Raw genomic sequence first — 57,671 nt, forward strand, 5'->3', positions numbered from 1 at the left:
TGGGCGACGTTATTCTTGGATTTTTTCTATTTTCTAAAATCTAACAGACACAATCGACTCTATTTGTACGATCCCGGCAGCATTTTGTTTGATTCCAATCAAATAGCGTCTTTCCTGACTGTTAAAGTTTATTTGAGACAAAAAACGGGCGAATAGTGCCGCTGATGTCTGTTATATTTTTTTCGCAGAACATCCTGACGGTCCTTCCTGTACTTGCGTCAGAAAGAACCAACGGCGTCACTCCTGTTTGTCCTCTCTCCTGTCTGCCCCTTTCTCTAATAAGGGGAAAAGCTCCCTCTATTAACCCCGTCCCCGCCCTCGCTTGCTCTTTAGAGGGAAATCCTACCTCTAATTCCCAGCAAATCGCTGTTTTCGGGTTGAGCCACCCCGATTAGAGGGAGGTTTTCCCTCTAAGTGGAGCCGACACTCCGATTTTTCAGGATTATAGGGAGCTTTTCCCTCTATTTTCCTTATGTGATATACGAGGGTTCTCTTGAAGATAAACGCGACCTTCAGCTTTGCAAAGCAAAGCCGTTATGGCGACAAAGCGTGAACAAAACGTGCTTGTTGACCAAACTAAACAGGTGTGTGCGGGACTTAGGCGTGCTATTACTCAGGTGTGCGCGGAACTCAAACGTGTTATTACTCAGGTGTGTGCAGAACTCAGGCATGTTCATACTCGGTACGCGTACCGTAGCTACAACGACCGAACTAGCGCTCCACCCCAAAACTTTAAAATTCTATATATCAAAACACAAAAAGCGAAGCCCAAAGTTTGCAAGCATCGGGCTTCGCTTCATGTATAGAACTCTTACGCGTAGTGGCAAGCCGCAAAGTGGCCCTTGCTGACTTCCGCCAGCTTCGGCTCGTCCGTCTTGCACTTATCCGTCGCGAGCGGGCAGCGCGTATGGAACTGGCAGCCCTTCGGCGGGTTGATCGGACTCGGCAAATCACCCTTAAGCACGATGCGCTCGCGGGTCGCTTCGACCTGCGGATCCGGAATCGGAATCGCGGAAAGCAACGCTCTCGTATACGGATGGCGCGGGTTGTCGTACAGCTCACCGGATTCGGCAAGCTCCACGATTTTGCCCAGGTACATCACGGCGACGCGGTCGGAAATATGTTTCACCATGGACAGGTCATGCGCGATAAACAGATACGTCAGCCCCATCTTGCGCTGCAATTCCTGCATCAGGTTGACCACCTGCGCCTGGATCGACACGTCGAGCGCGGAGATCGGTTCGTCGGCGATGATGAACTTCGGATCGACGGCCAAGGCCCGCGCAATGCCGATACGCTGGCGCTGACCGCCGGAAAATTCATGCGGGTAACGGGTCGCATGCTCCGGATTCAGGTTGACGAGATCAAGCAGCCCCTCGACCTTGCGCTTCCGCTCGGCCTTGCTGCCTGCAAGCTTGTGAATATCGAGCGCCTCGCCGATGATGTCGGTTACCGTCATCCTTGGATTCAGGGACGCGTACGGGTCCTGGAAGATCATCTGCATATTGCGTCGCAGCGCCTTCAGCTCCGCGCCGCGCAGCTTGTAGATATCCTTGCCCTCAAACGTCACGCCTCCGCTTGTCGGCTCGTACAGCCGCAGAATCGTACGTCCGGCGGTCGACTTGCCGCAGCCGGATTCGCCTACGACGCCCACGGTTTCGCCGCGGCCGATCGAAAACGATATTTCGTTGACGGCCTTCAATATATTGCCTTTGCCGAGGTTAAAAAATTTGCGAAGATCATTAACTTCTAATAATGGGGTGCTTTTGCTCATACCGGCACCTCCCGGTTCGCGTATTCATGAAGCATCCAGCAAGCGGCCGCGTGGGATTCGCTGCCTTTGATAGGATGCAAGTTAGGATCGTTGTCCACGCATACCTTCATCGCTTCGTCGCAGCGCGCGCAGAAGCTGCAGCCCGCAGGCGGCTTGATGAGATCCGGCGGCGTGCCCGGAATCGGGATAAGCGGCTCGTCTTTCTTCTGGTCCAGACGAGGCAGAGAACGCAGCAAACCTCTTGTATAAGGATGCTGCGGGTTCTGGAAGATCTCCCACTTCGTGCCCGTCTCAACGATACGACCTGCATACATGACGATAACGCGGTCGCAGACGTCGGCCACGACGCCGAGGTCATGCGTAATAAGAATGATAGAAGTGCCCATCTTCTGTTGCAGATCCTTCATGACGCTCATGATCTGCGCCTGAATCGTCACGTCCAGCGCCGTTGTCGGCTCGTCCGCGATCAATAGCTTAGGGTTGCATGCCAAAGCGATGGCGATCATGACGCGTTGCCGCATGCCTCCGGAGAATTGATGCGGATACTGCTTGATCCGTTGCTCCGGATTCGGGATGCCGACCAGATGCAGCATCTCGATCGCTCGCGCAGTCGCCTGCGATTTGCTGACGTTCTGATGTTTGATCAGACCTTCCGTTATTTGCGCGCCAACGGTCAGAGTCGGGTTTAGCGACGTCATGGGATCTTGGAAGATCATGCCGATCTTGTTGCCGCGCACAGTCTGCATCTCTTTCTCCGATAAGGTGAGCAGCTCTTGACCATCGAATTTCACCGAGCCGTTTTTGATGCGGCTAGGCGGAGACGGATTCAGCCTCATGATGGATTGGGCGGTTACGGACTTGCCCGAGCCGGATTCGCCTACAATCGCCACGGATTCGCCTTCCTTCACATCGAAGGATATATCTCGAATGGCTTGTACTTCCCCGCCATATACGTCGAACGATACGCTTAAGTTTTTCACTTCCAGCAAGGTCTTCATCTTGGGTTGACCTCCTCTCGGTTGTGCTGTGTTGTTATTTTTTCAGCTTCGGATCGAATGCGTCGCGCAGACCGTCCCCGAAGACGTTAAAGGCAAAGATGGTTACGCTGAGGAAGATGGCCGGGAAGAACAAGCGCCACGGATAGTTGAAAATACCGCCTACGCCGTCGTCGATCATCGTACCCCAAGAAGCAGCCGGCGATTGAACCCCCAGACCCAAGAAGCTCAGGAACGCCTCGGTAAAGATCGCGCTCGGGATCGTCAGGGTCAGCGTAACGAGAATCGGTCCCATCGCATTCGGCACCAGGTGACGGAAAATAATACGCATTGCGCCAGCGCCAAGGGACTTGGAAGCAAGCGCGTATTCTTGATTCTTGAGCTGCATGATTTGGCCGCGCACGATCCAGGCCATGTTGATCCAGCCCGTAATCGACATCGCGACGATAATCGTCGTCAAACTTGGCTCCATAACGACCAAAAGCAGGATAACGACGAGAAGGTAGGGAATGGAGTACAAAATTTCGGCGAAACGGTTCATGACCTCGTCGACTTTGCCGCCGTAGTATCCCATAATGCCGCCGTATATAACGCCGAGCACCAAATCGATCAGAGCCGCGACGACGCCTACAAACAAGGAAATCTGAGCGCCCTTCCAGACGCGCTCGAACATATCGCGGCCTAGCTCATCGGTGCCGAACCAATGCGTTCCGTTCGGAGCCTGGTTCGTATTCGTCAATTCTGTCGTGTAATGGTCAAATGGCCAAATTAAGGGAACAACAAGGCAGCAAACCACCAGGGCGGCGATAATCCAGAAGCCCAGCATCGCGAGCTTATTGCTCGTAAGCCGCTTCCAGATATCCTGCCAGGCGGTCAGGGTTGCACGGCCGACTTCGTCGACGCGAACCTCTTCGCGGCGCAGCTTCTCGAACATGTCGGGAGTAAGCGTGTCCGACCGCTCCTTGCCGCGCGGTTTCGGATTGAAGTTAGACATCGTTTATTTCCCCACCTTTCCGCCGGCTCGCATGCGCGGATCCACCAGTACATATGCAATATCCGACAAGAAACGGCTAATCATCAAAATAACGGCGTAGAATATGGTAATGCCCATAATAAGCGGATAATCGCGATCTATAACACTCGTAACAAAGTGTTTGCCGATGCCTGGAATCGCAAAAATTTTCTCTACGACAACGGAGCCCGTAATGATGCCGGCGGTCAGAACGCCCAAATAAGTGACAACCGGGAGCATGGAATTCCGAAGCGCATGCTTTGCGACAATGACATAACCGGCAAGCCCTTTGGATTTGGCGGTTTTAATAAAATCTGCGTTTAATACTTCAATCATGGTGGATCTGAGGAGACGTGCGATAAAAGCGATCGGACCGGAAGCCAGCGCGATCGTAGGCAATACGTAATCCATCGGTCCATTGAGACCGGCGACTTCAAACCAGCCCAGCTTAGTGGCAAGGAAATATTGCATGACGGGAGCAAGCACGATACTTGGTATTGCGAGGCCGATAACAGCTATAATCATGGCCAGATTATCGATAAATTTGCGATGGTACATCGCTGCCAAAATGCCGAGAATGCAACCTACGACTACGGACGTCACGATCGCCGAAATACCCAATCTTAATGAGGGTCCAAACGATTGTGCAATCATTTTGTCAACCGACTGGAACTTCTTCTTCATGGATATCCCCATGTCGCCTTGCAGAAGGTTGGCGAGATACTTCCCGTACTGTACATACAGCGGCTTGTCGAGGTCGTAATACGCTTCCAAGTTTTTCTGGACGGCTTCGCTGGTCGCCTTCTCGGACTGCAAAGGACTCCCCGGGATAGCGTTCATCAGCATGAACGTTGCCGTTACCAAAATAAACAAAGAGAGAACCATAAATAAAAACTTGCCGGAAATGTAGCGGAGCATACGATCACCCACTCTCTCACAATCTTTATTTGCATTTCAAAAGGGTATATATAGAGACTATATATACCCTTTTGACCGTTACTCTTAGAGGTTGTTCAAGCTCTTATTTGAGAAAGCCACGGTTAAAGTGACCTTATTTCTTGCTGCCGAATACCCAGTCGATGTGACCCGCATAGTCGGATACTACGTTTTCGATGCCTGGTTTAACCATCGTTACAGTCGTGTAGTAGTAAGCCGGCAATACAGCCATGTCGTCTTGAATGGCGATTTTCTCGGCTTCGGCCAACATTTCAATCGTTTTCTCAGGCGTTTCCGCTACAAGGGAACCATCAAGCAGTTCTTGCACTTTAGGGTTGTTGTAACGACCGTCGTTGTTGCCGGATTTCGGGTGAATCAGGTCATACGTGAAGTTGATCGGGTGGTTGATGTCAGCGCCCCAGCCGGAACGAGCGATGTCGAATTGGCCGGCTTTACGAGTTTCGAGGAACGTGCCCCACTCCTGGTTAGCCAGTTTCACTTCTACGCCCAGCGTCTTGCGCCACATGTCAACTACCGCTTCAGCCAACTTCTTATGGCCCTCGCTTGTGTTATACAACAATGTTACTTCCGGAAGAGTCTTCATGCCCTCTTCGGCCAAACCTTCGGCAAGCAGCTTCTTCGCTTCTTCAACGTTCTCCGTGAAGAAAGTGTCCGGATACGTCTCGCGGAACAACTTTCCTCCAGCGCCTGTGATGCTTGGCGGCACCAGACCGAATGCCGGTTGCTGGTTCGCTTGAGCTACATTGTCGATCAGGGATTGACGATCGATTGCCATGGAGAATGCTTTACGTACTTTTACGTTAGAAAAGGGAGCTTTTTCATTATTGAACAGGTAATAATAAGTCGAAGCTACGGAAGTCACTTCCGCTTTCTTCTCTTCGATCAGCTGTTTCGTCAGGTCGGTAGGCACGGAACCCGCTTGAGCGCCGATCCAGTCGATTTTATTTGTTTCGAACAATTGGTATACGGTGTTCTCGTCCTCGACAAGAGAGATGGTTACTTTGTCGAAGTTGATCGCATCTTTGTTGTAGTAATCGGGATTCTTCTCAAGAACCAGCTTGTCCGCATGCGCCCATTGCTTCAGAAGGAACGGTCCATTGGATACGATCGTTGCAGCTTCCGCAGCCCAGTCGGCAGCAGCATCGACAGTTGCTGGATGTACGGGCAGGTATGTGTAGTGAGCAAGCAAGCTCGGGAAGTAAGGTGCAGGAGTATAGAGCTTCACTTCCAACGTGTATTCGTCCAGCGCTTTAACGCCTACGTCGTCAGCGGTAGCTTCGCCGGCGTTGTATTTCTCGCCGTTCTCAAGGTAGAACAACATATATGCATATTCGGATGCCGTCTCAGGGTTCAAGCTGCGTTTCCAAGCATATTCGAAGTCGTTTGCTGTTACAGGGTCGCCGTTGCTCCATTTCACGTCGTCACGGAGTTTAATCGTGTACGTCTTGCCATCTTCTGAAGCAGTCAGTTCTTTAGCGATTGCATTTTCAGGCTCGCCCTTTGTGTTCAGACGAGTAAGACCCTCATACAAACCTGCTGCCACAATGCTGGACTGGGCGTCCGTCATCAGAGCAGGATCCAAGCTTGGCGGTTCGCTTGCAAGAGTGAAGCGGAATTCTTGCGGAGCAGCTGGCGTTTCCGATCCGGCGTTGTTGCCGTCCTTGTTGCCCGGATTAGCCGCTTTGTTGTTGTTGCTTGTACAAGCAGTCAAAAGCATGCTGAATGCGACGATCAAAACTAGCATGAACTGTGCCGGCTTTTTGAAACTCCCTTTCACATACATCAACTCCTAATTTTATATATAATTTTTTACAGCCGTGTTAATGTGACTTGAAAACTTAATTTCATTGAAAATGTCATCATTTCTCACATGAATTATTATTTATTCGACGTTAAACAATATACAACCAAAAATTAATAATTGTCAACCGACAACTTCTTCGAAAAACTTTCCAGCCGCTTTTTTACTATGTCCCTAGATCGGAAACATTATGAGCCGCCTGACAAATCGCCATGTTGCCATCCCTTTAACGCGTTGATGCGAATTTGCACTAATACGTATATGCATTAGAGCATCTAGGCGACAATGCGCCTATGTATTGATATTTTAACGCGTCTATACGCTTGTACAATGTTGCATCCATTTCCACTTTTGCGGAGGATGATTATTTATTGGTTTCGGTTTTTAACTTCATTACGATTCTTGTTTTCGTATTTTTCTTCATTCCAAGGCGTTTTAGAACAACATACACCCTAGCTTTTACCGAAACCAAGATTACATTTTAGTTATATTTTTACATATAGAATTAATGAAATCAGTTTAACTAAACTCAGTTCAGCTATTCGACCATTTGGAACAGTTTTACTTTATATTTAGCCCTCTAAGAGCTTCTAGAGTAAACGGCTGTCTCCTCATCGGACAGGAGCGTTCTATTTTCGATTAGACGATGTCTCTAGAATCTAATAGACACACACAACCTATTTGAACCATCGGAGCATCTTTTTGCTTTTTATCTACCATATAACGGCGATACCGGAGGCCGTCGATTCGAAATGGTTGCATCATTTCCTAAAACGACAAAAAAGCACCGTTGTAGCATTTTGCCACAACGGTGCTTTTTTCATGCAAAGTTTTTAATTAGGGCGTGTCTGAATACTCCGAGGGGAGCAGATTTTGCCGAATTTTCGTTTCATGCAAGGAACTTTTGTGAAGGCGTACCAGGGGTACGTCAAGCAAAAGTGACGAAGCAGGGGGCGGAAAGGCGGTGAAAGATGCCCCTGAGCGGGTTTTCAGACACGACCTAGTAGTTGATGCTTGGGTAGAGCGGGAATTGGGCCGTCAAATCGCGCACCATACCGCGAGCCTTATCCAATGTCGCGCTGTCTTCCGGATTTTTGAGCACCAGCGCGATAACTTCCGCGATGACCTTCATCGCATCTTCGTTCATGCCGCGAGCCGTAGCCGCAGGCGTACCCACACGGATGCCGCTCGTGACGAACGGGCTCGTCGGGTCGAATGGAATCGCGTTTTTGTTCACGGTGATGCCTACTTCGTCGAGTACATGCTCGGCAGCTTTGCCCGTAATGTTTAGGCTGCGCGTATCGATCAGCATCAGGTGGTTGTCCGTGCCGCCAGATACGATGTTGATGCCCTTGGACAGAAGCTCCTCGGAGAGCACCTTCGCATTGTTCACGACGTTCTGGGCGTATTCCTTGAAGGATGGCTGCAAAGCCTCTCCCAGCGCAACTGCTTTCGCTGCGATGATATGCATCAGAGGGCCGCCTTGGGAGCCTGGGAATACGGCCTTGTCGATGGCTGCCGCCCAGGACTTGCGACACATGATCATGCCGCCGCGAGGTCCGCGAAGCGTCTTATGCGTTGTTGTCGTAACGAAATGGGCATGCGGCACCGGGCTTGGGTGAAGACCGGCTGCAACCAGACCAGCGATATGCGCCATGTCGACCATGAAGAGCGCGCCGACTTCGTTCGCGATTTGGCCCAGTTTTTCGAAGTCGATGATGCGCGGGTAAGCGCTCGCGCCCGCCACGAGCATGCGAGGGCGGTGTTTGAACGCCAGCTTGCGAACTTCTTCGTAATCGATGGTGAAGGAATCCTCTTGTACGCCGTAAGCCACGAAGTTATACAGCAAGCCGGATGCGTTAACCGGGCTGCCGTGCGTCAAGTGACCGCCATGAGCCAGGTTCATACCGAGTACGGTGTCGCCAGGTTTAAGAGCAGCCAGGTACACAGCCATGTTCGCTTGTGCGCCGGAATGCGGCTGTACGTTTACGTGCTCTGCGCCGAACAGCTCCTTGGCGCGATCGCGGGCCAGATCCTCGACGATATCGACATGCTCGCAGCCGCCATAGTAACGTTTGCCCGGGTAGCCTTCTGCATACTTGTTCGTCAATACGGAGCCCATAGCTTCAAGGACAGCTTCGCTTACGATGTTTTCGGACGCGATCAGCTCGATGTTGTCTCGTTGGCGTTGCAGCTCAAGGCCAAGTGCCTTCAATACCTCTGGATCTTGTTTACGTAGATGTTCCATAATGATGATTCCTCCTGAAATAGAATATAGTGTGGTTCATTACTCGCAATGATCCGCCGATTGTTCGGCTGTTAAGACGTTCTGCGGCTCATATACGGCGCGAGCGCCGCCTATAAGCTTCGGTCTGGTTATGGCCATCGTCACATGTCCTTCTCCGATGGAACGGATAGAAGGACGTACGGGTACGGCCACCCTCTTTAAATGCATCCCAATGAACGTATCCCCGATGTCTATACCCGCATGAGCCTGAATCGACTCCACGAGACAGGGATTCGAAAGCTTGCCGTAAGCATAAGCCGCCATCGACCCTCCAGCTTTGGGAATAGGTACGGCATGCACAAGCTCAAGACCGTATCGCCGAGCCGCTTCTTCTTCCAGAACAAGCGCCCGGTTTAGATGCTCGCAGCATTGATAGGCGGGAATGAACGCAATATCTTTGCGCGCTGCCTCCACGCCCGCATATATGGCGGCAGCGGCCTCAAGCGCGCCTGCCGTGCCGATTCGCTCGCCGATTACTTCGCTGGTACTGGCGCCAATTACGAGCAGTTCGTGGGCGCGCAGGCGGCCGGCTTCGGCCAGCTCCCGGACGATGCGCTCGACATCGGCGGACCAGAGAGATGGATCGGGGATTCGCTTCTCCGTCGTCATCGTTCAACGCCTCCTACTAAGGAATCGCCCGCGCTATTAAGTGGTTGTTCAAAAAGTCCGATTCCCATTACGAAGTATACCGAGAAGCTTACTCGACATCGAATATTAAACGCAACCGAACCTTCCGGTGCTCACGTAGCTCTGCTACGCTCCACTCCTCAGTTTCTAGTTGCCTTCAATCTTCTCGGTACTGATAACCGAACTTTTTGAACTCACTATTAAGGGCGCGAGTTGAACTTTTTCTCGATCTCCATCACTTTGTTGACGCGGCCTACATGACGCTCGCCGTTGGAGAACGGAGTCGACAGCCACACCTTGACGATCTCTTCGGCTACGCCCGGTCCGATAATACGTTCGCCCATGGCAAGCACGTTTGTGTCGTTATGCTCGCGCGTCGCTTGCGCGGAGAACAAATCATGCACAAGCGCGCAGCGAATACCCGGAACCTTGTTCGCGGCAATCGACATGCCAATGCCCGTGCCGCAGATTAAAATGCCGCGCTCGGCTTTGCCCGAGACAACCGATTCGCAGACTGGCATAGCATAATCCGGATAATCCACGGACTGGCTGCAGTCGCAGCCGACATCCTCAATCTCGTGTCCAAGCGACTCCAATAACGGAACGATTACATCCTTCAAGCGGTAGCCCGCATGGTCGGCTCCAATCGCAATCTTCAATGCCAACACCTCTTCTCCAGAATTTCCTTGCCCGGTTCCTTGCACTAGGCAAATCCCCTCATGCTGTTAGTATACCTCTACGGCGGGAAAAGCTCTATCGGAGTTGTCCTGCTTTATGTTAAGAATTCGACAACAGCCGACCGCGGACGACAACCGTACAGGCAAGGCAAAGCGGCTAAGCGACAGCTTATGCATCCTCGCATCTTGAAAAAACGAAAAAAAGAGCAGACATGCTTTGCAGCATGACGCTCTTTGCCCAGGCGACCGGCCGTATATTCCGATGCTCCACCGTGGTTACCCACTTCCGTCGCCAGTTACATCGGAAACCGTGTTTGTATATTCATCATATCTCATGGCGTGATATAAAGCAATCCGGAATTCGGAGGAAGAACGCCCGTTTTCACTTGATCAGACTCCGACCCGACAGCTTGTCGAGCAGCTTGCGGACCGCATCCTCGATCTCTCCGGAGCAGCTCTCGTAGGTGGATAACGCGCCTCCAAAGGGATCGGCGATATCGAAGCTGGGAATGCTTCGCTCCAGCTCCAGCATCCGCCTGCGCTCCTCGCTCGTTAACTGCTGTCCAATCGCGCCCTTCATCTGCATGTCGGAATACAGGCTTTCGAGCTCCTCGATATTTTTCAGCACGGCGGCATCCGCCCCCGCGAACTCCTTGAGCGTATACGTCTTGTCCACCGCATCCGGATGGACATGAAGCAAGCTTCGCTTATGACCCGTGGTCATCGTCAAAATGAGATCCGCCCAAGCAACGGCCTCAGCCGTCAAAGCACGGGAGGAACCGTTATGCGCGATATCCCGTCTGCGGAGCGCCTCGAGTGCATGAGAGGAGATCGGAAGACCGTCGACGGTGGACACGCCGGCGGATCGGACGGCTACTGTTATGCCTCTCCTGGCCGCTTGCTCTCTCAGCAGCGCCTCGGCCATCGGAGAGCGGCATGTGTTGCCGGTACAGACGAACAATATTCGTTTCATCCCTGTGTTCCCCTTTCTCATTCGATTGGTATGGGCTCAGGGCCCTTCTGCGTTAAAAGACAAATAATGCGCCGAATACGAGCAAGATCGCGCCTCCTAATGCCTCGCCGTATTCGCCCAGATTGCCGCCGACTTTCCTGCCCAGCAACAAGCCCAGCATAGACATTAGCCCGCCAATCAATCCGAACAGAGTAATGGTCAGCCACAGATCCGCCGAGAACATGCCCAGCGTAATACCCACCGAGAAGGCGTCGATGCTGACGCTGAACGCAAGCACCAGCAGCCCCCAGGCCGTGCGGTGATCGAAAGACCGCACCTCTTCGCCCTTGAACGAGCTGTACATCATATGGCAGCCGAGCAGAATGAGCAGCACGCCAGCGGCAGTCGATGCAACTTGCCCCAACATATCGCTGACAAGGTGTCCCGTCATTAAGCCTCCGATCGGCATCAAAACGTGGAACAGTCCGATCACGAAGCCCAGCTTCAGAATATCCCGCACCCTGATTCCCTTAAGCCCGATTCCCAGGCCAAGCGAAAAAGCGTCAAAGCCTAGCGCCGCCGCTATGCACAACAGCGTCAGCACTTGCCCGGCAAATAGATTCGCATCTCCCAATCCAATCTCCCCTTGTCCACCGCGCATTCTCTAACCAACATATGCGGACAAGAGGTCGTTCATACTAATTCCTGGGATTTGCGAGTAGGATGCGGCCGCCTGCCGCCTTGACCATCCGATTGAGAAGCGCAGCGCCGATCCCGTCCGGGCCCGGCGTTTCCGCCCAGATCCGCTGAATGCCCGCGGCATCGAACTCGCGCAGCGCGGCGTACAGGCGCTTGGCCGCCTCCTGGGGCAACGCCTCGCTGCCCATGCCGATGACGAGATCGGCCTGGTACTGCGCCGCCCGTTCGTCGAATGCAAGCACGCCGGTCGCGACACCGGCGGAACTGCAGTCCTCCACGGCATGCTGGATGGCGGCCGCCACGATGTCGCGGTCGTCGCCGCGCACCAGCGTCAGCTCGCCGCGCGGCGCATAATGCGTGTACTTCATGCCTGGTGAACGCGGGGCAGACTCCCCATGCAGTTCGTCGTCGGTTACGACGACGGCCTCCGGCAGCGCAGCCTGAAGCTGCTCCGACGTTATGCCTCCCGGTCGCAGGATGCGGACAAGGCCGTTGTCTTCCAGCTGCACGACCGTAGACTCCAACCCAACGCCGGTCGCTCCGCCGTCCACGATGCCGTGTATGCGGCCTCCGAGATCCTCCAGCACATGCGCGGCCGTCGTCGGGCTGGGACGGCCCGACCGATTGGCGCTCGGCGCCGCGACGGGGCAGTCGGCCTGCCGCAGCAACTCCAGCGCGACGGGATGATCCGGCATCCGGACGGCGACGGTGGATAGCCCCGCAGTCACCAGCGGCGAGAGCGCGCCTTTTTGGACTGGCAGCACGAGCGTAAGCGGCCCCGGCCAAAAGGCCGTCATAAGCGCCTCCTCCAGCGGAGAGACGGACACCGTCAGCTCGTCGAGCTGCTCCCGGCGCGCGATATGCACGATCAGCGGGTTGTCGGAGGGACGCCCCTTGGCCTCGAAGATGCCTGCGACAGCTTCGTCGCTTCGCGCATCCGCGCCGAGGCCGTATACCGTCTCGGTGGGAAAGGCCACCAGCCCGCCAGAACGCAGCTTGTCCGCCGCCATGGAGAGCTCATCCGTTGCCGTGGAGAGTTCCCCCTTGACTGTGGTGAGCTCCTTCCTTGCCAGGTCCGTTGCCTGCGCCTTACCTCGGGGCGTATCGCCACAAGTCACGTTGCCGGGTGCGTTGCCGCCAGTCATATTGCTCGAAGGGCCGGATTGCCAAACTATAGTCTCGATCATCTGTATGATTCAATCCTTGCTATATTTAAAATAACCGTTGCACCGTTATTATAGCACAAGAAAAGGATTAGACTGACACGCAGTATAAGTGCGAGTTCAAAATTCCGTTCCTTCCTCCTAAAGGACGGGTAAGACGTAATTCTTCAATAAGGATATGTATGTTTACTGTGACGGACACACGACCTTATTCGCCTTATCGGAGCAGCATTTAGTCTCCTCCCAGCCCGGTTGCGGAACTACTTTTGGAGCTGTAGCCCGAAAAAATCGGGTTACAGGGCGTCGCGGGGCTACTTTTAGAACTGTAGCCCGAAAAAGTCGGGTTACAGGGTGCTGCGGAGCTACTTTTGGAGCTGTAACCCGAGAAAATCGGGTTACAGGTTGCTGCGGAGCCACTTTCGGAGCTGTAGCCCGAAAAATTCGGGTTACAGGGTGCCGTGGAGCTACTTTCGGAGCTGTAGCCCGAAAAATTCGGGTTACAGGGTGCCGTGGAGCTACTTCGGATGCTGTAACCCGAAAAAAATCGGGTTACAGGGTGCCGTGGAGCCACTTTCGAAGCTGTACCTTCGGAGCCTCAACCGGACATTAATTTTTGGCAAGATTCCTGTACGGCGAAAAAGCGCAAGCTCCAGGGAAACGGATCCCACGGACTTGCGCTTTTATCAACGAACCGCCTGTCTATTACCTTATCCCATGTTACGAGCAGCAACGCCATCGAATGTGATCCGAACCGGCTCGATCGTCCCGTCCGCCGCGAACGTCATCCGGTCGATGCAGACGACGCGGTGATTCGGATCGGTCTCCGATAACGGCCGGCGATGGTAAACGATGCACCACTCGTCCGTACCGGGAATTTGCAGCACGCCATGATGCCCCGCGCTGGTGGCGACGGCGGCGTCTTGCTGCAGGATTTTGCCTACGCGCTCGAAAGGTCCCACGGGAGAATCCGAGATGGCGTACGCAACCGAATAATCCGGCCCGCCCCAGCCTCCCTCCGCCCACATGAAATAGTAGCGCCCGTCCCGCTTGATCATGCACGGCCCTTCCACAAACTTCTCCGGCGTCACTTCCTTGAACGTCTCCCCGTCCGGGAAATTGACGATGCTGATCATGTCCTCGCCCAGCCTCACGACATTGCATCGTCCCCAGCCGCCGTAATACAGAAAGGCGGACCCGTCGTCGTCCAGAAAAACGTGGGGATCGATCGGCTGCGCGCCGTTCACGAACCGGTCGATCAGCGGTCGATCCAGCGCATCGCGATACGGCCCCTCGGGCCGGTCCGCTACAGCGACGCCGATTCCTCCGAGCTCCTCGTTGCTCTGAATATCGTTGGCAGCAAAATAATAATAGTACCGCCCGTTCTTCTCAATAGGGGATGGAGCCCACAACGCCCGCTTCGCCCACGAAATGCTGCTCATCTCGAGAATCCGCTCCGCCTTGCTCCAGTGCACGAGATCGTCCGAGTAGAAGGCGTCGAACCAGGTCTGTTCGTCGTAAGGAGCCGAGCAGGTGGGATAAATCCAATACCTTCCCTCGAAGATACGCGCTTCCGGGTCGGCGTACCAACCCGGCAGAATCGGATTGCCCGATGTCACAGCAGCTTTACTTTCCCTTACGTTCATTGGCTTCCTCCTCTGATTATGGCGAACCATGCTGCAACTCTAATAGTGCGTGTTCAAAAGTCAGGTTTTCAACACATGATCGTTAGGCTTCGAAGCTAACCTTCACTTTCGTGGGTAGCGGGAAATATTAGATGTCGAGTAAGTGGCATACTTTGCGATCAAAATCGGACTTTTGAACAACCTTTAAAAGTTTCGCCGAAGGGGACATGCAGCTTCGAACGCCCTGGTTCAGCAATCGCCGACCATTCCCCCTTATACGGAGTACAGTCTGCGATCCTCCGCCGTACGCAGCCACACGTGCATATATCCCGCTTCTCTATTGTCCCAGGCATAATACGGCACGAGCGCGATAGGCGTTCCGTCTGACGCCGAGCCGCTAAGCACAGTTACGCCGCCAAGCAGCTCGGGGCGATGTTGGGCGACGAAGGACGAGCCCGGCTCAATCACGCAGCCGTCATAGGGAAGCTCCCCGTTGTCCGCCTGCTCCAGGCAATAGACGACGGGACCGCGCTGGATGGCGACCCGCCCCCGATTCGACTCCACTTCGCCGCGCGCACGCACTTTCTCTGCCGGCATATCCAGCTCCAGTACAAGACTGTCTCCCGGAGTCCAACTCCGCTCGATAACCAGATAGCCGTTCTGTGTCACGGCATTCGCTCCTGAGAGCGCAACGCCGTTTAGCAGAATCCGGTAGCTCCCGCACCAGCCCGGCACCCGCAGCCGAATGGGGAAGCTGTCGCAGGCCTCAGACGATTGTACCGCATTGCCTTCCGCATAACTACCCACATTGCTTCCATCATCGCTTCCCACATTGCTTTCAACATTGCTTTCAACATTGCTTTCAACATTGCTTCCAACATTGTTCCCGACATCGCCTCCCGAGCCGCCAGTAACTAAGCCCGAACCCAAACCCTCTGCCAACCGCAGATCAACTACGTCGATCGCGATACTGCCCTCCCACGGATAGTTCGTCGTCTGCTTCAGCCGGACGGACCGCCCGTCAGCCAACGTCAGCTCCGACTCGCCGCCCATATACTGATTGACGACAACGCCGCCGTCGGCGATGGCATACGCATATTGGCCGATAGAAGGCAGAAAGCGCACCAGATTCGTCGGGCAGCACGAGGTGTCGAACCACGCCACGCGATGATGTCCGCCTTGCGAGGCCAGCGGATTGACATAGAAGAACCGATCGCCGTGAAGCGAGATGCCGGACAATGCGCCGTTGTACATCTCCCTCTCCACGATGTCGGCGTAGACGCCGTCGCCGAACAGCAGATTCATCCGGTGGTTCCAGAACGCCATCGCGATGGCCGCGCAGGTCTCGCAATAAGCCGTCTCATTCGGCAGATCGTAATCGTGCGTGAAGCCCTCGTTATGATGCGACGGACCGATGCCGCCGGTAATATACATGTTCCGCTCTACCGTGTGCGCCCATACGCGGTGCAGGGCCGCCGTATATTCCGGATCCCCGGAAGCGTGAACGACATCCGCCATGGCCGCGTATTGATACATCGCGCGAACGGCATGTCCCGTCACCTTCTCGATATCCTTGACCGGCACGTCGTCCTGACAATAAGCGGGGCCCCACTCCGGGATATCCCAGATTCGGCCGACGCCATGGCCGTGACCGCGCTCTTCCAGCAGCCACAGAGCCAGCTTCCAATACCGCTCTTCTCCCGTAAGCCGGTACAGCTTGACCAGCGCCAGCTCGATCTCCTGATGCCCCTCTACCCAATGACGCTTGCCGGGCCCGAAAAGCGAGTCGTAATGATCCGCCAGTCTGCGTGCGACATCCAGTATAGCCGGTTTGCCCGTCGCTTCGTAATAGGCGACCGCCGCTTCGATCAGATGGCCGCCGTTGTACATTTCGTGTTTCTCCATATCGGTCCACTTGCTCTCGGGCGCCGTCAGCGTGTAGTAGGTGCACAGGTAGCCGTCGGGCTCCTGCGCCGACGCGATCGCATCGACGATCCGATCAATCTCCGCCTCCAGCGCGGAATCGCGATTCAGCATAAGCGAATAAGCGGCGCCCTCCAGCACCTTGTACACATCGGAATCGTTGAAATAGATTCCCTCGAACGTTCCTTCCTTCGAGCCGCCCGCCTTCTCGAAATTGGCGATACGGCCGGTCGTCTCGCATTTCTCCAGACAAGCCGGCAGCGTCACGCTCCGCACGGATTCCAGGCGCCGGCGCCAGAAGCCGTCATGGATCTCCACCTTCGTGAACGGAACATTGCCCCAGCGCTTCAGCGGGGATGCAGCAGCAATCGGCATGGAAACTCTCCCTCTCTCTTGTTGGTATCGATGATCTCCGTTCTAACCATGCTATCCTTTTAATCCAGTCAGCGTAATGCCCTCCAGGAAGTACCGCTGCCCGACCAGAAATACGATCACGCACGGCAGCACGACCGCGGCGGACGCGGCCATCAGCAAGTCCCACTGGGCGGTGTAGGTGCCCTGGAACATCTGCAGACCTAGCGCCAGCGTAAACAGATGGTCGCTCTTTAAGTAGATGAGCGGACCCATAAAGTCATTCCACGTGCCGAGGAAGGTGAACAGAGCCACGACGATGACCGCGGAGCGGCTGAGGGGCAGAATGATTTTGAAGTAGATGCCGAAGTAGCCGGCTCCGTCCACTACCGCCGCCTCGTCGAAGTCCCGCGGAATTGTCAGATAGAACTGCCTCAGCAGGAAGATGTTGAAGATGCCTCCTCCAAAGTAGGCGGGAGCGATCAGCGGATAATACGTATCGTAGAAGCCTAACATCTGCCAGCCCAGGAAGCTCGGAATCAAAGTCACGGCGGCGGGCAGCATCATGCTCGACATCAGGATGGCGAACACGATATCCCGTCCCTTCCACCGGATCCGCGAGAACCCGAACGCCGCGACCGTGCTTGTCACGATCGTGCCGACCAGCACGCCGATCACGATGATGAAGGTGTTCATGAAATACGTGTCGAAGGGCAGAATCGTTAGCGCCTTTTTGAAGTTGCCCCATTGCACGGGGTTCGGAATCCATTCCGGCGGCATGGTGAAGATCTGCGACAAATTCATGAGCGAGCTTCGGATCAGCCAGATAAAAGGCGTAATGAACATGACGGATACGAGAATAAGCGCGGCATAACCCGCTGCGAGCGTAAGTCTTGATGTCTTCATGAGCGCCCTCCTCCTTCATAGTACACCCATGACTTGGAGCTTTTGAACACGATAAAAGTAAAGAACAGAATGATGACGAACAGCACCCATGCGAGCGCCGACGCGTATCCCATCTCCGTATCCCGGAAGCCGGTGCGCCATAGATAGAACACGTAAAACAAGCTTTTGTTGTTAGGACCTCCATCCGTCAGGATGTAAGCTTCGTTAAACACCTGGAACGAGCCGATAATCGTCATGATCGTGTTGAAAAACAGCGTCGGAGTCACCATCGGTATCGTAATGTGGCGCAGCTTGCTGTACCAGCCGCCGCCATCCACGTCGATCGCCTCGTAATATTGCTTCGGAATGCCGGACAAGCCCGCGAGAAAAATAATGACGGTGCCGCCGATGCCCCATAACGTCGTCAGCACGACGGACGGAATAACGCTGCTCTCGGCATACAGCCAGTTGCTGGTAGGCAGATGAAGCCACTCCAGCACGGTGTTGATCAATCCCAGATCGGGATTGAGCAGCCACATCCAGATCATCGCCGACGCCACGGCCGGCACGATGCTGGGCAAATAAATAATGGTGCGGAACAGCGCCCTCCCCTTGACGTTCATGTTGAGCAGCAGCGCGACCGCGAACGAGATCAGAATAACCGCCGGCACGCGCAGCGCCACGAAATAGAAGGTAGCGCCCAGCGATTGGTAGAACAAATCGTCTTCTCCGCTGAACAAGCGGACATAATTATCAAAACCGATGAAAGCAGTTCCTTCTTTGAACACGTTATAGTCGCTAAGACTAAGCACCAAGCTCGCGATCATGGGACCCAGCGTAAACAGCAGGAAGCCCAAAATCGCGGGAGACGTGAATAGCAAGCCGTAAAATAGCCCTTTTCTCATGTATACCTCCCGTTGCAGGCCGACCTGTCGATGCTCCGGGACGCGGCGGCCGAGGCTGTCTATCCAAGCGCCTCATGCCCGCCGCCTGTCCCGTTATCATTTATTGCTGAATGTCGCGGCGACCTTGCACAAGCTCCTGCGCTTTGGCGGCGACGCCGTCCAGCGCCTCTTGCGCCGTCTGTTGGCCAAGCCAGACTTTATCCAATGCGGGCGAGACGACATCCATGATTTTGCTGAAGTTTTTGACGTAGCCCGTAGGCGTCTGATGGCTGCTGTCCAGGAGCACTTCTACGATGGCATCCTTGTAACCCGACGGACGGGAAGCGAGATTTTCCGTCCATCTGGCGAGAAGATCGTTCTCCGTGTACCAGCTCTTATAGGACGGCATCCAGGTGCCTGCCGTAATCATGTCGATGGACGATTCCGGATCGATCAAATATTTGATCAGCTCCCACGATTCTTGCGGGTACTTCGTCGACTTGAACATCGAGAACATGCCGGCAACGATCGTCGTCATAGGCTCCTTCATGACCGGCAGCACGCCCACGTTGTAGTTAAAGTTGGATTGCGCAAGCGATGTGGATGCCCACTGGCCGTCGATGACCATCGCGACTTTTTTAGTCTGCAGCGCCACATTGGTGCCCGGAATGTTTTTCGACTGAACCGGCGACGGCGCCACATGGTGCACATTCATCAGATCGGCGATATTTTGGAACACCTCGACCGCCTCCGGCTGATTGAGAGCGAAGGTCTTCCCGTCCGCGGAGACGAAGTCGCCTCCATTGGAATAGATGAAATTGCTGTAGCCGCCCCACCAGGTCGGGAAGTTGATGCCGAATTGTTTGATGTTCTTCGGATCGAACGCGGGATCGTTCGCGTTCCTTCCCTGCGAGTCGATCGTCATCAACTTCGCCGCTTCTACGAATTCATCCCATGTCCATGCCTCGCTCGCTTTGGCAGGAGGCGGCTCGACGCCGGCATCCTTGAACATGTCTTCGTTGTAGAACAGGCCGAACGATTCCGGCCCCGGCGCGATCCCGATCACGTGACCCGGCTCCAGCGAATAGAGCAGGTTCGGTACGAGACTGTCGATATTGATCTGCGGGTCGTTGTCCAGAAACTCTTGCAGATTCAAGAACTTGCCTTCTTCCGCCAACGGATAAGCGATGGTGCCGGACTCCATCATGGCGATGTCGGGCACATCGTTGCCCGCGACCATCGTCGTCAGCTTCGTATCGTAATCCGCGGCGATATGCTGCAGATCGACTGTAATATGCGAGAATTTATCCTCGAATCGCTTGATGGCGACCTTGTAAGCAGCCAGCTCGTCAGGCGCGCCCCATACCGTCATGCGCAGCGTGATCGGCGCAGGCGAACCATCTTGTCCGCTATTGCCCCCCGTATCCGTTTCTTTCGAAGGACGAGAGCAGCCGGCGAGTATTGTCGTTCCCAGAAGCGTTAGCGCCAGCAGCGAGGCTATCGTTTTTTTACTACGCAACATGTGAATATACCCCTTTCCGAATAAGCGATGATCATGCCATCTCTTTCATAGCTGCAGTCTATGATGACTTCAGTATAGAGCACCCGGTAACGCTTACATATTCCCAATATCTTTGTATTGGTGGACTTTAATTGGTTTCGTGCGGCAGCGTAATGACGATCCGCGTCCCTTCTCCGGGCCCTGAGATAATATCGACTCCGTACCGCTCGCCATAGGCAAGCCGGATTCGCGCAATCGTATTATTAATGCCGATGGACGCCGATTCCTTCTCCAGAATGGCTTGCACCGCCTCCGGTCTCATCCCCTTGCCGTTGTCCTCCACCTCGAATAGACAATCGCCGCCTTCCTTGCGAGCGCGTATGTGAATAAGGCCGCCCGTCTCCAGGTGGACGAAGCCGTGCAGGATGGCATTCTCGACGAACGGCTGGAACAGCAGGCGCGGCAGCTTGCAGTCGTACAGCTCGGGATCGATATCGTAATGAACCGTGAACTTGTCCTCGAACCGGACCGACATGATGTAGAAGTAGCTCTTCATCCATTCCAGCTCCTCGGCGAGCCGGACGGAGCTCCATTCCTTGCGCGTCGTGTACTGCAGCATATGGGAGAGACAGACCAGCATCTTGCTGAGCTCCTTCTGTCCGTTTTCGATGGCGGTCCAGTTCATCACGTTTAAGGTGTTGTACAGGAAGTGCGGATTCATCTGCATGTTCAAAGCCCGAATCTCCGCTTCCTGCTCCTTGAGCCGGCTCTCGTAATTCTCCGTTACCAGCAGCCGTATGCGGTCGTTCATCCGGTTGAACCGTTGAATAAGGAGGCCAAATTCATCGCTGGAGCGAACGTCCAGCTGCGTATGAAAGTCGCCCTCTCCGACCGATCTCATGGCGCCCAGCAGCCGTTTGATGGGATTCGTAATTTTGCCGGAGATAAAATAAGCGAGCGCCAGCGCGACAGCGCCCATCACAAGGGAGAGCAGCACGGTGGAGGTACGGATGACGGGCACCAGCTCCTGAGCCAGCACCGATTCCGGGGTAATGACGATCGACAGCCAGCCCGTCACCTTGGAGCGGTCGAAGCAGATAATAACGGCTTCGCCGTCCAGCGTCATCCGCCGCGTTCCGCTCCCCTCCTCGTGCAGCTCCCGAGTCCACTCCCCCTCGTATCTCGTGCTGATGGCCTCCGTATCGCTTCCCGCAACGATTACATTGCTCTGATCGATAATCATATAGCGGGAGTTGGCGGGAATGCTCTGCTCGAACAGCTTGGTCAGCGAGTCTGCCTTAAAGCTCACCGCAAGCACAGGCCGTTCTACGTCCGGTCCCAGCCGCTCCAGCGAGGAATTGCTGAGATAAGAGAAATCGACCACCCTCGTGGCCGAATACAAGTATTGAAAGTCCAGCCGGCTGTCATCCAGATAAGCTTGGCCGAACATGTCCGCGAAGTCGTAAGTCGGGTACCAGACCATCTTGCCGCCGGCCTCTTGCGCCTCGTGGTAGATATCCGAGTCTTGCGGCTTGCCCTGAGGCAGCGTCTGCCCGTATGTGAAATAAGACGTCCACAGCTGATACGCGTAGACGTCTTCGATCTGGGCGAAGTAGGAGCGGAGCGCGCTGCCGACTATCCTGTCGGCGGCAATCAGCTTCGCCTCGTCGCTTGTGTCCAGCGTGTTAAAGAGCTCGAACAACTGCCTGTCCACGAACAAGGCCTGGCTGTTCCGATCCACGATGCCGAGCTTCGTATCGATGATTTCGTTGTTCTTGACGACGATGCTCTGGACGTTCTGCTGGGCCTGGCCGACGACGACCTCCAAGCTTTTGTTGTAGAAGATGATGCCCGCCGTCACAAGCGGCACTACGATCAGAAGCACGTAGCTGACCAGAAGACGGGTGCGAAACGTCGTTCTCATGGTGTCTCGTCTCTCCTTTGCCGCTGGGACATCTGTCGATGGCGTTCGGGCGACAGCCCGAATTGCTTTTTGAACACGCGGCAGAAATATTTGGTGTCCGAATAGCCGCATTCCTTGGCGACTTCGTAGATCTTGAGCCGGCTGTCGGCCAGCAGCTTGGCCGCGCTGTTCATCCGAGCCTCCAGCAGATGCTCCGTGAACGTCCGGCCGGTATTATTTTTGATCCAGGTGCTGAAGTACGACGGATTGAAGTAGAACCGCTCGGCCGCCGACTCCAGCGTGACCGGCTCCTTCCTATGCTCCGCGATCCACTTGAGGCATTCCTCCGCCAGCTCCTTGTCGCGCCCGTCCTTGCCCGCATGCAGCGCGGCGTGCACCTCGCGCAGCTTCTCCTCCATCAGCGCCGTCAGCTCCAGGTAGGTGCGGCATGCCGGCACGCCCGTCACCGCGGCTTGGGCCAGCTCTCCCCCGACCTCGCGGTCCACATGCTCGCGGTTGCGGCTCTTGATCTTCATCAGCAGCAGCGCGGCATGCTCCTTAAGCGACGACGGCGGCAGCCGCCATCCGTCGGCCAGCTGCTCGAAAGCCTTCGCATTCATCTCGATAGCCGCTTCCGGATCACTGCGCTGAAGCGCCTCGTACAACGCTTCGCTGTCGATCGCGGCGCCCGAATCCCGGGATGCCAACGGCTCCCCTCCCACAAGCACGCCGCCTTCTCTTTCGTAGAAGTGGTAAGCGCTTGCAGAGCGAGCATGACGAAATGCCCGCTGCCCCTCTTCCCACATCGAATTCCGAGCTCTGCCAACAGTATGGCACAACCGTCCGCGGCGATGCCAAGCTTCGTTTAGCGACTTTAAGTCTCGGAGCAGCTCCGCTTCGTCTGCCGGACCCACACCTTGTTCTCCTTCGGCAAACGCCGGGGATAGCCACGGCAACAATGTCAGCAGCTCGCAGGCGCCACCCTGAGACACGTCCAGCGGCAAGGTGCATGCCGCGCCATAGCGCCCGCACACCCTCTCCATCTCGGCGATGAGCGCACCGGTCCCGGATTCGCCGCTTTCGCCAGTCGCCGGATGGAACTGGGTGAGAATAATAGCGCCAGGCCCTCGCAGCCAACCCAGCCCCGCCAGCTCTTCCCGTTCCGCTTCGCTTAGAATGCCGTTCATCCAGGACAGCAGCAGCCGCTTCCTGTAAGCGGAAGCGGCTTCCTGAAGCTTAAGCTTAAGCGTCTCGGACTCCGAATCGCGAATCGTCTCCGCTCTCAAGGCTGCTTCCACCCGCTGCAAGAGGCTCTTTACCTTGTCCTCGTCCACCGGCTTTACCAAATAATCATAAGCGCCATGCCGCATCGCGGTTTGCGCGTATTCGAACCGATCATAAGCAGATACCATAACAACCTTGGGCTTCATATTTTCCCGCTCCAGCATCCCGAGAAATTCCAGTCCGTCCATATTGGGCATGCGGATGTCGGTCAGCACCACGTCAGGCCGCTCTTCCTTAATAAGCGCCAGCGCCGCCGCTCCGTCCTTCGCGTCCAGGACGAGGTCTGCGGGGCGCAGCGTTAGAATCATATTTTTCATCCCTCTGCGATGTCTCGGTTCATCGTCCACGATCAATATCTTCATCCACATTCCCTCCCCACACTTCCATTATAGTAAAATTCAAAGCGCGGCATGGGGAATAATATTTGGATTGGTGGACTTTGATTGGCTGTTCTTCCCTAGAACAAGGACTTGATCCAATCGATGAACTTCTGTATCATTTCCCACAAGAAAAACTTTGCTTTCGGCGCTTCCGGAGTATCGGACCCGGCATCACCGGCATCTGTGGCCGACGCCGCATTTACGTTCGTCGCGGCTTCCGCGTTCGCCTCAGCTGCAACGGCCGTTTCAACCTCAGCTGCCGCGGAAGCTTCGCCTGTTGCCGCATCCACGAAGCAGAGAGGCGGGAACAGCACGCACCACCAGTTTTGACCTTTCCCTTCGCCGATCGTAACGAGCAGCGCTTCGTATTGTCCGGCAGGATATACTTTGTTGCCGTACATCTTCGTAGGGAACTCGACCAGTCCGAGCTCGGCCGAAGAATCGTATTCGAAGCCTCTGCTCTTAAGCACGCTTGCTACGATCGTTTCCAGCTCGGGAAGCTTCGACTGGATCGTGCGGCGCGCTTCTTCGATATTTTGCGGGCCTGTTGCCCAGCCGTTCATCGCTTTGACGATCTCATCGCGCACGATGCGCTTGACCATCTGATCGGCGGCACTGTCGGAATTGGCTAATATACGAAGACGGATGGCTTCCGTCGGAATGTCGCCGGTAGCGAGAGTAGCGTCCATTTTTTGAGATTCCCAGCTCATAATGAGCACAATAATTGCCATAAGAATGAATCCGTACGATTTGCGGTATGGAAAACGATAAGGTTTAGCGGAATAATGGAAAGATGAAGAATAATAGTGGGACATCACACAAGCTCCTCTCGCGCACCCGCCGGTGCGTCTGCTTGCGTTCCGGAACGTCTCTATCCGTCATTATGTCCCGACTTGCCCCTCTATAAACCTATTATTCCGAAAAAATGATAGACTTGATGCTAGGAGTTGAGAATAGGATGTTGGATACGACGACAGCCCTTTCGTACCGTCCATTGCTGATAACGCTGGCGTACCGGATGCTGGGATCGCTCGGCGAGGCGGAGGACATCGTGCAGGATGCGCTTGCCGATTACTCGCTCTCGACAAGCCGCAGCGAAATCGAACACGAGAAGGCTTATTTGGTCAAGATGGTGACCAATCGGTGCCTGAACCTCAAACAATCGGCGCGCAAGCGCCGCGAGTTGTATGTCGGGCAATGGCTCCCTGAGCCCGCTGTACGATTTGCCGGCGGTTCAGGCGCTCCTGCCCTGCTGGGACAAAGGGATTCCGTCAGCGGCGGCAATCCCGCCGACTATATCGAGCGGCAGGAGAGCATTACCTATGTCATGCTCGTCATGCTGGAGCGGCTGTCCGCAGTCGAGCGCGCCGTCTTCCTGCTGCGCGAGACGCTGGACTTCGATTACGACGAGATCGCAAGCATCGTGCAGAAGTCCGCGGCCAACTGCCGCAAAATTTTCAGCCGGGCAAAAGAAAAGCTCCAGGGGGCAAAGGCCGACAGCGACGAACAATCCGCGCAGGGAGACCTGAACGTTCGTGAGGAGCAGGCCTGGGCGTTCGCCAAAGCGTTTATCCAGGCGGCCGAAACGGGCAATTCGTCCGCGCTTGTAAACATGCTTGCGCATGACGCCATGCTGGTGTCCGACGGCGGGGGCAAAGTCCGGGCGGCCATCAATCCTATCGAGGGCGCCGAACGCGTCGCCTCCTTCTTTCTGGGCATTGCCCGCAAGCAAGCGCTCGAGGGGAAACTGTTGCCTGTGGATGTCAGCGGACAGCCGGGCGTCGTTCTTATTCGGGAGGGGATTCCGGTCAAAGTCATGGTTTTCGGATGGGACGGGGAGAGCAGGATTTCGAAGATTTTTATGATTTTGAACCCGGATAAGCTGTCTTTTGTCACAAACGGGAATGCTGCCTTGTCTTAGATAGCAGAAGCCGATGCAAGCAGGTCGGCCACACCATCTAAGGAGTGATTGGCATGGAACAAAGAATGGTATTAAACGAGGTTAACCCGGCGGCTTATGCAGCGATGACCGGCCTTGAAAAGTTTTTGGCCGGCTCCAGTCTGGATAAAACGTTGAAGGAACTCGTCAAAATTCGCGCTTCGCAAATCAACGGCTGCGCCTTCTGTCTCCATATGCACGCAACCGACGCCCGCCGCAACGGCGAAACGGAAATTCGGATCTATACGCTAAACGCATGGCGCGAGACGCCTTACTTCACGCCTGCCGAACGCGCGGCGCTGGCGCTGACGGAAGCCGTCACCCTCGTAGCCGGCAACCATGTACCGGACGACGTCTACGCGGAGGCTGCGGAACACTTCGACCAAAAGCAGCTAAGCGAGTTGCTTATGGCGATCGTTACGATCAACGCCTGGAACCGCATCGCCATTACGACAGGCATGATGGCTCCGGCGTAACCGGAAAGCGCAGTGAGCGGCACTTTGATTGCTGTTCGATCAAGATATTTGCTCGATATCCCCGATATTCGGGGCGACGAAAAGCGAGGCATTATTCGCCATATAAACCTGAAGTGTCCCATCGAACAACCCCTTACGGGTTATTGGATGGGACACTTCGCTTTGGTTATGGGACGAGGCAGGCGATACAGGAAGAACTCTATGACGACTTCTTGCGAATCGGGTACAACATTGTAAAGTTAAATGTTTCGATTTCAGAATAAGGGATTGTGAGAGCGTTCAACGGTTCAAACGGAACGGTCTCCATCCCGAGTACACCTTCACGCCGATCCATTTCATAATCAGGTGACTGCTCGAGCCATGCAAATATCGCATCATATACTCGCCACATATGGGCCTCATCGCCGTAGACATGGGCGCTCACACAAAGCCCTCCGCTTACCTCCAAAGTCTCGATGCCATCCGGTACATCCCCAAACTCGCGAACCGCGAGTCCGACCCAAAGCGTATCGACGTTCTTGCTCCATTGGTCCTGTGGAATGAACACATATGCTGACGGCCCATCCGCTAGTCGAACATCGTCAAGCGGGATCTGCGCCGTAAGCTTGCTCCACGCCACCCGCGTCCCGCTCTTGTCGGGTGTCATTCCCGTTCTTACTGCCAATGCCTTGAAAGGCGCCACTTCTACCAAATCAATCGCTATTGTTTCCTGCAAAGTACCCTCTCCTTTTCCATATGATTCATGATTAACCACGCTGTCGAGATCCTGTTATCCTTATTCAATTTTTTCCACAAAAATCCTTTATCATAAAACCATCAAAAAGTCTCCCTACAGAATCATTCTCTAACCCCAAAACGCTCGCAGAAGGTTGTTCGCTTTGTCTTACCCGCCAAGAGCGAGCAATCCCAAACCCACGCCCGGAAAAGCGCCTTTCTAAGCCCGCAACGGGATTTCCCGAAAAAAACTTGCCGTTGCTTGTAGCACGATTCACCGCGCTGTCTGTAACGGCAAGTTATTTTAGGGGGTAATGAGCGCCTCATGCCCTGCTCGTTTCAATATTTCTGTTACCGTTTCTTCGGGGGTTAAATCCGATGAATCTAACCACATGCCGATTCGGGGAGTTTCCTGTCGCAATACTTTGTCTAGATCGGAAACTGTCCATATTCCATAACCTTTTTTAATGCGAATGGCCTCCCTCTCCGCCACAACCTCAGTATTGGGACAGAGTACCACCACATAGAAGGGGCGATTTTGAATAAACGAAACAAAATCGTTCATCATGCGGCCAACAACAACGTCCTGTACAACGACAGTAAATCCTTCCTTATAATAGGTGTCAGCAGCGTTGGCAGCGAGCTGATACCGAAGCCGCAGTTGCTCAAGTTCGTCGTCATTGCCCTTAGGGGACACTTCCTTTCGGTTATTCACGATCATTTTCCGATAAATATCTCCCCTAAGGTGAACAGATTTATCAAATCGTTGGGCAAGTAATTGTGCGACTGTCGATTTGCCACTAGCCATAATCCCAGTAATCAATATAATTGCCGGTTTATTTATAAGCATTTCATTCCCCTACCTTGTACTTTTTGAATATAATCTCATTCGTTGTACCAAGTTGAAAGGGCAAACACTCCTATAAAAATACTTGCCCTCATCTATGGTATGGTTCAGCTTGCCTACTCCTCCAAATATAGAGGATAATCCGCCATATAGCCCCGTTACGTTCCGCCGACAATCTCGCGCCGCTTAACATGTTTGGATCAATATCCCCACTACTCAGGAGGTTGAATCCAGAATTAACCAAAAAACGATCCACTTTTGATGGATATCCCCTCTGTTCAGGACGAGAAAATTTGCAATCAGAGCATTAGTGGCTTCTGCCGCTTCACACGTTTTGTGGATGCTTTTTTCACTATCCCCACTTCTCAGAATGAATTAGTACCTTGCCTTATTTCCCGATTTTGATCACACGTTAGTTACCAAGACTATTCCTGAGGAGATGGGATAACGTTCAGAGGGGAGTTCGAGCCTGGTACGTACAATGTTTGAGGAGATTTCCTGAGTTGGTGGGATAACGTTCAGAGGGAACGTGGGATGATCGCTCCGAACTATGTACGAGCTTTGTTGGGGGATTTCCTGAGTTGGCGGGATAACGTTCAGAGGGGAAAGTGGAAGGATCGCTTTTAGCTATGTACGAGCTTTGTTAGGGGGAATCTCCTGAGTAGATGGGATAGTGTTCGCAGGGCCGTTCAGAGGATGCATTTTTTTCAAACAAGTGTTCAGTGGAGGACTTCAAGTCCAAGAAGATGAACCAGCCTGCCATCGATCTTTGGCGGCGCAGTTATTTTTCTTTCCGAGAAATGGGGATAAGCACAGAGAAAAAAAGCCCCTGCCAACAACTCCAAATGGGCTGGTTTGGCGGGACGCTTCTGCTATTGTTATGGGAACTCTCATGCGTTCGTTCGCACCTGCTTCCACTTTCTAAGCGGAAGGAAAAACGTTCGCAGGCGGATGATATCATTTATATTTTCGTGCAAGCACTCCCAGGTCGAGGTCACTTGTTCACTGAGAGGATGGGATAGTGTTCAAAGAGATGCGTATGGCCGAGCCAATCGAGTGACCTCACATCATGACTACCATAGCCGCTCTGAGGTCGCGTCTCTGCGACACAGGTGATTGCCTTATCCGCCCGTGTTTACAGCCACGATATGGCGCTCGATGTCGTTGTAATCGGTGATGATGGAAACTTCGTCCCATGCGCCCATCGTTCGCATGAGTTCCGCTACAATGCGCGGCTGATGGATGCCGAGCTCGAACGCGACGATACGAGGCATCGCCGGGAGCAGCGCCAGCTGCTCCAGCATGCGGCGGTACGGATCCAGCCCGTCCGTACCGCCGACCAGCGCGAGATGCGGCTCATAATCCCGCACCTCGCGCTGCAGCCCGTCCATATCCGCCGCCGGAATATACGGCGGATTGGACACGAGCACGTCGATGCGGCTCCCCGACGCGATAAAGGGAGCCAGCAGGTCGCCCTGCACGAACGTAACGCGGTCCGCCGCTCCATGGCGGGCCGCGTTAGCGCGGGCGACCTCCAGCGCGTCCGGCGACAGGTCGGACGCGCTCACGCGCCAGTCGTGCCGCTGCGCAGCCAGCGTCACGGCGATGGCTCCGCTGCCGGTGCCGACGTCGACGACCGTCGGCGCCGCAGCGCGCGCCCCGGAGTTGCCGGTGGGACCCGGCAACTCGTCAGCTTCTGGGCTGCCCACAGGCTCGGGCAGTCCCAGCGCCCTGCCGCTGCCCGCAGGCTCGGGCAGTCCCAGCGCCCTGCCGCCGCCCGCAGACTCGGGCAGCTCCTGCGCTCCCCCGCTGCCCGCAGACTCGGGCAGCCCGCCGGCCAGCTCCGCCGGCCACAGCCGCTCGGCGGCCGCCAGCACGCCCTCGACGAGCAGCTCCGTCTCGGGGCGCGGAATCAGCACGGCCGGCGTCACCGCGAACGGCCGGCTGTAGAACCACTCTTCGCCGATCACGTACTGGAGCGGCTCGCCCGTCGCGCGGCGGCATACCAGCGCCTGCCACTCCTCCCCCTTGTCCGGGGGCAGGAGTTCGTTCCAGGCGAGCAGTAGCGCCGCGCGGTCCATCTCCAGTACATGCAGGAGCAGTCGCTCCGCATGGCTGCGCCCATCCTCGACTCCGTTCGCTTTAAGCCAAGATCCCGCCTTCACGCAAGCTTGCCTGAGCGTCATCGGCAGCTCATACCACCGTTCGTCCGCCTTCGTCTCTTGCCCCATTGCCGCCACTCCCCTTCCATTATCTCGTACCGCCGCATTCCGCACTTGTTCCATACCCGAGAATTTTGTCCCAATAACGTCTCTCAGGAGGCCGTCGATTCATTGTACGCAAAACTGGAAATGAAGCTGCTGCAATCAATCATCGCCAACCTGTTAAGGAAATGGGAGCCCTTATATGGATCTTTTGGCATGATTTTAAAATCTAACGGAACCCTGCGACGTTATTGGCGAGAAATCCAGGCAAACCGCAGACTTTTAACCATTATAAGGGCTGTTAGTTCCATTAGATTTGCGAAATGCCGCTTTTTGCCGAAATAACGCCTTTGATTTCCGTTACAGTTGCTTCCGTTCATTTCTTGACGGACACTTGCCCGCAATTTCAACTTTGCACAATTCCAGCGTTTCTCAGGTCCGTTAGCGCGCAGACTACCAGCACAAAAAAGGATGAACCGCCGCGACAGCTACTTGCTTCTGGCGGCGTTCATCCGGCTTGTCGTTGCCTCGTATTGTCTTGGGCGATTAGATGCCCATCGTCTCGCGCTCCAACAGCTCGGCTTGCTCCGCGATCGTCAGCGACGAAATAATTTCGCTCATGTCGCCGTTCATGACGGAATCCAGCTTGTGAAGCGTCAAGTTGATGCGGTGGTCCGTTACGCGGCTTTGCGGGAAGTTGTACGTGCGAATCCGTTCGCTCCGGTCGCCCGTGCCGACCTTGCTCTTGCGCTCGCCGGCATACTTTGCTTCTTCCTCTTGGCGCTTAATATCATAAATCCGCGCGCGCAAAACTTGCAGCGCCTTCGCCTTGTTGTCGTTCTGGGACTTGCCGTCCTGACATGTCGCCATAATGCCTGTCGGCACGTGAAGCACTCGCACAGCCGACTTCGTCGTGTTGACGGACTGCCCGCCGGCGCCGCTGGAGCAGAAGGTGTCGATTCGAATGTCCTTGTCGAGGATCTCGATCTCGACATCCTCTACTTCCGGCATAACCGCAACCGTCGACGTCGATGTATGGATGCGTCCGCCGGATTCCGTTACCGGGATGCGCTGAACACGATGCGCGCCGCTTTCGTACTTCATCTTGCTGTACGCGCCTTTGCCATTGATCATGAAGATAACCTCTTTGAATCCGCCCAGATCGTTTTCGCTGAAATCCATCAGTTCCGTACGCCAGCCCTGGGTATCCGCATACTTCGTGTACATACGATAAAGATCATACGCGAACAACGCAGCTTCGTCGCCGCCGGCCGCGCCGCGAATCTCGACGATAACGTTTTTGTCATCGTTCGGATCCTTTGGCAGCAGGACGATACGCATTTTCTCCTCCAGCTCTTCTTTGCGCGGAGTCAATTCATCGATCTCCATTTTAACCATCTCGCGCATCTCGTCATCGAGCTTTTCGCCCAGCATCTGCTTGGCATCCTCCAATTGTTCCGAGACCTGCTTATATTCCGTATAAGTTTCATACGCTTCTTGTAAATCCGACTGTTCTTTTGACAGCTCCCTCAGCCGCTTGGGATCGCTGGATACATCCGGATCGCACAGCAGCTCGCTCAGCTTCTCATATCGGTCGGCCAGTGCTTGTAAACGGTCAAACACGTTCGTCACCTCGGTTTAATTTCCTTTAGATTATTCTTTAGTATACCATATCGTGCCCGCCTGATCGATATGTGGTTTACTTTGTCATCCATTCCAGTCTCTTGGACGCATTTTAAAGCATTATAAAGTTATACACAGATTGCACACAAAACATGATTGTTTATCCACATTATAACGGCAATTTATCCACAGCGTGTGCACAGTATGTGCACATCTTGTCCACATCCAGGAAATTTGCCGCTTTTGCAGCTACTTTTGAACAGAATTTTGCGATTTTTTGGATAATTGATTTCATACCGATTTAAAAAAGATCGATAACGTATATACGTCATCGATCCAATGGTTTTATTCGTTATCCGATTGATACACCGTTTGCCCGGCCACGACCGTCTCCCGGATCGCAATACGGCCGGCTTTGTCGTCATGATCGAACAGGGTCAGATGGGCGGGAGCCCCCTTCTCGATTCTCCCCAGCCTCCTGTCGTTCATCACAAGCGAAGGCCGGAGCGAAGCGGCCTCCACCGCTTCGGCCAACGTCATATCCGTGTAACGGACGGCATTGGCAATACCGAGATCAAGCGCTGCGGCCGATCCCGCCAAGATGTCCGGATTCGCCGCCGTGTGCAGCCGGCCGGCCTCCGTCAGCTCGACCTGTCCGCCAATAAGACTGTCGTACCGGCCAGGAGGCATACCGCCGAATTGCGTGCAGTCGCTGACGAGAATCGATTTCTCCCGCTTCGCTCTGATCATCGCCTTTAGCACAGGCGGAGCAAGGTGTTGACCGTCGGGAATAAACGTCGCCCATAATCGGTCCTCTGCCAATTGATGCCAGATGTAATTCGGGTGCCGGGGCAGCATAGGCTGCGAACCGTTGCCAAGATGGGTCGACAACGTCGCGCCGGCAAGCACCGCCTGCTTCAGCTGCTCCTCGCTGGCCATCGTATGGCCGATCGCTACTACGATTCCTTGCTTAGCCAGCTTTTCAATAAATGCCATAGCGCCTTCACGTTCCGGAGCAAGAGTAACCATACGAATTCGTCCTTCCGCCGCATCCTGCAGGCGCAGGAACTCCTCCCAATCCGGGTCGCGCGTGTACGCTCTAGGATGCGCGCCCCTGCTGCCATCCTCGCTGGACAGATAGGGCCCCTCCATATGAATGCCCATGATCGAATCGCCGGCGTATTGCCCGCTCCGGACATATTCTGCAATGGCGGACAACGCCTGCCTCATTCGATCGAAGCTTCCCGTAATCACGGTTGGCAAGTAGAGGGCCGTCCCGCGCGCGTGCAGCGCTCTCGTGACGCCCTCGATGTCCTGCAGCGTCGTCCGCTCGGCGTTCAGATCATAACCGCCGAAGCCGTTTACCTGCAGGTCGATCCAACCGGCGGAGATCCATGGCAATTTCGAGCTCTGCGCCTGATCCCCATCAAGGAGAAGGGGCCGAATGTCCGCAATTACGCCTTCGGCAATGTCGATCTGAACCGCCTCTCCCGTAGTCGTCAACTTGCCTTGCCGCTTCATCATTCCATCACCCCCCGCTTTTCTTCATGTAGTTTCATCCCGTGATGGATTAACTCCATGCATACACTTGCGATGCGGAAAGTTTGTCCAGGTACAAGCTCCAATGATCATGCGTCTTCAGTATCGTTGCGGGAATGTTTACGTCCACATCGTTGCTGAATGTGTTGCGGATGGCTGTCGCCTTCGCCGCGCGCGGAACAACGGATATAATATGGCGGCAGGCCATAATTTGCTTCACCGACATCGTAATCGCCTGCTTCGGCACATCGTCCAAGCTGGCGAACCAGCCTTCGCCAACTTGCTGCGCCTTGCAGGTGTCCGTCAAATTCACAACCTTGAACGGCTGCGCTTGATCGAAATCGGCAGGCGGATCGTTGAACGCGACATGCGCATTTTCGCCAATGCCGATGAGAGCCAGATCGACTGGCGCCTTCGTGATTTGTTCGCCTAACTGCGCAAGGACTTTACTTACGTCCCCCTCCCCGTCTACGAGCCAAGCTTGACCGATGTTCACATGCTGCAGGAAGCGCTCTTTCAAATATTTGCGAAAGCTCGCCGGATGCGATTCCGGCAAGGCGATATATTCGTCCAAGTGGAACATCTCTACTTTGTCCCACTCAATATCCATCGTTATAAAGTGCTCTAGAAACTCGAACTGCGATGCGCCGGTCGATAATACAATTCGCGCGCTCCCTCGCTCAGCTATCGCTTTATTTATAATATCGCGGCTTTCCAACGCCGCTTGATAACCGCTTTGATCCGCATTCTCGAATATATTAATTTGCATGGATTCCATCCCTCTCCAATGTGAATTCCTCTAGCTGCACCATTCTCTTTTCCAGGCGGGAGCGCTCTGCTGCAAATGCCATCAGATGGCTTTGCACCGAAGCCTTTGCCGAGGTTATGCCGTAATAGCCGCTCTTGCCATAGTGGCGAACCGTCCGGGCAAAATCCTGGACGAGACGCTGATCGCCGCCTCCATGTCCGACATGCCCTTCCGCGTCGCCAAGCTTGATGACATCCGATCGACCGCTTCCGAAGATGCGGATTTCGATCTCATTCGTTTCCATTGTCGCCCTGATTTCGCCTATCGTGCCCATTAACTTGAGCGTTCGGTTGCACTTCTCCGTGAAGGCGCTCATCGTAAAGACGGCCGTCACCTCATTATCGAAATCCATCGCCACAACCTGATGATCGACGACATCGTTATCGCTTTGATACACGCATCGGCCGAACGGCCCTTCCTTCATTGCCTTGTAACGAGCTTCGTAGCTCTGATCGCGGCTCGCCGCTTCCGCTTTCCAGCCGCCGTTCTCGATCATGTACGTATCCGGCGCATAATAAACGCATGTATCCGCAACCGGACAGCCGTCGATGCAATATTTAGGAGCGCCTTCCGGCGCGTTTTGTTTATTAAAGTAAGACAAGTGGCCGTACGACGATACACTCGTGCATGCCCCTCCCGCAAACCATTGAATCAAATCCAAATCATGGCATGACTTCGCCAATATCATCGGACTCGACTGTTCCACGTTGTTGAAGTAGCCGCGCACGTAGCTGTGCGCCTGATGCCAGTAACCGACGTTCTCATTGTGCTGGATCGACATCAGTCGCCCGATGCGTCCTTCATCTAGCAATTGCTTGATCGTTTGGAAGAAAGGGGCGTAGCGCAGCACATGGCAAATCGTCAGCACGCGACCGTGCTTCTCCGCCAATTGCTCCAGCTCGATGCATTCCTGCCAGCTCGGAGACATCGGCTTCTCCAGCATGACATGGTAGCCTTCCTCGAGCGCCTTCTTGGCAGGCACATAATGTTCCTTATCGCGGGTACAGATAAAAGCGGCATCGGACTGCTTGCCTGCTGCAAACAGTTCATCCCAGCTCTTGAAGCATCGTTCCTCCGGAATTTGGAACATGTCTCTGGCCCGGTTGCGCTTGAACTCATCCGGCTCCGCGACGGCGACGATCTTCATCTCCTCAGGGCGCTTGCTAGCATATTTGCTATAGATCATGCCTCTGAGACCCGCTCCGATCAACGTAATCGTAATAGGCTGGATCATGTGCAACACATCCTTTCCTTCTTCTCCTGCTTATACAGGAAAGTCATAATAATGTAAGAGTCCGGGAATAATCACACTCATGACGTCCTCGTCGTTTTCTATGCCGCTGGCAAGCCAATCTTGCATACGAACCGGCGACGACTGAGCCTCTACCGTCTTGACCCGCCGATCGACGGCAGCGGCCGCCTCCGCATAAATGCGGAATAACCCAGCCGCGTACAGCGATATCTCCGGCTTCGCGTCGGCTTCCCCATACAGGGAAGCAACGAAGTCGATGCCGCGAATCACATCGTACGTTCGCATGGCGGCGAGGCTGTCGCCAAGCCATATCAACTCATCTGCAAGCTTGTGATGGATGCCGAAGAAACGATGCGACGGCTTGCCGTACAAGGGATGCGGCTCGTGAGGCCCTACGCCCGATACGTTGAGCACGAGCACCGCGCTACCCGAAGCGCATGTCGATTGAATCCATGACCAATGCGCCGCCAGGTTCGTCGTTCCGTGCGGCCAGAGTGCAATCGTAACGGACTCCGGTTGTTTCGGAAGCTTCTGGGCAGCGTCATTCGAGCCGAATTCTGTCGCGCGGAACCAATAACCGCTGTTCATGATATCGTGCTGTGACCACCACATCGCATAATGGACATCAAGCCCGTCGCAAGAGTCCAACTGCACGAAACGGGCGTTCAGCTCGCAACGTTCGCGGCTTGCGAATACCCGCTGAGCGAGCCACGAAGCGCCGGCCTCGTGGCCGGAGCGGCCAGCCGCCAACTGCGCCGCGCTTGTCTTGAACGCATCCGCCGCCGTGCAAGCGTCCGCGTATTCGAGCTGCACCTGCCTGCTGGCGATGCATTGCAGCTGCCAAGGCTCAAGCGGAGCAAGCCGTCCAAGCGCGGCCTGTTCCCGGTAGGCGCGCCTCTCGGTGTCAGTCCGCTTCGCCAAATGCTGCGCGAAGAAGTCGGCAGCCGCGATCGCAAGGGGATCCGTATATCGATGCGTCGAGCGGTCTTCCTCCAGCCTGAGCAGTTCCCCGCAGCCGTGCAGCTCCCAGAACTTCCGGCTGCGCTGAACGGTGCGGCGGGTCGCTTCGATCGGAAAGAAGTCGTATTGCACGGCGCAGACGAGCAGCGGCTTCGGAGCGAAGGCGAGCAGCAAATCTTCATGATCGAAACCCAAGCCGCTTAACCCCGGCCATATCTGTTCGGCGTCCTGCACCCCGCCGGCATGCATATATTGTTGTCTATTCATGATAAAAGTCGCCGGGGCAGCGGCGGCCACCCGGTCATCGCATACCATCATCATGGCGGTCTGCGTTCCGCCGCCGGAATTGCCGGTAACGCCGATTCGCGAGGGGTCAACCTCCGGCCGAGTCTCCAAATAGTCAATCGCCCTCATTGCATCATGAATAAACAATCTAGCAATACTTTGGCCAAGGGCATAACACTGTACGCCAAGCCGTTGATGCTCCGCCGTTCCCCATACCGTACTGCCGTCGGCGGCCGTCAGCATGCCAAGCCGCTCCCCTTGGCCGATCGGATCGATCGCGAACACGATCAACCCGGCTTGCACCATACGCAAGCACACCTCGTGATAATATGGACTGTGCTTTGCATCCGGCTCATGACCGCTTAAGAACAAGACGGCGGCACCGGGCTCTCCCTGCCGCCCGTGCCCGGGCAAGTATAAATTGCCCGTCACATAATGCTGAGGCCGCGCTTCGAATACGATGTTTTCGACGGTATACCCTTCCCCTGCTACGCGGTCCGTGACGGTCGCATTCAGCGGCGTGTCACTGGCGGGCAAACCGCCGACCGCCTCGACCATCGCCTGCTTCATCGCCTGCTGCCGATCCGCCAGGCTCGCCAGATCCCTGACGCGATCCCGTGCCTCGTCTCCCGCCCGGAACGCTCTATCGGCTCGCGCGAATATATGCTGCTTAAGCTGATCCTTTGTCTCGTATAATGTACATATATAACGTTCAAGCTCTTGCACACGAGTTGTCATCGTCATCTCAGGCGATTCCTCCCATCCCGCGGGTATCCTATCTTTGCCTTAGCCGCGCAATGCACGCAGATCCGGCACCGGAAGCTGTCTGCTTTCTGCAATCGAGCGATTTGCCGTTGCCCCGATCAGACAGGAGTCGGCTCCCGCCAAGCTGTCCGCCATCTGACCGAGCGGATCGTCTACGCCTCCTGCAAAGATCGCCTTTCTGAGCTTGACGTCTCCGCCGCCATGACCGCCGATCTGAGAGGATACCTCGATTACTTCCGACGTTCCGTCCGCCTTGTAATGTTTGATCTGGCTCAGCTCTACCTCGCTCATATCCGCGCTGCGGTATATATTGCCCAGTTCCAAACGGCCTTTGCTGCCATTGATCGTCGCTCTCCAGCCTTCATATGGCGCATAAGCGACGAGCGAGTAGTTCAGAATTGCTCCGTTCTCATATTCCAGATTAACGCCCATCGTATCGTAAATATCTACGCGCTCATCGAATAGACAGCGGTCTCGCCAGTACCCGTCCTTATGCTCCGCGCCGACATAATGTTCCATCATAAACGGATCTTTCGTAATGTCCTTGTAGAACTCGCAAGTATCCTTGAACTCGCATGTCATGCAGCGCTCGCCATGCGGCCGGCCATGATTTCCGTACACTCTTCTGGCGCCGAATGCTTGCAATTGCTTTGGTCTGCTGGCCATCCACCAATTCACGATATCGAAGTGATGGGTAGACTTGTGCACGAGCAGGCCTCCGCTGTTCGCAAGCTCGGCATGCCATCTTCGGAAATAGTCTGCGCCATGATCCCGATCGAGAAACCATTCCAGCTGGATATGGTACACTTCGCCGATCGTATCCTCCATAAGCAATTCCTTTACCTTGGCGAAATACGGCGCAAAACGGAGATTAAACGTGACGGTCAGCTTCTTGCCGCTGACCCGCTCTGCATCCAGTATCGCCCGGCTCTTCTCTTCATCGATAGTCATCGGTTTCTCGGAGACGACATCGCATCCAGCCATTAACGAATCGATGATATACACATGATGCGAATAATCCGTGCTTGCTACAACGACCACATCCGGCTTGGTCTCCTCCAGCATGCCGTGGAAATCCGCATACACCGGAATATGTCCGCACTCCTCGCTGAGCAATTGGGCCCGCACGCCATTCGTGTCGTAAACGCCCAGAAGATCCACATATTCACTTAGCTCCGTTACCATCGGCTTGGCGAACATATACAATGCTCTGGAGCCCGCCCCAACAAGAACGTATTTCTTCTTCATGATTTCTCTCATCTCCCGATCCTAGCCTTTCATGCCCGTCGAAGCGATTCCTTGCACAAAATGCTTTTGCGCGAACAAGTATACGATGACTACGGGCAAAGTTGTAATAACCGCGCCTGCCATAAGCAGTGCTTGGTTTACATTTTCCGACTTCAGGTACAACAACCCGAGCGGCAGCGTATAAAGCTCTTTGGTTTGCAAATAAATTAACGGTCCCAACGTATTGTTCCAGGCACCCATGAAGGTAAACACCCCGAGCGCCGCCAACGCCGGCTTGCAAAGCGGCAAGTAGATCCGCGCGAATATGCCAGGAGGGCTGCAGCCGTCAATAACGGCGGATTCGTACAGCTCCTTCGGCAAAGCCTTCATGTACTGATGCAATAAAAAGATTCCGAAAGCGCCAGCCAGGAAGCTGGGGACGATGAGCGGGTAATAAGTGTCCAGCGCATGGAATTGCTTCCAGATAAAGTACGTCGGAATCATCGTGACTTGACCGGGAATCATTAGCGTGGCTAGCATGACCATAAAAATCAAGCCGCGCCCCTTGAAATTGAACAACGCAAGTCCGAAAGCGACAACCGCACAGGAAAACAAGGAGCCGATCATGTCGAACACAACGATGAAAAAGCTGTTGAATGTATACTTCCCGAAATTGACCTTCGTCCAAGCCGTTGTGTAATTGCTGAAATCAATCGGGTCCGGAATGAGCTTGGGCGGCATCTGCGAGATCGCGCCGACCGTCTTGAGCGATGTGGAGATCATCCAGATAAACGGAAATATCATCACGAACGCACCAGCTAAGAGCAACGCATAGATCAACAACTTAAGCGGCCATGGTGTATTCTTAGTCATAATGCACCCACTTCTTTTCAAAGTAACGTTGGAACAGCGTGATCACCAGAATGACGAAGAAGAGCAACCAAGCCATTGCCGATGCCGGCCCCATTTTGAAGAGCAAGAAGGAATCCCGATACACGAGCAGGTTCGGAATCATGTTCCGTTCCGGGATGCCGGTCTGAATGCTGCCGAACAAACCAAGGAATACATCGAACGCATGGAAGGCGGATATCGTCGAAAGAATCATGACCATGTACACCATCGGAGTAACCATCGGGAAGACGATTCGGGTAAGCTGCTTCCACCCGGACGCTCCGTCAATCTGCGACGCTTCCAGCACCTCTTTGGGGACATTTTGCATGCCTGCCAAAATAATAATCATGGATTGTCCAAGACCTTTCCATACATTGACCAGGGCGATGCTCGTAATGACAACGACCCATGACTTGCTGTCAAGCCAGCGAACCGGATCGATATTGACCAGACTTAGAAACCAGTTGAAAACGCCGTATTGATAGTTAAACATCCAAGACCAGACAACGCCGCCCGCGAGCCATGGCGTAACAACCGGCAAGAAGTAGAACAGTCGGAACATCGCCTTTGCGCGTATCGCCTGATTAAGCATAAACGCCACAATGAAGGCGATCCCGGACTGAAGCGGAACGAACACCAGCGCGAAGTAGAACACGTTGCGCATCGATATCCAGAATTCTTCTTTTTTAAGCACGTTTATCCAGTTGTCCAAGCCTACCCATTTGGGCGCGTTGAACAAGTCGTATTGCGTAAATGAAATATAAGCGGAGAACGCAATCGGGAACAACAGGAATACGAGTACATTAATAATGAATGGAAGCGTAAAAATATAACCCCAGTAACTTTGCTTCCGCATAAGTCACCCGCCTTTCTAAAAATTGAAAGGGCGTGAGACACACGCCCTTCAATACAACTGTTATTGATTGGCGTCCAACACTTCCTGCACCTTTTTATGCGCGTCTGCCGTCGCTTCTTCAACAGTCTTGTTCTGATTCACGATCGCCTCGTTTACCTCTTGCTGCACGAGAATTCTCCACTCGGCCCAGCTGGCGTTCTCATCCAGCGTAGTGCCGCCTTCTGCAATGCCTTCCGTGAATGCCTTTTTATTCAGCGGTTTGGTTTGACTGCTTACAATAGACTCATAAGCCGACTGCTTAACCGGCAAGGTCGAGCCGCTTGCGGCAACAATATTTTGTGCTTCGTCACTCAGGTAGAACTTCAGGAATTCCCACGCTGCACCCTTGGCATCATCAGACGCTCTAGAGGAAACCAGCCAGGAATTGGCGACCATCGGAACATAGCGATTGCCGTCAACCGCCTTCGGCATCTTCACCGTATCCCAATCCGCATCCGGGAAATTGGCGTTCATATCCACTTGCAGGCTGTATTGCATGAAATACATAGCGCCCTTGCCGCTGGCGAAAACCTCCAGTTCCCCTCCGTTGGCCTTTACATAATCATTATTGGTGAAGTATCCTTCTTCAATTCCTTGACGCAGCTGCTTCAGCCCTTCAATGGACTTGGCATCATTGATCATGGACTTCGTCTTCGATTCATCGAGCGCGGAACCGCCGGCTTGTTTAATCCACGGGAACCAGCCGTTCGTGATGGAATAGGATCCGATAAATCCGAATTGCTTCGTGTCCGAACCTTCTTTGATTGTAAGTTTCTTGGACGCTTCGATTAAATCGGCGAATGTCCAATCGTCTGTAGGCAGATCTACGTTCGCGGCTTCGAATGCCGCTTTGTTATAAGCCAGGCCAACCGGGTTGATCCCGTGCGGGATGCCCCATACTTGTCCTTCAGGCGTTTTGGCCGAGAATAAACCCTCAATGTAATCAGATGCGTTTAAGTCTTTCTCTATATAAGGAGCCAAATCTTCTGCAACTCCGCGCTTGCCATAACCGAGTATGGTCGCATTCTCCTGGAACCAGACGTCCGGCATCGTGTTGCCGGCAATCTGTGTAGCGATCTTGGAGGTAAAGTCACCCCATGGCGCTTCTTGTATCTCAACCTTGATATGGGGGTGTGTTTCGATAAAACGGTCAATAATATCTTTGCTGGTTACTTCGTAACTGCCCGGGAGGCCAATTGTAAGCTTTACTTGCTTATCCGGAGTTTGAGTCTGACCATTATTTCCATTAGATGGCGAATTCGATGGCGCATTGTTGTTGTTCGACGCGCAAGCCGTAAAAACCAATACACAAATTAACAACATTAGCATTAAACTCGATTTCTTTTTCACATTAACAACTCCCCATGTTTTATTTTAAGACCAACTGCATTTTAAAGCCCTGCTCAGAAATTATTACTATAAATTTGCATTATCCAGAGAAACTATAGTAATCGATTTCTATCGTGAGTATATCATGATCGCGTTTACAAATACAAGTTTTTTTGATAATTATTAATCCAAAGTGTCTAATCTAACGTTTTTATGAAGTCAATATAGTAATCGTGTACTATAAAGTCGAAAGAAGACTTACCGGCGCGTCACTATTTTTATTTCATTTACCGAGCCGCGCTCAATAAGCCTGGGCTGCAGCATGATGTCGAACACCGGCTTGTTTTCTCCATTCATGATATCTAGCAGCATCTTGCAAGCCATCCTGCCCATTTCATAATCGGGCTGCTTGATCGTGGTTAACTGGGGATTCATCATTTGACCAAAATCGATTCCGTCAAACCCCATAACGGATATGTCTTCCGGCACTTTTATTTGTTGCTGCGACAATTCATGTATGACCCCGAAGGCCATCATATCGTTGCATGCAAAAATGGCTGTCGGGAGTTCTTCTGCCTTCATCATTCGCTGGGTCAGCTTTCTTCCGATATCGAAATCATATAAGGGCGTATAGGCATCATCCGAATTTGCTTCCTCGATCATCGGATCAAGACCGGCCAGTTTCATCGCATCCAAATAACCTTGGGCGATGCTTTGGCGGCTAGGCCGATCGATCTTCGACGTGATGTAACCAATTCGCTGGTGGCCTTTGCTCTGCAGGTGCTTCGTCGCAAGGAAACCGCCTTTTTGATAATCGAATTCGATTTGCGAAATATCGTCTTCATCGATTTTTTGATCGATTGCGATGATATTGAGGCCGTTTTTCATGAAGCTTTTAAGTTGCGCCTTGTCCTTGGAGATGGACGAAATAATTAGCCCTTTGATCTGTTTCTCCGCCATCGTTCTGATGTATTCGACTTCGAGCGTAGGGTCGTGGAGCGAATTACAGGCTACAACCGTAAAATCGTTCTGCCTTGCGACCTCTTCGATCCCGAAAATAACGGAGGAGTAAAAAGGGTTAACAATAGTCGGGATAATGACGCCAATCGTCCGGCTTTTATTTTCCTTCAGCTGCTTGCCGATCAGGTTCGGAATGTAATTCAAATCCTTGGCGACCTTTAAAATTTTCTCCTTTGTCTGCTTGCTGACCGGGTAGCCGCTGTTGCTCATTACTCTGGATACCGTAGCTGACGAAACTTGGGCTGCTTTGGCTATATCATGTATCGTTGTCGGCTTCTTCATCATTATTCCCCCGCACTGTCGTTATTATGATTATTACAATTAAGACACCTGCTATACATAGTTTAACCCAACCGTATATGGGAACGGAATCGGCAATGCGGAATGATGGCCGTCTTCTCCGACGGTCGGATCAAATAATAAGGCAATGCGATCCGAGTCGTCCATATCCCGGAGCATCGTTGCCAGGTCAGAGCCCGCCGTTGACCTTGCGCGCCAATACGGCCCAAGTTGATTGCACAAATGTTCCACATTTACAATATGGACGGTGCCTGAATTCCGTTCCGACAAAGCAGGAATCGACTCCATCACTTCATTTAAGCCGGTTTCAAACCAGTTGACATGAATGTCAAGATTCGGAAGCTCATACGCACGAATGGCATGGCCCAGAATGGCCGCAGTCGCCTCCGGCTCGCCAGCCCACTCTATAATAAACGGAGTGCGCGCAGAAGCCTTGTCACCCGTTGCCATAATCACGAATGCGACAGGTTCGCCTTGTCTCTCAGCTACAAGCAGCGTGTGCTGCATCTTCACATTGCTGGCGAATGCTTCAGCACGAATAAGCGCAGCCAGATCGTTAACGCTCTGCTCATAATAGGCGGTTCTAGTCCGCATAAGCTCGACTAGCTTGAACAGATCTGTCGCGCGCCATTCCCTTATGCGAATCCCGACATCTCCAGAGAATGATCGAATTTGCCTAATATTGTCTTGATTCAGTGTATACTTCTTCATTCTGCCAAACGGATAACAGCCCGCTCTTGCATACAATGAACGTTTACCCGACACTAATATAAGAGAAGCGCCCGCGGCATCGGCGTGCGCGAATACCGACGATAATAATTGGCTCGCGTAACCGTTGCCTCTTGCGTCCGGATGCGTGCAAACCGCACCGATGGAGTATATATGCAGCCTGGCTTCTCCAACCTGAATGATGGCTGGTACGAATCCCATGAAGGCCACGAGCTCATTATTTACAAATACGCCATAGGATTGCCTCAGACTTGGCGAGAATACAAACGGGTACGCATCCCGCATCGATCTATGTTCATCATCGCGGAAGATGCTGTCGGCCAGACGTATCGCAGCATCGAATTCATTTTCTTGCAATAATCGAATATTTGCCATCATACTCCCCATCCTTCTCCATTGCTCAAGTTTGTTCCTCGATTATATCAACAGCTGGATCCTAATGGCAATCGATTTCTATAAGCACAATTTGCTAGACATTTTCCAGCCTGCATCACACGGCCGAGAAAAATAAAAACGTCCGTAGCCGGTTCTGCAGCCGTTACGGACGTTTATTGAGATGGATTTATACGTTGAAACGGAAATGCATGACATCGCCGTCGCGCACAACGTATTCCTTGCCTTCAAGGCGAAGCTGGCCTTTCTCGCGAACCGCTCCCATGGAACCCGCCGCGGCGAGATCCTCGAAGGACACAACTTCCGCACGGATAAATCCGCGTTCGAAGTCGGTATGGATAACACCGGCTGCCTGAGGCGCTTTGGTTCCTTGACGGATTGTCCATGCGCGCACTTCCTGCACGCCGGCAGTGAAGTACGTGTAGAGACCCAGCAGCTTGTATGCCGCGCTAATGAGACGATTAAGACCGGATTCCGCCATGCCGAGCTCTTCCAGGAACATCGCTTTGTCGTCGCCTTCCAGCTCGGCGATCTCGGATTCTACCTTCGCGCTGATCGGCACGACTTGCGCGCCTTCTTCTGCCGCGTATTTGCGAACGATCTGCACGTATTCGTTGCCGTCCGTGTCAGCCGCTTCTTCTTCGCTGACGTTTGTCGCGTAAAGCACCGGCTTCATCGTAAGCAGGTGGAGATCCCGTACAAGCAGCTTCTCATCGTCCGTCAGCTCCAGGCTGCGAGCCGGCTTGTCGTTGTAGAGAGCTTCCTTTAGACGCTCCAGCACCTCGACCTCTTGAGCGATCTTCTTGTCACCGGACTTGAGGTTTTTGCGGGAACGCTCAATCTTCTTCTCGACGGAATCCAGGTCCGCCAAAATAAGCTCCAGATTGATCGTTGTAATGTCGCTGATGGGATCCACTTTGCCAGCTACGTGCGTAATGTTCTCATCCTGGAAGCAGCGAACGACGTGAACAATCGCATCCACCTCGCGAATATGGGCCAGGAACTTGTTGCCAAGTCCTTCGCCTTTGCTCGCGCCTGCGACCAGTCCGGCAATATCAACAAATTCGAACGCCGTCGGTACGATGCTCTTCGGCACAACCAGCTCCACCAGCTTGTTCAGACGCTCGTCCGGTACTTCGACTACGCCGACGTTCGGATCGATCGTACAGAACGGATAGTTCGCGGACTCCGCGCCCGCTTGCGTAATCGCGTTAAACAGAGTCGATTTGCCGACGTTCGGCAGACCGACGATACCACAAGAGAGTGGCATTTATATCAACTCCTAGTCTTTTCATCTTTGGTCATTATAACTTATGACCGTACAATATTAAAGCCAAGTCGATCCCATTGTTCAATTGTTAAAGTGATAAGCGAAGCAGCAGCTCTTAGGGGTATCTACAATATTGGAGATGAGAGTTCATTGGAAGTATATTGAAATCAGTTTATCCGAATAATATCGGGGATTCACATTTGTTTAAGGAGGATGAACATGTATTTCTATAAAGAGGATTTAATCAACGTAATCGTGAAGGACAAACCCGACCCGTCCGCGGCCAAAGTGATGCAGGAGACGCTAGGCGGCCAATTCGGCGAAATGCGGACCATGATGCAATATTTCTTCCAGAGCAGCAACTTTCGTGGCAAAGACACGCAATATCGCGACCTGATCCGCGGCGTGTTCCTGGAGGAGATCAGCCACGTCGAGCTGGTGCAGCAGACGATCAACCAACTGATGGACGGTGCAGGCGAGGATTCGGCCGGCAACGCGGGAGTTGACCATGCCCCCCTCGACGAAGCGATCAAACACGCCAATCCGCATCATTACATTATGGGCGCTCAAGGCTCTTTGCCCGTCGATGCCGCCGGGAATCCGTGGCTGGGCAGCTACGTCTATAATCACGGCAATCTAATCAGCGACATGTTGAACAACGTGGTGCTGGAATCCACCGGGGTTCTTCAGAAATCCCGCATTTACGAGATGAGCTCCAACAAAACGTTCCGCGAGACGCTAGCGTTCCTGATGGTTAGGGACAATGCGCATCAGAATGCGTTCGCGAAGGCGTTAGAGACGCTCGGCGTGGAGTGGGGTTCGCTCTTCCCCGTGCCGAACTACGATCTCAACAAGTATCCGGAATGCCGCAAATACGTCGACCTGGGCTACCACAACGCCCAATTCAACTACCGCCTTGACCCGACGCGTATCGGCGAAGTATTCGAGGGCAAGACGCCAAGCCGCAACGGCGGCCAATTGGCCGTCACGCCTCCACCTAACGGCTTCCCTCTCCCGGTCTTCGGCGACATGCCGAACGAGCATAGCCCGGGGCTGCAGGATATGAAGGCATAAGTTGAGCAACGCTCTGTAGAATAGAGGCTGGGAAACCTAGTTTTCGATTCCCAGCCTTTTTGTCACTTCCCGTATTGCTTTTGGTTGAAGCCAAACAAGACGACCAGGCAACAGAGTTCTGCCAAGCGGCTTAGTGAGCCTAAAAGTTATTAATTCTGGCGATAATGTTTTTGAGGTGAACTATTTCTGTGTTGATGGATATAATTTTAGGATTCATAATACCGTGGATACTTGGACTTTACTTAATAATGAAAGACCTGCCTTTTGTGTTTCATGTTGGTTCCATCGGCGCTTTAATTTCCTTTGTTATCAATGATATTGGATACTTTATGAATTGGTGGCACCTTACACCAAAGGATTACGGCAACCTTTCTTTTATCCCATACAATTTGGGAGTATTCGCTGTAATCGCAGTATTAACTGTACGGATAATCCAAAACGGAAGAAAAAGTTGGGTTGTTATTCCTTCAGCGACATTAATTAAAACATTGCTTGAGAGCGTTTATGTTTTTTCGGGAAAAGTGGTTTATCTTAACGGATGGAACATAGGTTTCACTTTTGTTTTGTACTTGTTTTCATGTACTTTGGGATACATAATTTACAAAAAAACAAAATCTTTGAGCAGCAGATCAAGAGAATAACTACGCTGGCAAATCGCCGATTCATTAATAACGATTGTAGTTCCGAATGACGCCAGCCGTATCCCGGCAATACTACCGTCAGAGGAGGTGACTCCGCATGGAAAATCAATCCCGCAAGGGCAATTACAAAGGCACTACGCATATGAAAGCAAAGAATCAGGATATGGCCTTCGTCAATGACACGATCGAAGACGCCAAGTCCGTGACCAACTTCTCGTCCAAGAAAAAGAAAACCGACTAGAAATCCCCCCGATCAACGCCAACCAGCCACGCCCTGGCCGATCACGATCGGCTGGTGCGTGGCTCATGTATATCTTGCGGAGTCGAAGTCGTAGTTGCACTTTCTGGCCCGCATCGAGCCCTCATCCCTTAACTGCGCCCTCCGTCAGTCCCTTCTCGATATACTTCTGGATAAACAAATAGATAATGAGTACCGGCACGACCGTCAAGGATACGGCGGTAGCCATAAGGCCAAAGTCCGTGCCGTATTGCGAGCTGATTTCGCTAAGGAGCAGCACGATCGGGCGAACGTTCTCCTTGCTGACGAAGATCAGGGCGGAGAACAGGTCGTTGTACGACCACAGGAAAACAAAGATGCTCGCGGAGGCAAATGCCGGCCGACCGATCGGCAGGAAGATCTTTATGAACATCGTCCAGCGGTTGCAGCCGTCGATGAACGCCGCTTCCTCCAACTCCTTCGGAATGGTGGACAGATAACCCGCAAGAACGAGAATGGCGAACGTCAGGTTGCCAGCCGTCTGCGGGAAGATAAGACCGCCGTACGTGTTGGCCAGCTTCCAATGAATGAGCAGCTCGTAGACGGGAACGACAGTCGCGAAAGCGGGAATGAGCAGACTGGCGTACAAGATCGAGAAGATGACCTTCCTGCCGCGGAATTGGAACCGGGACAACACGTATGCGGCCAAGCCGCCGAACAGAAGCACGAGCAGCACGGTGCTGCCGGACATAATGAGACTGTTAAGATAACCTTTGCCGATATTGATGCGGTCGAACGCGTTTGTATAGTTAACCATGACTGGATCCAATGCGAGTTTAAACGAGTTGTTCATGACTTCCCGGGATACTTTGAACGAATTGTTCACGATCCAGAACAACGCGTAGATGGTTGTGAGCGACCAGCCGAATAAGACGGCGTACATTAGAATCGTACCCAGCGGGAAGCTGCGCCTCTTCATCGTAACGCTTCTAGGCCCAAGCTCTCTTTTGACAGATTGTTGCATCGTCGTACACCCCTATTGCCAGCTTAGTATGTGATTTCGTCTCTCTTCAGCAGACGGTTGGCGAGCAGCGACAGCAAGACGCCGAATACCACGATATAGATCGCGATCGTCGAGCCGTAGCCGAAGTTCTGATCCACGAGCGCTTTCTTGTACATATAAGTTCCGAGCACTTCCGTGCCGCTTTGGCCGCGGGTGAGAACGAATATGAATTCGAATACTTTCAGCGTACCCGTGATCGCCAGCGTAATCACGACTTTGATATCGCTCATAATAAGAGGAATCGTAAGCAGGAACGTCTTTTTGACGCCGGTAATACCCTCGAGCTTGGCCGCCTCGTAAAAATCCGCGGGAATCTTGGACATCGCCGTCAGGAACAGCACGAAGTAGAAGCCGACATAATGCCACACGGTTGGAACCGCAACCGCCTTGAGCGCGTTGCTTTCGCTAAGCCATAATATTTTATCGAAACCGAGATTCTGAAGAATGTTGTTAAGCAGGCCGAACTGGAAATTGTAGAACAGGACGAACAGCAGAGCGATGGCCGTTCCGGAGATCACGACCGGGAAGAAAAACACCATCCGGAAGAAGCCTTTGCCCCAGGTTACATTGTCGACCAATACGGCCAGAATAAGGGCGATGCCGACTTGGAATACGATAACGTATAACATCAATTCCAGCGTGTGCAGCGTGGCAGCCCCTAATAGCTCGTCGGAAAACATTCGAGCATAGTTGTCGAATCCGACAAACGTCTTGCTAAAGAAACCACTCGTCCGGAAGAAGCTTAAGTACATGCTCTTAAAGAACGGGTAGTACAGGAATATCGACATAAAGACTGCTGCCGGCAGCAGAAATAAGAAGATATACTTACGATCGCCCTTCATCCTTATCACCTTTGATGTTTATTTTCTGGCGCATGATGGCCGTAGAATAACGCCGCCGCTCCCTGTCATGTAGAGCGGCGGCGGCTATGCGTTCATGCGTTCGAATGGTTCTCGCTGATTGCGATTACTGCACCTCGATGGCTTTCGCCGCTTCCAGAAGCTGAGTTGGCGTTTTTTCACCTTTCAGCATCGGTTGTACTTTGCGAAGCTCGGTAAATGTCTCCGGCTTCACCTTGGAGTCGATCGGTCCGTTAACGGAAGTGGCTTCGGATACCATCGCGAAACCGTCTAGCACGGCTTGCGCCACACCTTCCGGCTGTACGCCGGCAGCCGCCGGAGTGCCGCCGTTCGCCGTTGCGATCGTTTTGATGCTTGCCGCGGATGTCAGGTGTTTCAAGAGTGCGATGGTTGCGTCTTTTTTAGCCGCGTTGTCGTAAGCCGCTTGCGACATGTAGAAACCGGTGCCGAAGCCGCCTACTACATCTTTGCCTGTGCCCACTCCGCCTGGAATCGCAGGGAAAGGAAGAACCGTCGTATTCGCCTTCACGTCGTCAGAGAAGCCGCCGATCGCCCACGAGCCTTCCAGAATCATAGCGGCCAGGCCTTCGGAGTAGTAGTTCCCCGCCATGCCGAGGTCAATCGTCGCCGCGTCCTGCGGAAATGCGCCCAGGTCATACAGTTCTTTCATAGCCGCGAAACCTTTTTCCCAGTTCGGATCGATGCCGTCTTTCAAACCTTTGTTCTGACCCTCGGAACCGGCAGCGGCCAGCACGAAGTGCTCGATCAGGTAGTGGGACTGGTCGAACGGTCCGGACAAAGGAATGATGCCTTTCTTCGCAAACGCGCTTACTGCGGCTTTCATTTTATCCCAGTCGGTTGGAAGCTCGACGCCGTTCTCTTCGAACAGCTTTTTGTTGACCATCAGACCTTCGAAGAAGCCCGTCAGAGGAATCGCGTACGTTTTCCCGTCAGGGGAAGCGTTCTTTACGAAGTCCAGAGCCGCAGGCGCGAATCCGCCCTTCCAAGCCGCGTCGCCGTCCAGGATCTCATCCATCGCCACCACTTTGCCGGCTTTGATGATCTCGTTGGCATCAGCGCCCACGAAGTAGAACAGCAGATCCGGCTCGTTGCCGCTTGTCATGTCGGTGTTGACTTTCGTACGGAAGCCGTCGTCGTTCGCGGACATCACGTCGTTAACGACTTTCACGTTCGGGTTGGCTGTCGTAAATTCGTCGATGACGGCTTGGAAGGCTTCCTTCGCGGCATCCGTTCCGCCGAATGTGGAGAATACGCGAAGCTCCACTTTCTCAGCCGGCTTATCTGTCGGTTTCTCTGTCGCTTCCACAGGCTTGTCGGTTGCTGTGGCGTTGCCGCCCGTGCTCGTGTTATTGCCGCCGTTATTGCCGCAAGCCGCTATGAACATCGTCATAACGAGCAATACGCTAAGGATGGACAATGCTGATTTTTTCACTTGAAAATCCCCCTCAAGATTATTAGGCCCCACCGCCATCCGGTCAGGACGACCGAAACGCGATTGCCTTACAACCTCATGTTAGGGCAAGTCGAGGGATACTTTCTACGGCGCGAAGGGTGACATTCATCTGATGGGCGGGGGGATATTTATCGCGAGATCAGGGGGACATTTCTATTGCCGACCGGGGTGCGTCTTGCTGCAGCAGGAACTAAACGCGTCCCTCTTCTATAAATAGAAAAGGGCAGTCCGCCATGGCGGACTGCTCTCCCCTTCGTGCTATCGCGCGACTTCATTAACGCTTCCTACATACATTTCTACATTCCTACATTCTAAGCGCATTTTCCTGCAGCTCGGCACGTTTCTGCAAGTAACGGTAGAACGCGATGGACGCCTCCGCTCTCGTCACTTGCTTATCCGGCTGGAACCGGCCGTCCGACAAGCTCATAATGCCGAGTCCCACCACGATTGCAGACTGCCCCTTGTTATCGATGTCGGCTTCGTCCTTAAAGGATACTTTGAACAGATGATCGTTGTTTGCAAGAGAATTGTATCCCAGCGCCCGAACGATCAGCTCGGCCATCTCGTCGCGGCTTACCTTCCCGTCGGGATTGAAGGAGCCGTCTCCCACGTCGATCAGGTTGCTTGCGGCGGCTGCCTGCACATAGGAGAAATAGGCGGAGTCGGCCGCGACGTCGTTGAACATTGCTTTCGCTTGATTGCCGGAAGACATTCCTTCGTAAGCAACATAGCGTCCGCCGCTGCTCGCCAGCACAAGCATCTTGATCAGCTCGCCTCTGGTGATCGCTTCGTTTGGACGCACCTTGCCGTCCTCCAGATCCAGCGCCTTGTAGGCAACCATCAACTGCAGCGATTGCTCGGCCCAATGGCCTTCCGCATCCGTCGCCCGCGGGAGCTCAAGCGCCGTCTTCTCGCCCGTCTCCATGCTTCTCCAGTCACCGGTAACCGAGTCCAGATAGACGCTCTCGTGCACCTGCTTCGATGTCAGCTGGTAGACCAATTCCACAGTCGTCTTCTGCTTCAGATCCTCACTGATTTCCCCTGCCGCAATCATGACGTTCACTTTCTCGATCGGCATCGGTTCGCCATCCCACCAATATTGCGTGTTCATTCGATACTGCAGCTTCGTGTCGTAGAAGCCCATCCAGCGATCGATCGCCTCGTCGGCCGACAACACGGCCGGCTTTTGGGCCGGATAGACATAATCGGCGATAGACGCTTCGAAGGATTGGATATTTCCGCTGCGGGCGTCGATCGAGACGTACACCCGATCGTATTCCACGACAGCTCCATGTATCCGATGCTCGAAGGAAATGGAGTAGTTTCCGATCTCCTCGGGCTTCCGATCCTTGTATTGCTCGGCTTCCGGTACGACGACATGCAGCTCATGCGCCAGCCATGGCAGTTGCTTGCGCACGGTTTCCTCCGCCTTTTTAACCGCCGACTCCAACGTGATAGATGGCGAGGATGCGGCACTGCCAGCTTCGTTTGGACCATATTGATAGAAGCTGCGGATCACCCCGCTCTGGCTGTCTACGCTCGCCCAAGCGCCGCCGCTCTCGCGGCCATCCTTCTCGATCGTCCAGTTAAGATCCCAATACGAACGCGTCTTGCCCGTCGTTTCGTCCACATATTCGTTGTACGTCGCTTGCTGGAACACAGCGCCGCCAGGCAAGGAGAACGCCTTCTCGACGGCTTCCCGCGCGGCGTCTTCACTTTGCTTGCCCGCACGCGGCTTCGTTCCAAGCGGTTTGTCGCTGAGCGGCTTCTCGGACACCTTGCCTCCCCGCAAGCCCCCATAGAATTGGAACACTTCGCTCCGCTCCCCCGTCACCGCATCGACAGCGAAAGCAGGCAGGGCGTAGCTGAGCGCAGGCTCCAGCTTGCCGCCCGCATTGTAAGGAACGATGTATCGCAGCTGCGGCGCGGCCGCCTTACGAATCGCGTCCTCCGCCTCCGCATCGGACAGGATGTCGTTCTCCTTAGGGAAAACGATTGTCTCATCCCAATTCATTTCGAACGACTGCACGTGACCGTCGCTGTCCAGCTCCACTTGTATGTAATTGGCAGGGAAGAAGACTCCGTTTACAACACGCTCATATCTAAGCGTATGAATAACCGCTCCCGTCAGCGGCGGCAGCAGGCTCACGCCGAACGACTCATTGAGCCTCAGCTCCCCCAAGTAAGTGCCCGCGACCTGGCCGATAAAAGTTTTGGCAAGCGCCTTGGCATCCTCCCGATCTACCTTCAGCGGATAGACCGGCGGCGCGCTCGGCTCGTCCGAGTAGACACGGAAGTTCAACAATTGACCGGTATTGGCGTCAAGCGAGGCGTAGATGCTGCCCCGTTGCTTGCCGTTGACGCGTTTGATGAAGTTGAGCGTCCAATAACTCCGCGATCCATCCGCCAGCTTCGACGTGCCGCTGCTGGCTCCCTGCAGCGTGTATTCCTCCGGGATGCTGACATATTGCCGCAGCAGGCTCTCCGCCTTGGACTTGCTGATCGCCGTCTTGACATTGGCACCCGAGGCTGCCCCTGTACCTGGATTAGCCGCGCCTTCTCCCGACTCGACCTTCGCCGGCAAGCTTCCGCCCGCGGCCGAAGTGTCTGCCGATACCGGCACAGCCCAAGCCGTCGTCAGCATGGCCAGCGCAATCGCCGCTGCCGCCTTTCTTTTTCCATTCCCCTTCCAGTTACTCAAAGTCATTCCCCTTTCCACTTGTAAATTTATTCATATTAAAGACGATCTTTTAATGGGAATGGTTGCGTTTGCGATATAAATATTCACAGCAATTTTCGAAGCCGACCACGCTCTGTCCAAACACTATTTAATCCATCGAATGGTAGATGCAGAAAAATATGTTCAGAAAATGTTCAGTAAGTCCAACTACATTAATTTAGTCGTTAGAATTGCATGTCTTTGGGCTCATGAGTGAAAAAACAGGAAGTCGATCTTACGCCAAACTTTAGAGAAGGGCAGAGTCAACTATGAAAGTTGTGCTGGTGGATAACGAAAACTCGGCGTTGATCAGTTTAAATAAACTGTTGAGTGCAAGCAATGATGTCGAGGTGATTGGCGCATTTACGCAGATCGGGCCTGCGATCGAACAAATTTTGCAAAACCAGCCCGAAACGGTGTTTATGGATATCGAAATGTCCGAAATGAGCGGATTGGCTGCGGCAACCGTCATTCGTTCCATCTCCCCGCGCACCGAAATAATTTTTGTAACCGCTCACCGTCAATATGCAACTGATGCATTCAATCTAGAAGCGTTCGATTACCTGTTAAAACCCGTTAAGAAAGAGCGTTTATCGAAGACTCTCCTACGCCTGCGCAAAAGGGGATACCTGGAGCCGGCCAAACCGAGGCAACCTTACATTTATTTGAGATGCATGGGCAGAATGCTTGTGCACGTGACCGGACATGAGCCCCGAGCGTTGAAATGGCGGACAACCAAGGTGAAGGAATTGTTTGCGTATTTGCTGCATAGCCGCAATCAGATCATTAGCAAAGACAAGCTGATTGAGCTATTGTGGCCGGATGTTGACGAACAAAAGGGTACCTCCAACCTTCAAACCAGCATATATCGAATTCGAAGATTGATCGAAGATCAGGGATTGGAGCAATGGATTATCATTCGTTACCTCGAATTCGGTTACATACTGGAAACCAAACAGTTGATAATCGATGCGGAGGAGTTGGACGTTAAATTTCGACAATTGATGCCGATCTCGCCGAATCATTTGACCGAGCATCAACAGTTGTTCGAAGCATACAACGGAGATTACATGGGGGAAGACCAATATTTTTGGGCAGAGACCGAGCGTCTTCGTCTCAGGACGATGTGGCTCCAGCATGCGCATAATCTGGCAGCCTATTATCTTGAACAAGGAAGGGAGCTTGAAGCTCTAACCGTATACCATCGCATCTTGCGGCTTGATCCTACTCTGGAGGAAGGCCATGTAGCGTTAATGCGCATCTACGATCGGCTTAATGATCGAAACTCTGTCGAGCAGCAGTATGCGTTGATGACCAAGATCCTGAAACGGGAAGCGGATGTGGAGCCGAGTGCGGAGACGATGGAATGGTATCAAAATTGGCAGCAGAAGCGCTGAAGCAACGGAACGGGATTATGAAACAAACTGCACTTCTTATTGCGTCCGCAAACCATCCGCGAGATGGTCAGCAGTTGGTCAGCAGTTGGTCAGTATCGGGTAAGCGTTTGGTGAGAGGTTTGTCTTAAAATGTTTTTGATACGCACTTACAAATATCGACAGGAGGGCGATAAATAAGAAAAAACAGGGGTGAATTTGTGGAACATTGGCGTTTTATCGGAAAAATTTGCAATGTAGTTAAACCAAGGAGATGAGTTGAAATCATGCAAGCAATGAAAGTACGATCTTGGGTGGCCAGGTTTCTTGTCATGTGTCTGGTCATAACATCCGTTGGCGTATTCGGCGCGGATCGCGTGAGTGCGGCTGGAGTCAGTATTATGGTTCCGAATGTGGCAACGATTCAATTGGCTGACCCTCCCCAAGTAACCGTTGTGCCAAACGTACCTGCGCTCGAACCGGATGATAGCGTACATTTGCTGATCTATGCAAATGACGTTGACGAAAAAGACGGAGAATGGGATAAAGTAAGCTGGAACGGCACGCCTCTCGGCGTTGGCCTGGATCAAGGTATCCTGACAGGAAGTAACGGTCAGGACAGTACTACTGTATTCGAGCTTGATCCGGCAACCGTACTTGAGGGTAACAATACGGTAACGATAGATGTCACCAAGGATCCCGCTCGACCGGGCGCCTGGGAATTGAACACGTATTGGATCCAACTCGTTATCGGAGGCGGCCCGGCCGACAAAGCGGAAATTTCCGGGCTTCAGCCGACAGCAACCGCTGCCGATACGGTAACGGTCGCGGTCGACTCAAAAGCGATCCTGGCTGGCGACTATTACCTGGAAGTCAATTTGATTGACGAGCAGGGCTATAACCGCGGGATCAGCACGCAAACCTATACAGGAGCGGATGCTGACGAAGTGTTCGCGCATTCATTCGATGTGTCCGGCTTGACCCCGGGCAGATATACGACCAATGCCATTCTCTACGATTACACTGGCGGAGTAATCGGAGAAGTTCACCACATTCGTTCGGCGACGATTAACACAGCTCCCGAGTTGGATGGACTAAGCTTCGTCCCGAGCGGTGGATCAGACTCTGTCGTATTGACGCCGGATTTTGATCCCGATGAAACAGAATATACGGGTGAAGTACCATATGGCGTAGACAAGCTGAGCCCGGCGCCTATCTTGACAACAACAAACGGTCTGTTGGAAGTGCGAGTGAATGGCGGCAGCTTCGCAACTGTCACCGATCCGGCGAATCCGACCGACATTCCGCTTCACGTTGGCAGGAACACGATCGAATACAGAGTAACGACACCTTTCGATTCGACCGGTACTGTTTACACAGTGACCATTGACCGTGCACCGAAGCTTGAAAATCTGATTCTTGATCCGGCAACGGGCCTTGAGCCAGACTTTGACGGAGATACGCCGAATCCGAGCCCCGGCTACCATACGACAGTCGGCAATCCGCAAGACAGCATCGTGCTGACGCCGGTTCTTCCGACAGATGCGCATGAAGATACGACGATTACCGTGAGCCTGGACGGCTTAGTATTCGAAGCGCTGCCTAATGGGGGCCCGGATACGGACGATTTGCCTCTAAATGTCGGCCGCAATACAATTATCGTTCGTGTCACATCGCCTGATGGTCTTGTTTCCACAGACTATCCAATCGTTGTCGACCGTGAGCCGGCGCTTGCCGCCCCTGGACTGAGCGCAGGCGGGGACGACCTGTCTCCTGAGTTCAGCAGCGACGTGTACGACTACGTGACCGTAGTTGGCCATACAGAAACGCCGATTACGCTGACGCCTGAAGTAAATGGCGGTGAGACGATCGAAATTCGCGTAAATAGCGACGATGAAGCGGACTTTGCACCTGTAGGCAGCGGAATCGAGAGCGATGAGCTCGATTTGATTGCCGGAACGAATATCATAGAGGTTCGCGTGAAATCGCCAGATTACGATACTGCGCTTGCAGGCGTCGACCCGGCCGATAAGGCCGATCTGGTCAAAACATATACGTTTACCGTTATTCGCAGCCCGTTCCTGACTGATCTGATCGTTCATGACGAAGATCTGACAGAGGCATTTGACGCAGCCGAACTGGGATATGCAACTGTGGGTTCGCTCCCATACACGCAATCCTCCGTTACGGTAACGCCTACGACAACGGATGCGCCTGTCAAACTGGAAATCCGCGTTAACGGCGGAGATTATGTTGAGATTAACAGCGGAGATGAGAGCGCGGAGCTTCCGGTAATAAGCGGCGACAATACGATTGAAGTTCGGGCGACATCGATCAATCCGATCGACGAGGAAGAATATTCGACCGTCTACCGCGTCGTTGTTCGCAAAGACTACCCGCCATACGTTGGACCAATCCTTCCGGTATCTCAGCTTGACGCCGGCGTAGACGAGAAGGGCCAACGCGTTCTGGTAACCGATATTATCGGCAAAGAGCTAACATTGTCGGCATCTCTCCTGAAGTCTGACGGCAAGGCTCTGGATCGTCCAGCGTTTACGATTGGTTCGAACGGCAGCTACACGCTTGCTAACATTCCAGCCGATTCGTACGATATGGTGCTGACCGTAAACGGTCCTGCAGGCGAGAAGTTGGCCGGCCATGTGGCCGAGCTAGCAGTTGGACAGGACGGCCGCGGCCAAGCTGACGGCAAGCTGATCGATCCACGCAGCAAGGTAACGGATATTGCGACGGGAGATGCACTGGCTGGTGTTGAAATTACGCTGTATTGGGCAGACACGGAGCTTAATCGTTCCAAAGGACGTACGCCTGGTGAAGCAGTAAAACTCCCTGAATTGCGTAATTTTGCACCACATCAGAACAACGCTGTTCAAACAACCTCGGCCGACGGTCTGTTCGGTTGGGTACCGTTCGTAGATAGCGACTACTACTTTATTGCAACAAAAGAGGGTTATCACACGTTCGACAGCCGCGACAACGCTCGCAGCGGCCAGTTCGGCAAGGACAGCCAAATCACAGGTGGAATCATTCATATCGGCCAATCTATTGTCACTTACGATTTCTCGATGAAGCCGGAAGGCGCCGAGACA

General features: G+C 53.6%; 46 protein-coding genes and 1 riboswitch (1 of these 47 running past the window's edge). Of the genes, 8 read left to right on the top strand and 38 right to left on the bottom strand.

The features are described from left to right. Nucleotides 1-811: 811 nt before the first annotated feature. The 19 genes from B1748_RS21010 to spoIIR all read right to left on the bottom strand — a co-directional run bounded on the left by B1748_RS21010 (nucleotide 812) and on the right by spoIIR (nucleotide 24,408). Nucleotides 812-1,774, bottom strand: coding sequence for an ABC transporter ATP-binding protein (locus tag B1748_RS21010; protein ID WP_087569911.1), 963 nt, complete (start codon nucleotides 1,772-1,774; stop codon nucleotides 812-814). Continuing rightward, on the bottom strand, nucleotides 1,771-2,772 hold the full coding sequence (locus B1748_RS21015) for an ABC transporter ATP-binding protein (protein ID WP_087569912.1): 1,002 nt from the start codon (nucleotides 2,770-2,772) through the stop codon (nucleotides 1,771-1,773). Before B1748_RS21015 ends, B1748_RS21010 begins: the two co-directional genes overlap by 4 nt. Before the next feature lie 34 nt (nucleotides 2,773-2,806). Further along, nucleotides 2,807-3,763 (bottom strand): ABC transporter permease, encoded by a 957-nt coding sequence (locus B1748_RS21020; RefSeq protein ID WP_087569913.1) that lies wholly within the window; start codon nucleotides 3,761-3,763, stop codon nucleotides 2,807-2,809. Between the two features lie 3 nt (nucleotides 3,764-3,766). Continuing rightward, nucleotides 3,767-4,699, bottom strand: a complete 933-nt coding sequence (locus B1748_RS21025; RefSeq protein ID WP_087569914.1) for an ABC transporter permease — start codon at nucleotides 4,697-4,699, stop codon at nucleotides 3,767-3,769. Nucleotides 4,700-4,832: 133 nt separating this feature from the next. Further along, nucleotides 4,833-6,515: a peptide ABC transporter substrate-binding protein gene (locus tag B1748_RS21030; RefSeq protein WP_179215717.1), complete on the bottom strand. Its 1,683-nt coding sequence runs from the start codon at nucleotides 6,513-6,515 to the stop codon at nucleotides 4,833-4,835. 1,024 nt (nucleotides 6,516-7,539) lie between these two features. Continuing rightward, nucleotides 7,540-8,787: a serine hydroxymethyltransferase gene (locus B1748_RS21035; protein ID WP_143810351.1), complete on the bottom strand. Its 1,248-nt coding sequence runs from the start codon at nucleotides 8,785-8,787 to the stop codon at nucleotides 7,540-7,542. A 39-nt stretch (nucleotides 8,788-8,826) separates the two neighbouring features. Beyond that, nucleotides 8,827-9,435, bottom strand: coding sequence for a TIGR01440 family protein (locus tag B1748_RS21040; RefSeq protein ID WP_087569917.1), 609 nt, complete (start codon nucleotides 9,433-9,435; stop codon nucleotides 8,827-8,829). Between the two features lie 218 nt (nucleotides 9,436-9,653). Further along, nucleotides 9,654-10,112, bottom strand: coding sequence for a ribose 5-phosphate isomerase B (rpiB, locus tag B1748_RS21045; protein WP_087570017.1), 459 nt, complete (start codon nucleotides 10,110-10,112; stop codon nucleotides 9,654-9,656). A gap of 247 nt (nucleotides 10,113-10,359) precedes the next feature. Then, a riboswitch (ZMP/ZTP riboswitch) is annotated at nucleotides 10,360-10,440 on the bottom strand. Nucleotides 10,441-10,512: 72 nt separating this feature from the next. Next, complete coding sequence (locus tag B1748_RS21050; protein ID WP_087569918.1) at nucleotides 10,513-11,103, bottom strand: low molecular weight protein arginine phosphatase; 591 nt, start codon at nucleotides 11,101-11,103, stop codon at nucleotides 10,513-10,515. A 52-nt stretch (nucleotides 11,104-11,155) separates the two neighbouring features. Beyond that, a complete protein-coding gene (locus B1748_RS21055; protein WP_179215718.1) occupies nucleotides 11,156-11,716 on the bottom strand; it encodes a manganese efflux pump MntP in 561 nt (186 codons plus the stop codon). Nucleotides 11,717-11,780: 64 nt separating this feature from the next. Then, entirely contained in the window at nucleotides 11,781-12,968 is a 1,188-nt protein-coding gene (locus tag B1748_RS21060; RefSeq protein WP_256975809.1) for an L-threonylcarbamoyladenylate synthase, read from the bottom strand. A 683-nt stretch (nucleotides 12,969-13,651) separates the two neighbouring features. Continuing rightward, nucleotides 13,652-14,587 (bottom strand): glycoside hydrolase family 43 protein, encoded by a 936-nt coding sequence (locus tag B1748_RS21065; protein WP_087569920.1) that lies wholly within the window; start codon nucleotides 14,585-14,587, stop codon nucleotides 13,652-13,654. A gap of 252 nt (nucleotides 14,588-14,839) precedes the next feature. After that, nucleotides 14,840-16,864 carry a glycoside hydrolase family 127 protein gene (locus B1748_RS21070; protein WP_087569921.1) on the bottom strand — a complete coding sequence of 675 codons (2,025 nt, stop codon included), beginning with the start codon at nucleotides 16,862-16,864 and terminating at the stop codon, nucleotides 14,840-14,842. Nucleotides 16,865-16,915: 51 nt separating this feature from the next. Next, nucleotides 16,916-17,746: a carbohydrate ABC transporter permease gene (locus tag B1748_RS21075; RefSeq protein WP_087569922.1), complete on the bottom strand. Its 831-nt coding sequence runs from the start codon at nucleotides 17,744-17,746 to the stop codon at nucleotides 16,916-16,918. Continuing rightward, entirely contained in the window at nucleotides 17,743-18,630 is an 888-nt protein-coding gene (locus tag B1748_RS21080; protein ID WP_087569923.1) for a carbohydrate ABC transporter permease, read from the bottom strand. Before B1748_RS21080 ends, B1748_RS21075 begins: the two co-directional genes overlap by 4 nt. A gap of 100 nt (nucleotides 18,631-18,730) precedes the next feature. Continuing rightward, complete coding sequence (locus tag B1748_RS21085; RefSeq protein ID WP_087569924.1) at nucleotides 18,731-20,131, bottom strand: ABC transporter substrate-binding protein; 1,401 nt, start codon at nucleotides 20,129-20,131, stop codon at nucleotides 18,731-18,733. 127 nt (nucleotides 20,132-20,258) lie between these two features. Continuing rightward, nucleotides 20,259-22,034: a sensor histidine kinase gene (locus B1748_RS21090; protein ID WP_087569925.1), complete on the bottom strand. Its 1,776-nt coding sequence runs from the start codon at nucleotides 22,032-22,034 to the stop codon at nucleotides 20,259-20,261. Further along, the gene (locus B1748_RS21095) at nucleotides 22,031-23,659 is read right to left on the bottom strand and encodes a response regulator transcription factor (protein WP_179215719.1); all 1,629 of its coding nucleotides are present in this window, start codon (nucleotides 23,657-23,659) and stop codon (nucleotides 22,031-22,033) included. Before B1748_RS21095 ends, B1748_RS21090 begins: the two co-directional genes overlap by 4 nt. Nucleotides 23,660-23,754: 95 nt before the next feature. Continuing rightward, nucleotides 23,755-24,408 carry a stage II sporulation protein R gene (gene spoIIR, locus B1748_RS21100; RefSeq protein ID WP_256975810.1) on the bottom strand — a complete coding sequence of 218 codons (654 nt, stop codon included), beginning with the start codon at nucleotides 24,406-24,408 and terminating at the stop codon, nucleotides 23,755-23,757. A 227-nt stretch (nucleotides 24,409-24,635) separates the two neighbouring features. On the opposite strand from spoIIR, the gene B1748_RS21105 reads away from it, so the two are divergent. Together B1748_RS21105 and B1748_RS21110 are read left to right on the top strand one after the other, a co-directional pair. Next, entirely contained in the window at nucleotides 24,636-25,598 is a 963-nt protein-coding gene (locus B1748_RS21105) for a sigma-70 family RNA polymerase sigma factor (RefSeq protein WP_087569928.1), read from the top strand. A gap of 53 nt (nucleotides 25,599-25,651) precedes the next feature. Next, the gene (locus B1748_RS21110) at nucleotides 25,652-26,092 is read left to right on the top strand and encodes a carboxymuconolactone decarboxylase family protein (protein ID WP_087569929.1); all 441 of its coding nucleotides are present in this window, start codon (nucleotides 25,652-25,654) and stop codon (nucleotides 26,090-26,092) included. Between the two features lie 199 nt (nucleotides 26,093-26,291). Here the strand turns inward: B1748_RS21110 and B1748_RS21115 are convergent, their stop codons facing one another. From B1748_RS21115 to B1748_RS21130, 3 genes are all read right to left on the bottom strand, one after another. Beyond that, entirely contained in the window at nucleotides 26,292-26,807 is a 516-nt protein-coding gene (locus tag B1748_RS21115) for a GyrI-like domain-containing protein (protein WP_087569930.1), read from the bottom strand. Between the two features lie 303 nt (nucleotides 26,808-27,110). Next, complete coding sequence (locus B1748_RS21120; RefSeq protein WP_087569931.1) at nucleotides 27,111-27,656, bottom strand: AAA family ATPase; 546 nt, start codon at nucleotides 27,654-27,656, stop codon at nucleotides 27,111-27,113. A gap of 1,118 nt (nucleotides 27,657-28,774) precedes the next feature. Then, nucleotides 28,775-29,884 carry a N5-glutamine methyltransferase family protein gene (locus tag B1748_RS21130; RefSeq protein WP_256975811.1) on the bottom strand — a complete coding sequence of 370 codons (1,110 nt, stop codon included), beginning with the start codon at nucleotides 29,882-29,884 and terminating at the stop codon, nucleotides 28,775-28,777. Between the two features lie 102 nt (nucleotides 29,885-29,986). On the opposite strand from B1748_RS21130, the gene B1748_RS21135 reads away from it, so the two are divergent. Continuing rightward, a complete protein-coding gene (locus B1748_RS21135) occupies nucleotides 29,987-30,202 on the top strand; it encodes a hypothetical protein (RefSeq protein WP_087569933.1) in 216 nt (71 codons plus the stop codon). 201 nt (nucleotides 30,203-30,403) lie between these two features. On the opposite strand, the gene prfA is transcribed toward B1748_RS21135, so the two are convergent. From prfA to ychF, 12 genes are all read right to left on the bottom strand, one after another. Further along, the gene (gene prfA / locus B1748_RS21140; RefSeq protein ID WP_087570020.1) at nucleotides 30,404-31,480 is read right to left on the bottom strand and encodes a peptide chain release factor 1; all 1,077 of its coding nucleotides are present in this window, start codon (nucleotides 31,478-31,480) and stop codon (nucleotides 30,404-30,406) included. 345 nt (nucleotides 31,481-31,825) lie between these two features. Continuing rightward, on the bottom strand, nucleotides 31,826-33,004 hold the full coding sequence (locus B1748_RS21145) for an N-acetylglucosamine-6-phosphate deacetylase (RefSeq protein ID WP_256975812.1): 1,179 nt from the start codon (nucleotides 33,002-33,004) through the stop codon (nucleotides 31,826-31,828). 46 nt (nucleotides 33,005-33,050) lie between these two features. Beyond that, on the bottom strand, nucleotides 33,051-33,788 hold the full coding sequence (locus B1748_RS21150; RefSeq protein ID WP_087569934.1) for a 6-phosphogluconolactonase: 738 nt from the start codon (nucleotides 33,786-33,788) through the stop codon (nucleotides 33,051-33,053). After that, entirely contained in the window at nucleotides 33,778-35,061 is a 1,284-nt protein-coding gene (locus B1748_RS21155; protein ID WP_087569935.1) for a Gfo/Idh/MocA family protein, read from the bottom strand. The genes B1748_RS21150 and B1748_RS21155 overlap by 11 nt, the downstream gene beginning before the upstream one ends. Nucleotides 35,062-35,091: 30 nt before the next feature. Beyond that, entirely contained in the window at nucleotides 35,092-37,068 is a 1,977-nt protein-coding gene (locus B1748_RS21160; protein ID WP_256975813.1) for an alpha/beta hydrolase family protein, read from the bottom strand. A 42-nt stretch (nucleotides 37,069-37,110) separates the two neighbouring features. Next, a complete protein-coding gene (locus tag B1748_RS21165; protein ID WP_087569936.1) occupies nucleotides 37,111-38,337 on the bottom strand; it encodes a Gfo/Idh/MocA family protein in 1,227 nt (408 codons plus the stop codon). 21 nt (nucleotides 38,338-38,358) lie between these two features. After that, nucleotides 38,359-39,189, bottom strand: coding sequence for a carbohydrate ABC transporter permease (locus B1748_RS21170; protein WP_087569937.1), 831 nt, complete (start codon nucleotides 39,187-39,189; stop codon nucleotides 38,359-38,361). Next, nucleotides 39,182-40,063, bottom strand: a complete 882-nt coding sequence (locus B1748_RS21175; RefSeq protein WP_087569938.1) for a carbohydrate ABC transporter permease — start codon at nucleotides 40,061-40,063, stop codon at nucleotides 39,182-39,184. The genes B1748_RS21170 and B1748_RS21175 overlap by 8 nt, the downstream gene beginning before the upstream one ends. A gap of 60 nt (nucleotides 40,064-40,123) precedes the next feature. Further along, nucleotides 40,124-41,452 carry an ABC transporter substrate-binding protein gene (locus tag B1748_RS21180; RefSeq protein WP_087569939.1) on the bottom strand — a complete coding sequence of 443 codons (1,329 nt, stop codon included), beginning with the start codon at nucleotides 41,450-41,452 and terminating at the stop codon, nucleotides 40,124-40,126. A 237-nt stretch (nucleotides 41,453-41,689) separates the two neighbouring features. Next, nucleotides 41,690-42,733: a LacI family DNA-binding transcriptional regulator gene (locus B1748_RS21185; RefSeq protein WP_087569940.1), complete on the bottom strand. Its 1,044-nt coding sequence runs from the start codon at nucleotides 42,731-42,733 to the stop codon at nucleotides 41,690-41,692. Between the two features lie 51 nt (nucleotides 42,734-42,784). After that, nucleotides 42,785-43,858 (bottom strand): GNAT family N-acetyltransferase, encoded by a 1,074-nt coding sequence (locus B1748_RS21190; RefSeq protein ID WP_179215720.1) that lies wholly within the window; start codon nucleotides 43,856-43,858, stop codon nucleotides 42,785-42,787. A 184-nt stretch (nucleotides 43,859-44,042) separates the two neighbouring features. After that, nucleotides 44,043-45,143 (bottom strand): redox-regulated ATPase YchF, encoded by a 1,101-nt coding sequence (gene ychF / locus B1748_RS21195; RefSeq protein ID WP_087569942.1) that lies wholly within the window; start codon nucleotides 45,141-45,143, stop codon nucleotides 44,043-44,045. 219 nt (nucleotides 45,144-45,362) lie between these two features. Here ychF and B1748_RS21200 point away from each other — a divergent pair, with 219 nt between their 5' ends. The 3 genes from B1748_RS21200 to B1748_RS36950 all read left to right on the top strand — a co-directional run bounded on the left by B1748_RS21200 (nucleotide 45,363) and on the right by B1748_RS36950 (nucleotide 47,099). Beyond that, nucleotides 45,363-46,217, top strand: coding sequence for a manganese catalase family protein (locus B1748_RS21200; RefSeq protein ID WP_087569943.1), 855 nt, complete (start codon nucleotides 45,363-45,365; stop codon nucleotides 46,215-46,217). Nucleotides 46,218-46,405: 188 nt separating this feature from the next. Beyond that, nucleotides 46,406-46,858 carry a hypothetical protein gene (locus B1748_RS21205; RefSeq protein ID WP_087569944.1) on the top strand — a complete coding sequence of 151 codons (453 nt, stop codon included), beginning with the start codon at nucleotides 46,406-46,408 and terminating at the stop codon, nucleotides 46,856-46,858. A gap of 97 nt (nucleotides 46,859-46,955) precedes the next feature. Continuing rightward, entirely contained in the window at nucleotides 46,956-47,099 is a 144-nt protein-coding gene (locus B1748_RS36950) for a hypothetical protein (RefSeq protein WP_179215721.1), read from the top strand. Nucleotides 47,100-47,220: 121 nt separating this feature from the next. On the opposite strand, the gene B1748_RS21210 is transcribed toward B1748_RS36950, so the two are convergent. From B1748_RS21210 to B1748_RS21225, 4 genes are all read right to left on the bottom strand, one after another. Then, the gene (locus tag B1748_RS21210; protein ID WP_087569945.1) at nucleotides 47,221-48,099 is read right to left on the bottom strand and encodes a carbohydrate ABC transporter permease; all 879 of its coding nucleotides are present in this window, start codon (nucleotides 48,097-48,099) and stop codon (nucleotides 47,221-47,223) included. Nucleotides 48,100-48,122: 23 nt separating this feature from the next. Then, a complete protein-coding gene (locus tag B1748_RS21215) occupies nucleotides 48,123-48,980 on the bottom strand; it encodes a carbohydrate ABC transporter permease (protein ID WP_087569946.1) in 858 nt (285 codons plus the stop codon). Nucleotides 48,981-49,104: 124 nt separating this feature from the next. Further along, nucleotides 49,105-50,451: an ABC transporter substrate-binding protein gene (locus tag B1748_RS21220; protein WP_087569947.1), complete on the bottom strand. Its 1,347-nt coding sequence runs from the start codon at nucleotides 50,449-50,451 to the stop codon at nucleotides 49,105-49,107. A 325-nt stretch (nucleotides 50,452-50,776) separates the two neighbouring features. Beyond that, the gene (locus tag B1748_RS21225) at nucleotides 50,777-53,173 is read right to left on the bottom strand and encodes an S-layer homology domain-containing protein (protein ID WP_179215722.1); all 2,397 of its coding nucleotides are present in this window, start codon (nucleotides 53,171-53,173) and stop codon (nucleotides 50,777-50,779) included. 287 nt (nucleotides 53,174-53,460) lie between these two features. Between B1748_RS21225 and B1748_RS21230 the strand changes: the two genes are divergently transcribed. Then, on the top strand, nucleotides 53,461-54,588 hold the full coding sequence (locus B1748_RS21230; RefSeq protein WP_087569949.1) for a response regulator: 1,128 nt from the start codon (nucleotides 53,461-53,463) through the stop codon (nucleotides 54,586-54,588). Nucleotides 54,589-54,851: 263 nt separating this feature from the next. Further along, a protein-coding gene (locus B1748_RS21235) for a cadherin-like beta sandwich domain-containing protein (protein ID WP_087569950.1) crosses the window boundary here: on the top strand, nucleotides 54,852-57,671 show its 5' portion. Its footprint extends 624 nt past the window's final position; only the first 2,820 of its 3,444 coding nucleotides appear in the window; its start codon is at nucleotides 54,852-54,854; the stop codon falls past the right edge of the window.

Source organism: Paenibacillus sp. MY03 (genome assembly GCF_002165585.1).
In the GTDB taxonomy this organism is placed as follows: domain Bacteria; phylum Bacillota; class Bacilli; order Paenibacillales; family Paenibacillaceae; genus Pristimantibacillus; species Pristimantibacillus agaridevorans.

Excerpts from the sequence above, each read along its gene's own strand:
- B1748_RS21200 (WP_087569943.1), top strand. The coding sequence starts at position 45,363 with ATGTATTTCTATAAAGAGGATTTAATCAACGTAATCGTGAAGGACAAA.
- B1748_RS21185 (WP_087569940.1), bottom strand. The coding sequence starts at position 42,733 with ATGAAGAAGCCGACAACGATACATGATATAGCCAAAGCAGCCCAAGTT.
- B1748_RS21190 (WP_179215720.1), bottom strand. The coding sequence starts at position 43,858 with ATGATGGCAAATATTCGATTATTGCAAGAAAATGAATTCGATGCTGCG.
- B1748_RS21035 (WP_143810351.1), bottom strand. The coding sequence starts at position 8,787 with ATGGAACATCTACGTAAACAAGATCCAGAGGTATTGAAGGCACTTGGC.
- B1748_RS21085 (WP_087569924.1), bottom strand. The coding sequence starts at position 20,131 with ATGTTGCGTAGTAAAAAAACGATAGCCTCGCTGCTGGCGCTAACGCTT.
- B1748_RS21210 (WP_087569945.1), bottom strand. The coding sequence starts at position 48,099 with ATGCAACAATCTGTCAAAAGAGAGCTTGGGCCTAGAAGCGTTACGATG.
- B1748_RS21080 (WP_087569923.1), bottom strand. The coding sequence starts at position 18,630 with ATGAGAAAAGGGCTATTTTACGGCTTGCTATTCACGTCTCCCGCGATT.
- B1748_RS21110 (WP_087569929.1), top strand. The coding sequence starts at position 25,652 with ATGGAACAAAGAATGGTATTAAACGAGGTTAACCCGGCGGCTTATGCA.
- B1748_RS21050 (WP_087569918.1), bottom strand. The coding sequence starts at position 11,103 with ATGAAACGAATATTGTTCGTCTGTACCGGCAACACATGCCGCTCTCCG.
- B1748_RS21165 (WP_087569936.1), bottom strand. The coding sequence starts at position 38,337 with ATGAAGAAGAAATACGTTCTTGTTGGGGCGGGCTCCAGAGCATTGTAT.
- B1748_RS21230 (WP_087569949.1), top strand. The coding sequence starts at position 53,461 with ATGAAAGTTGTGCTGGTGGATAACGAAAACTCGGCGTTGATCAGTTTA.
- B1748_RS21020 (WP_087569913.1), bottom strand. The coding sequence starts at position 3,763 with ATGTCTAACTTCAATCCGAAACCGCGCGGCAAGGAGCGGTCGGACACG.
- B1748_RS21040 (WP_087569917.1), bottom strand. The coding sequence starts at position 9,435 with ATGACGACGGAGAAGCGAATCCCCGATCCATCTCTCTGGTCCGCCGAT.
- B1748_RS21150 (WP_087569934.1), bottom strand. The coding sequence starts at position 33,788 with ATGCAAATTAATATATTCGAGAATGCGGATCAAAGCGGTTATCAAGCG.
- B1748_RS36950 (WP_179215721.1), top strand. The coding sequence starts at position 46,956 with ATGGAAAATCAATCCCGCAAGGGCAATTACAAAGGCACTACGCATATG.
- B1748_RS21160 (WP_256975813.1), bottom strand. The coding sequence starts at position 37,068 with ATGACGATGACAACTCGTGTGCAAGAGCTTGAACGTTATATATGTACA.
- B1748_RS21060 (WP_256975809.1), bottom strand. The coding sequence starts at position 12,968 with ATGATCGAGACTATAGTTTGGCAATCCGGCCCTTCGAGCAATATGACT.
- B1748_RS21215 (WP_087569946.1), bottom strand. The coding sequence starts at position 48,980 with ATGAAGGGCGATCGTAAGTATATCTTCTTATTTCTGCTGCCGGCAGCA.
- B1748_RS21065 (WP_087569920.1), bottom strand. The coding sequence starts at position 14,587 with ATGAACGTAAGGGAAAGTAAAGCTGCTGTGACATCGGGCAATCCGATT.
- B1748_RS21070 (WP_087569921.1), bottom strand. The coding sequence starts at position 16,864 with ATGCCGATTGCTGCTGCATCCCCGCTGAAGCGCTGGGGCAATGTTCCG.
- B1748_RS21090 (WP_087569925.1), bottom strand. The coding sequence starts at position 22,034 with ATGAGAACGACGTTTCGCACCCGTCTTCTGGTCAGCTACGTGCTTCTG.
- B1748_RS21025 (WP_087569914.1), bottom strand. The coding sequence starts at position 4,699 with ATGCTCCGCTACATTTCCGGCAAGTTTTTATTTATGGTTCTCTCTTTG.
- spoIIR (WP_256975810.1), bottom strand. The coding sequence starts at position 24,408 with ATGGCAATTATTGTGCTCATTATGAGCTGGGAATCTCAAAAAATGGAC.
- B1748_RS21145 (WP_256975812.1), bottom strand. The coding sequence starts at position 33,004 with ATGATGAAGCGGCAAGGCAAGTTGACGACTACGGGAGAGGCGGTTCAG.
- B1748_RS21105 (WP_087569928.1), top strand. The coding sequence starts at position 24,636 with ATGTTGGATACGACGACAGCCCTTTCGTACCGTCCATTGCTGATAACG.
- B1748_RS21155 (WP_087569935.1), bottom strand. The coding sequence starts at position 35,061 with ATGATCCAGCCTATTACGATTACGTTGATCGGAGCGGGTCTCAGAGGC.
- B1748_RS21015 (WP_087569912.1), bottom strand. The coding sequence starts at position 2,772 with ATGAAGACCTTGCTGGAAGTGAAAAACTTAAGCGTATCGTTCGACGTA.
- B1748_RS21175 (WP_087569938.1), bottom strand. The coding sequence starts at position 40,063 with ATGCGGAAGCAAAGTTACTGGGGTTATATTTTTACGCTTCCATTCATT.
- ychF (WP_087569942.1), bottom strand. The coding sequence starts at position 45,143 with ATGCCACTCTCTTGTGGTATCGTCGGTCTGCCGAACGTCGGCAAATCG.
- B1748_RS21130 (WP_256975811.1), bottom strand. The coding sequence starts at position 29,884 with ATGGGGCAAGAGACGAAGGCGGACGAACGGTGGTATGAGCTGCCGATG.
- B1748_RS21120 (WP_087569931.1), bottom strand. The coding sequence starts at position 27,656 with ATGCTTATAAATAAACCGGCAATTATATTGATTACTGGGATTATGGCT.
- B1748_RS21170 (WP_087569937.1), bottom strand. The coding sequence starts at position 39,189 with ATGACTAAGAATACACCATGGCCGCTTAAGTTGTTGATCTATGCGTTG.
- B1748_RS21095 (WP_179215719.1), bottom strand. The coding sequence starts at position 23,659 with ATGAAGATATTGATCGTGGACGATGAACCGAGACATCGCAGAGGGATG.
- B1748_RS21010 (WP_087569911.1), bottom strand. The coding sequence starts at position 1,774 with ATGAGCAAAAGCACCCCATTATTAGAAGTTAATGATCTTCGCAAATTT.
- B1748_RS21075 (WP_087569922.1), bottom strand. The coding sequence starts at position 17,746 with ATGAAGACATCAAGACTTACGCTCGCAGCGGGTTATGCCGCGCTTATT.